Annotated in this window: 33 protein-coding genes; 12 read left to right on the top strand and 21 right to left on the bottom strand. The window is 68.3% G+C overall.

Annotated features, from left to right (window positions below):
- Window positions 1-81: 81 nt before the first annotated feature.
- Window positions 82-438: a DUF1304 domain-containing protein gene (locus AC3WL7_RS19760; RefSeq protein ID WP_079222835.1), complete on the bottom strand. Its 357-nt coding sequence runs from the start codon at window positions 436-438 to the stop codon at window positions 82-84.
- Between the two features lie 36 nt (window positions 439-474).
- On the bottom strand, window positions 475-1,803 hold the full coding sequence (locus AC3WL7_RS19765; RefSeq protein WP_079222836.1) for an NTP/NDP exchange transporter: 1,329 nt from the start codon (window positions 1,801-1,803) through the stop codon (window positions 475-477).
- Between the two features lie 284 nt (window positions 1,804-2,087).
- On the opposite strand from AC3WL7_RS19765, the gene AC3WL7_RS19770 reads away from it, so the two are divergent.
- Window positions 2,088-3,488 carry a serine hydrolase domain-containing protein gene (locus AC3WL7_RS19770; RefSeq protein WP_079222837.1) on the top strand — a complete coding sequence of 467 codons (1,401 nt, stop codon included), beginning with the start codon at window positions 2,088-2,090 and terminating at the stop codon, window positions 3,486-3,488.
- 118 nt (window positions 3,489-3,606) lie between these two features.
- Here the strand turns inward: AC3WL7_RS19770 and AC3WL7_RS19775 are convergent, their stop codons facing one another.
- Window positions 3,607-4,365, bottom strand: coding sequence for an SDR family oxidoreductase (locus tag AC3WL7_RS19775; RefSeq protein WP_492752656.1), 759 nt, complete (start codon window positions 4,363-4,365; stop codon window positions 3,607-3,609).
- A gap of 114 nt (window positions 4,366-4,479) precedes the next feature.
- On the opposite strand from AC3WL7_RS19775, the gene AC3WL7_RS19780 reads away from it, so the two are divergent.
- On the top strand, window positions 4,480-5,388 hold the full coding sequence (locus AC3WL7_RS19780) for a LysR family transcriptional regulator (protein WP_492752657.1): 909 nt from the start codon (window positions 4,480-4,482) through the stop codon (window positions 5,386-5,388).
- A 64-nt stretch (window positions 5,389-5,452) separates the two neighbouring features.
- Here AC3WL7_RS19780 and AC3WL7_RS19785 read toward each other — a convergent pair whose 3' ends face one another.
- From AC3WL7_RS19785 to AC3WL7_RS19815, 7 genes are all read right to left on the bottom strand, one after another.
- Window positions 5,453-6,118 carry a histone gene (locus tag AC3WL7_RS19785; protein WP_492752659.1) on the bottom strand — a complete coding sequence of 222 codons (666 nt, stop codon included), beginning with the start codon at window positions 6,116-6,118 and terminating at the stop codon, window positions 5,453-5,455.
- A 612-nt stretch (window positions 6,119-6,730) separates the two neighbouring features.
- Complete coding sequence (gene gcvH / locus AC3WL7_RS19790) at window positions 6,731-7,126, bottom strand: glycine cleavage system protein GcvH (RefSeq protein ID WP_079222841.1); 396 nt, start codon at window positions 7,124-7,126, stop codon at window positions 6,731-6,733.
- A 94-nt stretch (window positions 7,127-7,220) separates the two neighbouring features.
- Window positions 7,221-8,333, bottom strand: a complete 1,113-nt coding sequence (gene gcvT / locus AC3WL7_RS19795) for a glycine cleavage system aminomethyltransferase GcvT (protein ID WP_079222842.1) — start codon at window positions 8,331-8,333, stop codon at window positions 7,221-7,223.
- A gap of 545 nt (window positions 8,334-8,878) precedes the next feature.
- On the bottom strand, window positions 8,879-9,316 hold the full coding sequence (locus tag AC3WL7_RS19800; RefSeq protein ID WP_492752661.1) for an NfeD family protein: 438 nt from the start codon (window positions 9,314-9,316) through the stop codon (window positions 8,879-8,881).
- Window position 9,317: 1 nt separating this feature from the next.
- Window positions 9,318-10,277, bottom strand: coding sequence for an SPFH domain-containing protein (locus AC3WL7_RS19805; RefSeq protein ID WP_079222844.1), 960 nt, complete (start codon window positions 10,275-10,277; stop codon window positions 9,318-9,320).
- A gap of 85 nt (window positions 10,278-10,362) precedes the next feature.
- Window positions 10,363-11,106, bottom strand: coding sequence for a FadR/GntR family transcriptional regulator (locus AC3WL7_RS19810; protein WP_079222845.1), 744 nt, complete (start codon window positions 11,104-11,106; stop codon window positions 10,363-10,365).
- A gap of 102 nt (window positions 11,107-11,208) precedes the next feature.
- A complete protein-coding gene (locus AC3WL7_RS19815) occupies window positions 11,209-14,100 on the bottom strand; it encodes a TonB-dependent receptor (RefSeq protein WP_492752664.1) in 2,892 nt (963 codons plus the stop codon).
- A gap of 241 nt (window positions 14,101-14,341) precedes the next feature.
- Here AC3WL7_RS19815 and AC3WL7_RS19820 point away from each other — a divergent pair, with 241 nt between their 5' ends.
- From AC3WL7_RS19820 to AC3WL7_RS19845, 6 genes are all read left to right on the top strand, one after another.
- Window positions 14,342-15,781, top strand: coding sequence for a polysaccharide lyase 6 family protein (locus AC3WL7_RS19820; RefSeq protein WP_492752665.1), 1,440 nt, complete (start codon window positions 14,342-14,344; stop codon window positions 15,779-15,781).
- Complete coding sequence (locus AC3WL7_RS19825) at window positions 15,778-18,006, top strand: oligoalginate lyase (RefSeq protein ID WP_492752667.1); 2,229 nt, start codon at window positions 15,778-15,780, stop codon at window positions 18,004-18,006. Before AC3WL7_RS19820 ends, AC3WL7_RS19825 begins: the two co-directional genes overlap by 4 nt.
- Window positions 18,003-19,307, top strand: a complete 1,305-nt coding sequence (locus tag AC3WL7_RS19830; RefSeq protein ID WP_492752668.1) for an MFS transporter — start codon at window positions 18,003-18,005, stop codon at window positions 19,305-19,307. Before AC3WL7_RS19825 ends, AC3WL7_RS19830 begins: the two co-directional genes overlap by 4 nt.
- A 46-nt stretch (window positions 19,308-19,353) precedes the next feature.
- The gene (locus AC3WL7_RS19835; protein ID WP_079222850.1) at window positions 19,354-20,106 is read left to right on the top strand and encodes an SDR family NAD(P)-dependent oxidoreductase; all 753 of its coding nucleotides are present in this window, start codon (window positions 19,354-19,356) and stop codon (window positions 20,104-20,106) included.
- Window positions 20,107-20,125: 19 nt separating this feature from the next.
- Window positions 20,126-21,313, top strand: coding sequence for a GDSL-type esterase/lipase family protein (locus AC3WL7_RS19840; protein WP_492752670.1), 1,188 nt, complete (start codon window positions 20,126-20,128; stop codon window positions 21,311-21,313).
- A 199-nt stretch (window positions 21,314-21,512) separates the two neighbouring features.
- Window positions 21,513-21,815, top strand: coding sequence for an Mpo1-like protein (locus AC3WL7_RS19845; RefSeq protein ID WP_108757977.1), 303 nt, complete (start codon window positions 21,513-21,515; stop codon window positions 21,813-21,815).
- A 125-nt stretch (window positions 21,816-21,940) separates the two neighbouring features.
- Here AC3WL7_RS19845 and AC3WL7_RS19850 read toward each other — a convergent pair whose 3' ends face one another.
- The 4 genes from AC3WL7_RS19850 to nudE are packed head-to-tail and all read right to left on the bottom strand — an operon-like array spanning window position 21,941 to window position 24,474.
- Complete coding sequence (locus AC3WL7_RS19850) at window positions 21,941-22,267, bottom strand: YnfA family protein (RefSeq protein WP_079222853.1); 327 nt, start codon at window positions 22,265-22,267, stop codon at window positions 21,941-21,943.
- Window positions 22,264-23,097: a nucleoside triphosphate pyrophosphohydrolase gene (gene mazG / locus AC3WL7_RS19855; protein WP_492752674.1), complete on the bottom strand. Its 834-nt coding sequence runs from the start codon at window positions 23,095-23,097 to the stop codon at window positions 22,264-22,266. The genes AC3WL7_RS19850 and mazG overlap by 4 nt, the downstream gene beginning before the upstream one ends.
- A 13-nt stretch (window positions 23,098-23,110) precedes the next feature.
- Window positions 23,111-23,914, bottom strand: coding sequence for a 3'(2'),5'-bisphosphate nucleotidase CysQ (gene cysQ, locus AC3WL7_RS19860; RefSeq protein WP_492752676.1), 804 nt, complete (start codon window positions 23,912-23,914; stop codon window positions 23,111-23,113).
- On the bottom strand, window positions 23,911-24,474 hold the full coding sequence (gene nudE, locus AC3WL7_RS19865; RefSeq protein WP_492752679.1) for an ADP compounds hydrolase NudE: 564 nt from the start codon (window positions 24,472-24,474) through the stop codon (window positions 23,911-23,913). The genes cysQ and nudE overlap by 4 nt, the downstream gene beginning before the upstream one ends.
- Window positions 24,475-24,551: 77 nt before the next feature.
- Here nudE and bioA point away from each other — a divergent pair, with 77 nt between their 5' ends.
- Both bioA and AC3WL7_RS19875 read left to right on the top strand, forming a co-directional pair.
- The gene (gene bioA, locus AC3WL7_RS19870) at window positions 24,552-25,943 is read left to right on the top strand and encodes an adenosylmethionine--8-amino-7-oxononanoate transaminase (RefSeq protein WP_492752681.1); all 1,392 of its coding nucleotides are present in this window, start codon (window positions 24,552-24,554) and stop codon (window positions 25,941-25,943) included.
- On the top strand, window positions 25,934-26,671 hold the full coding sequence (locus AC3WL7_RS19875) for a 16S rRNA (uracil(1498)-N(3))-methyltransferase (protein ID WP_079222858.1): 738 nt from the start codon (window positions 25,934-25,936) through the stop codon (window positions 26,669-26,671). Before bioA ends, AC3WL7_RS19875 begins: the two co-directional genes overlap by 10 nt.
- 132 nt (window positions 26,672-26,803) lie before the next feature.
- Here the strand turns inward: AC3WL7_RS19875 and AC3WL7_RS19880 are convergent, their stop codons facing one another.
- From AC3WL7_RS19880 to pilG, 7 genes are all read right to left on the bottom strand, one after another.
- Entirely contained in the window at window positions 26,804-27,268 is a 465-nt protein-coding gene (locus tag AC3WL7_RS19880; protein WP_492752685.1) for a chemotaxis protein CheW, read from the bottom strand.
- On the bottom strand, window positions 27,265-28,602 hold the full coding sequence (locus AC3WL7_RS19885; RefSeq protein WP_492752686.1) for a chemotaxis protein CheB: 1,338 nt from the start codon (window positions 28,600-28,602) through the stop codon (window positions 27,265-27,267). Before AC3WL7_RS19885 ends, AC3WL7_RS19880 begins: the two co-directional genes overlap by 4 nt.
- On the bottom strand, window positions 28,589-35,254 hold the full coding sequence (locus AC3WL7_RS19890; protein WP_492752688.1) for a hybrid sensor histidine kinase/response regulator: 6,666 nt from the start codon (window positions 35,252-35,254) through the stop codon (window positions 28,589-28,591). The genes AC3WL7_RS19885 and AC3WL7_RS19890 overlap by 14 nt, the downstream gene beginning before the upstream one ends.
- Window positions 35,255-35,354: 100 nt before the next feature.
- Complete coding sequence (locus tag AC3WL7_RS19895) at window positions 35,355-37,391, bottom strand: methyl-accepting chemotaxis protein (RefSeq protein ID WP_079222861.1); 2,037 nt, start codon at window positions 37,389-37,391, stop codon at window positions 35,355-35,357.
- 41 nt (window positions 37,392-37,432) lie between these two features.
- Complete coding sequence (locus AC3WL7_RS19900) at window positions 37,433-37,963, bottom strand: chemotaxis protein CheW (RefSeq protein WP_079222862.1); 531 nt, start codon at window positions 37,961-37,963, stop codon at window positions 37,433-37,435.
- On the bottom strand, window positions 37,963-38,325 hold the full coding sequence (locus tag AC3WL7_RS19905) for a response regulator (RefSeq protein ID WP_079222863.1): 363 nt from the start codon (window positions 38,323-38,325) through the stop codon (window positions 37,963-37,965). The genes AC3WL7_RS19900 and AC3WL7_RS19905 overlap by 1 nt, the downstream gene beginning before the upstream one ends.
- Window positions 38,326-38,343: 18 nt before the next feature.
- Window positions 38,344-38,745, bottom strand: a complete 402-nt coding sequence (gene pilG / locus AC3WL7_RS19910) for a twitching motility response regulator PilG (protein ID WP_005418455.1) — start codon at window positions 38,743-38,745, stop codon at window positions 38,344-38,346.
- A 240-nt stretch (window positions 38,746-38,985) separates the two neighbouring features.
- On the opposite strand from pilG, the gene gshB reads away from it, so the two are divergent.
- Both gshB and AC3WL7_RS19920 read left to right on the top strand, forming a co-directional pair.
- Window positions 38,986-39,933: a glutathione synthase gene (gene gshB / locus AC3WL7_RS19915; protein WP_150455355.1), complete on the top strand. Its 948-nt coding sequence runs from the start codon at window positions 38,986-38,988 to the stop codon at window positions 39,931-39,933.
- Window positions 39,933-40,817, top strand: coding sequence for an energy transducer TonB family protein (locus AC3WL7_RS19920; RefSeq protein ID WP_492752692.1), 885 nt, complete (start codon window positions 39,933-39,935; stop codon window positions 40,815-40,817). The genes gshB and AC3WL7_RS19920 overlap by 1 nt, the downstream gene beginning before the upstream one ends.
- Window positions 40,818-40,991: the final 174 nt, after the last annotated feature.

The raw sequence follows: 40,991 nt of genomic DNA on the forward strand, positions 1-40,991 counted from the left end.
GATCCAGCCCTGTTGAAGGTGGGCCAAGCCCGCTTCCTGCAGGCTTGACTGCGAACATAGGATCTCGACTCTACAAAGCGATTACGCCGGCACGAACCACCAGGCCACTGCCGCCAGCAGCGCCGGCACGGCCTGGATGAAGAAGATGCGCTTGTTGACGCTCCACGCGCCGTAGCAGCCGGCCACGATCACGCAGCCCAGCGAGAAATTCACCAGCATCGGCAGGTGGTCGAACAGGCCCCAGAACAGGCCTGCGGCGAGGAAGCCGTTGTACAGGCCCTGGTTGGCCGCCAGCACGCGGGTGATCTCCGCCTTCTCCGGGGTGTTGCGGAACGTCTTCAGGCCCAGCGGGCGGGTCCACAGGAACATCTCCAGCACCAGGAAGTAGACGTGCAGCAGTGCGACCAGCAGGGTCAGGGCGAGTGCGATCCAGTACATGGAGGATTCCTTGGATGGGTTGACAGGATGATGGGCTCAGCGGTCGCGCGGCAGCTTCTTCTCTTCGCGCAGCACGCCGAACGCGGCCAGGGTCATGCACGCCGCCACCAGCATGCCGCCGGCGAACACCACATGCGAGCCGAACAGCGACAGCGCCTTGTGCACCCAGGTGAAGCTCAGGTCGGCACCGCGGTAGACCACGGTGTCGATGGCCGCGCCGGCCTTGTAGCGCCACTGGCGGTCCACGCGGGTGTAGATGGTCTCGCGGGCGGGCTTGAACAGCGAGAACTCGCTGGCCCGGGTCAGCACCTGCACCACCGCCACCATCATCGGCAACGGCGAGGCGGCCAGCACCGAGAAGCCGATCAGGATGGCAAAGGCGGGAATCAGCAGCGCCGGTGCGATGCCATGGCGCGACAGCAGCCAGCGGGTCAGGCTGAGCTGCAGCAGCAGGGTCAGCGCATTGACCGCCAGATCGATGCGCGAGAAGAACGCGGTGCTGGCCGCCGGGTCGCTGAAGGCCGCGCGCACGATGCTGGCCTGCTGGTTGTACAGCAGGGTGCCCACGCCCACGCCGAACACCACCAGGACCGCCAGCCAGCGCAGCAGCGGCTCGCGCACGATCAGCTTGAGGCCATCGAGCACGCTGCCACCCATCGGCTTTTCGCCCGACACCAGCTGCTGCTCGCGCTCGCGCAGCACCGCCCAGTGCCGCAGCCGCCAGATGCAGAACAGGCACACGACCAGGAAGCCGGCCGATACCAGCATCAGGTTGGCGATGCCCACGCGCTGCACCAGCGCGCTGGTGAGGATCGGGCCGAGGAAGGCACCGACGGTGCCGGCCGCGCCGATGTAGCCGTACCAGGCGCGTGCCTGCACGTTGGAGAACACGTCGGCCATGAAGCTCCAGAACACGGCCACCGCGAACAGGTTGAAGACCATGACCCAGAGGAAGAAGGCCATGCCCCGCCCCGGCACGCCGCTGTCGAACAGCACGTAGAACACCAGCAGCGTGGCGATGAAGAAGCCATAGACCGCCGGCAGGAACACCCGCCGCGGGAAGCGGCTGACCAGCCAGCCGTAGACCGGTTGCAGCACCAGCATGATCAGGAACACGCAGGTGAACAGGAACTGCAGGACGAAATCCTTCAGGGCGATGCCATGGCTGGCGAACCAGCCGATCAGCAGCGGCGGGAACACCGTCTCCAGATCGGACGACGCTGCCATCGCCTCGCGCACCGGGCGCAGCACGTAGTAGCCACTGAGCAGGCAGAAGAAATACAGGAACGACCACCACAGCGCTGGCGATTCACGCAGCGCCGCCACAAGCCCGCGCAACGGCCCCTTGCCTGCGGCCGCGCTCACGCGGTTGGCCTGGCCGGGACGCGGCGGTTGGATGGCGGCATGTCGGGCTCCGGGGGCGGTGAAGCGCGTACGTTAGACAATGCACTGCAACATCGCCAGCGCGCCGTGCGCGGACGCGGCCGCAGGGTGGCTGCACCGGTGCGCTGCAGGTGTGTCCGGAGGCCGTCACCGAGCGTCAAAAATCCAACTTTTTCAAACAGATGCGCATTCATCTTCGCTTTGTTTGTGCACAGGCGAAAAGCGGCGCTAGAATCACAAACAGCAGTCGCGCACGGGTCCAACCGATGAAAATGAACAACCTGCGTCGCCCGGTCCGGGTGGCGACCACCGGTTTGCTGGGCATGTTGATGCCCGTGGCCTTGTCCACCACCGCGCAGACACCGCCGGCCCTGCCGCCGATGCCGACCAACATCGAAACCGCCGCGGGCCCGGGCATCGCCCACACCCAGCCGGCCGCGTACCGCACCGGCCTGGTGCCGCAGGTGCAGCTGCCTGCCGCAGGCTTCAACGTCGCCCACATCGAATCGATGGCGCAGCAGCTCACCTATGGCGAGCGCGTGCCGGGCATGGCCGTGGCCATCGTGCAGGGCGGCCGCGTGCTCAGCGCGCGCGGTTACGGCGTCACCGACGTCAACAATCCGCTGCCGGTCGACGCGCATACCGTATTCCGCCTGGCGTCGCTGTCCAAGGCCTTCGCCGGCACCATGGCCGGCCTGCTGGTCAACGACGGCACGCTGCGCTGGGACAGCAAGGTCACCGACTACGTGCCGGGCTTCCGCCTCAACTCGCCCGAAGCCACCGACCGCCTGACCGTGGCCGATGTGCTCAGCCACCGCGTCGGCCTGCCCTACAACGCCTACGACCGCGACATCGAAGGCAACGCCGAGTACTACTCGCTGACCCAGAAGCTGGCCAACACCAGCCTGAAATGCCTGCCGGGCGACTGTTACGCCTACCAGAACGTGGCCTTCAGCCTGATCGGCGACGTGGTCTATGCCGCCTCGGGCAGCTTCTACGAACAATCGGTCGAGCGCCGCATCTTCAAGCCGCTGGGCATGAACGATGCCAGCCTCGGCCTGGCCGGCATCCAGGCCAGCTCGCGCTGGGCGCGCCCGCACGTGCGCAGCCGCAATGGCTGGGTATCGCTGACGCCGAAGCCGACCTACTACCGCGTCGCCCCGGCCGCCGGCGTCAACGCCAGTGCCAGCGACATGGCGCAGTGGCTGCTGGCACACACCGGGCATCGCCCCGACGTGCTGCCGGCACCGCTGCTGGCCACCCTGCATTCGAGCCTGATCAACACCCCGGGCGAGATGCGCTCGGGCTGGCGCCGTGAGCGCCTGCACTCGGCCGGCTACGCGCTGGGCTGGCGCACCTTCGATTACGCCGGCCACGACGTGGTCTTCCATGCCGGTGCGGTGCAGGGCTATCGCGGTCTGGTCGCACTGGTGCCGGAGCGTGACCTCGGCATCGCCATCCTGTGGAACGGCGAGAGCGGCCTGCCCAGCGGCCTGCTGCCGACCGTGCTCGATTCGGCGCTGGGCCTGCCGGCGCAGCGCTGGCTGGACGTGGACACCGATTTCGGCAGCGACAGCCTGATGGCCGAAGGCGCGACCCCGGCGCAGCAGGACAAGCGCAAGGGCAAGGGCGCCTCGGGCAACCGTGCCGTGGCCTCGCCGCGCTGAGCGCGGTTGCCTTGCCGGTGAAGGGTAGAGTCGACTGTCAGTCGACTCCCGCGGTGCCGGATCGAAAAGCAGTCGACTGACAGTCGACTCTACCCACGGCGGTGAAGCAGACGCAGGGTCAGTGCGCGAAGTAGTGCATGCCGCCATCCACCGGGATGACCGCGCCGGTGATGTAGCCGGCCAGCGGCGACGCGAGAAATGCCACCAGTGGCGCCACCTCCTCCGGTTCGCCGAAGCGGCCGATGGGAATGTTGCGGTCGATGAACGCTCGCCGGCTTTCCTCGGTGGGATGCAAGCGGCTGAGGATCTGCGCGCTGTTGATGCGCCCGGGCGCGAGGGTGTTGACCGTGATGCCCTGCGCAGCCACCTGCGATGACAGGCCCTTGCTCCACAGGTGCAGCGCAGCCTTCGCCGCCGTGGCGGCATTCACCGCACGCGGCTCCATCGAGCCACTGAAGTTGATCACCCGCCCCCAGCCCTGCGCCTGCATGCCGGGCAGCAGCGCCTGGGTCAGCCGCCGCGACGCGGAGAAGTTCAGCGCCATCGCCTCCTCCCATACGTCATCGGCGGCGTCGACAGACGTCGGCCGCGAGCCACCGGCGGCATTGACCAGGATGTCCACGCGCTGCAGCGCGGCCTGCGCCCCGGCGGCGATGCGCGCGAGCTGCGCGGCGTCGGTGAGGTCACCCGGCAGGATCAGCGGCGCGGCTGCACCGCCAGCGGCGATCTCCGCCGCCAGCGCCTGCAGCGGCTCCTGCCGCCGCGCGGTGATCGCGATGCGTACGCCGAGCGCCGCCAGCTGCCGCGCAACCGCAGCGCCGATGCCGCTGCCTGCGCCGGTCACCAGCGCGGTCCGTCCTTCAAGCTTCAGATCCATGGTGTTCTCCCATCTGCATTGCCGGCACATCCGGCCCGTGCAGCGCATGCTCTTCGATCACCCCTGATTGATAAACTCCGCGCAGGTTTCAGCATTCAACACCCGGGGTGTCAGATGAACCTGCTGGAAAGCATGCAGGTCTACGTGCTGATCGTGGACAAGGGCAGTCTCAGTGCCGCAGCGGCGGCCATGGACATCTCGGCGACCATGGCCGGCAAGCACCTGCGTGCACTGGAAACGCGGCTGGGCATGCAGCTGCTCAGCCGCACCACGCGCCGCCAGCACATGACGCCCTTCGGCGAGGACTACTACGCGCGCTGCAGGGACATCCTGCGGCTGGTCGAGGAGACCGATGCGCAGGCCGCGCACCAGCAGTTGGCACCGGCCGGTACGCTGCGCATCAGCGCACCGGTGATCTTCGGCACGCACGCGCTGGTCCCGGCCCTGGCCGAGTACATGCAGCGCCATCCGCACGTGCGGGTAGAGGCGACGTTGAGCGACCGCGTGGTCGACCTGGCCGAGGAAGGCGTCGAGGCCGCGCTGCGCATCGGCACCCTGGCCGACAGCAGCACGCTGGTCGCCCGCCCGCTGACACCCTACCGGCTGATGATGTGCGCCTCGCCGGCCTACCTCGCCCGCCACGGTACGCCGCGCACGCTTGCCGACCTGGCAGCGCATCAATGCCTGTCATTCAGTCCCAGCGCGCTGGCGCAGTGGCTGGAGGGCGATGCTGGCGGGCTGGAGCATATCGCCGCTGCGCGCCTGCAGATCAACAACGGCGAGGCGCTGCGTGCGGCGGCGCTGCATGGGCTGGGCATCGTGCTGCAGTCGAACCAGCTGATGTCCGCCGACGTCGCCGCTGGACGCCTGGTGCAGTTGTTCCCGGAACATGGCCGGACCGGCCGGCCGATGCACGTGGTCTATTCCCACGACCGCTACCCATCCACCCGCCTGCGCAGCTTCGTCGACTTCCTGGTGGAGCGCTTTCCTCCGGCGCCGCACACGGCCTGCGGTCGCCCATAAAAAAACCCCCTCCCCGCTGGGCAGCCAGGGAAGGGGGTTTCAGGGTACGGCTATCGGGAAGTACTTAGATCAGCGGCGCCGGGGTTGCCGGCAGAGCGACCGGAGCGGCCTTCTTCTTGCGGGCGGCCGGCTTGCGCTTGGCAACCTTCTTGGCAGCCTTCTTCGGGGCAGCCTTCTTGGTGGCCTTCTTCGCGGTGGCCTTCTTGGCAGTCTTCTTCACTGCCTTCTTGGCGACCTTCTTCGCGGTCTTCTTTGCCGGCTTCTTGGCAACCTTCTTCGCCGCCTTCTTCACTGCCTTCTTCGCAGTGGTCTTCTTGGCGACCTTCTTGGCTACCTTCTTGACGGCCTTCTTCGCGGTCTTCTTTGCCGGCTTCTTGGCGACCTTCTTCGCCGCCTTCTTCACTGCCTTCTTCGCAGTGGTCTTCTTGGCGACCTTCTTCACGGCCTTCTTGGCGGTCGCCTTCTTCGCGACCTTCTTCACTGCCTTCTTGGCAGCGGCCTTCTTAGCGACCTTCTTCACCGCTTTCTTGGCGGCGGGCTTTTTCTTCGCAGCTTTCTTGGTTGCCATGGGATGGCTCCTCGTCAGTGATAGGGAGTTGAAACGCCCAGGTGGATCAAACCCGCGGTTGCTGCGTGCGGGGACCGCCGGCGCGTCAGGCGCGCCGTTACGGATGCGGCAATGCCCGCCTCGATCGGCGGAGCGGGCATCGGAACAGGAGATGCCTTGCATTTCTCCGGGGGAAGCGGGGCCATGTCCACCGTCGGCAGGATCGCGGTGGTCTTGAAGGGGCTGCTTCGCATCGGACGATTGATTCTGCGCACTCGGTTTGGCAGGCAAGGTCTGCTGAGGCGAAACCTAATCACGGTTTTTTTTACTGTCAACAACCCCCGCGAAAAAATTTCACATCCGCGTCCATCCAAGTGCCGCCGACGGCACCGCCGTGCGGCGTCCTGCCAGCCCTGCATCGCGCACCGGCAATGCCGCACAGCGCAACACCTGATCGCGCGTGCTGAATAAAAAGTGCTTGAAATAAGCACTCTGCGTTGATAGGCAGCATTGCATGCCGCGCATCGCGCGTCGTCGTTCGACACGCGCCCGCGCACTCGCCCGCCGCACCACAACGGGTCTGCAACGGGGGGTAAAAGTTTTCACATCCGAACGCGCCAGCGCGGGGCTGAAACGCGGATTTGCGCAAAACTGCGCGCGCCTGATCGCGCCGTTCAATGCCGCCTGATGCCACGCCGCAGGTGTGCTGCGAACCCGATGGCATGAGTCGGTTACGGTGGCCGGAACGAAAACGGCCACCCGAAGGTGGCCGTTCTGGAACCCGGAAACGAGGACTCAGTGGTCTTCGTTTTCCAGGGCTTCGGCGTAGGCGTCCGGATCCAGCAGCTCGTTGAGCTCTTCGGCGTTGGTCAGCTCGACCACGTACATCCAGCCTTCGCCGTAGGCATCTTCGTTGATGGTTTCCGGCTTGTCCGACAGCGCCGAGTTGACCTCGACGATCGTGCCGCTGACCGGGCTGTAGACGTCCGAGGCGGCCTTGACCGACTCGACGACGGCGATCTGCTCGCCGGCCTTGGCGTCGGCACCGACTTCGGGCAGCTCGACGTAGACCAGGTCACCCAGCAGGCCCTGGGCATGGTCGGAAATGCCGACAGTGACGCGGCCGTTGCCTTCAACGCGGGCCCACTCGTGGGACTTGAGGAACTTGAGGTCGCCGGGGATCTCGCTCATGGGAACTGCTCCAGGTTTTGCAGGGGGTGGAAAAATCGGGGCTAGTGTAACCAACCGGCCGCCACTGCTGTCAGTGACGACCGGCACGTCCGGATCAGGCGTCGGCCAGCACGCCGGGCTGGGCCTGGCCTTCGCGGACGAACGGGAACTTGACCACGCGCACCGGCACCTGCCGGCCACGGATGTCGACGGTGACCTGGCCGAGCTCGCCAGCCGGAACGCGGGCGAAGGCGATGCCCTTGGCCAGCGTCGGCGAGAACGTGCCGGACAGGATTTCGCCCTGGCCGCCAGCGGTGGTCACCGCCTGGCCGTGGCGCAGCACGCCCTTCTCGTCCATCACCAGGCCGATCATCTGGCGCGCATTGCCGGCGGCCTTCTGCGCCTCCAGCACGTCGCGGCCGATGAAGTCGCGGCCTTCGTCCAGCGACACGGTCCAGGCGAGCGCCGCTTCGTACGGGCTGATCGCTTCGTCCATGTCCTGGCCATACAGGTTCATGCCGGCTTCCAGGCGCAGGGTGTCGCGCGCGCCGAGGCCGGCCGGCTTCACGCCCGCCGCCAGCAGGCGGTTCCAGAAGGCGACCACGGCGTCCTGCGGCAGCAGGATCTCGAAGCCGTCTTCGCCGGTGTAGCCGGTGCGGGCGACGAACAGTTCGACGCCGTCGTCCGCCGTGACCTGCAGGGCGGCGAAGCGGCCGAGCTTGGCCAGCGCATCGCGGTCGGCGCCGCCGACCAGGCCGACGACGCTGTCGCGCGCCTGCGGGCCCTGCACGGCGAGGATGGCCAGGTCCGGGCGCTGCTCGACGCTGACGCCGAACGGCGCTGCCTGTTCGCGCAGCCATGCCAGGTCCTTCTCGCGGGTGGAGGCGTTGACGACCATGCGGAAGAAGTCATCGGCCAGGTAGTAGACGATCAGGTCGTCGATGACGCCGCCGGCCGGATTCAGCATGCACGAGTACAGCGCCTTGCCCGGCACCTTCAGCTTGTCGATGGAGTTGGCGAGCAGGCGGCGCAGGAACGGCTTGACCTGCTCGCCGCGCAGGTCGACCACGGTCATGTGGCTGACGTCGAAGACACCGGCTTCGCGGCGCACCAGGTGGTGTTCGTCCAGCTGCGAGCCGTAGTGGATGGGCATGTCCCAACCCCCGAAATCGACCATCTTGGCGCCGAGGGCGCGGTGGGTATCGTTGAGCAGCGTCTTCTGGGTCATGACCGGTCCGGCAGCAGGGTAAACAAGAACGGCCATTATCCCAGATCGGTCGGCGGCAGGCGTGCCGCAGCGCAGCGGGGATTGTGTTTGGCCGGCCTGCGGCCGGCAGCACTTTTCTACAAGCGCAGAGCCTGGGTTCGTCGGCTCTGGGTTGTCTGGGTTTGGGCGGGGCGGTGTGGGGCTGCGGGACACGCCGTGAACCCATCCATGGGGGCTCGTAGGCGCCATCCATGGCGCCTGCGGTCCCGCACCCCCACACCGCCCCACCCCTGCCAGGTTCCGTGGTGACGGTTGGCAAGTGCCAGAGCAGAGCAAGAGCAGATGTGGATGTCGATACATATATAGAGAGGGGTCGGAGCCCTTTCCTGCGGAAAGGGATCCGACCTCGCGAGCGCAGCGACCGGCTTTTGCTTCTGCTCTTTTTTTCTTTTCCGTGGGCTGGACGCGCACGGAAACTGTCGGGGATCGGGCGGGTTGGGGTCGCGGGACCGGCCACCCAACCCCCCCCGACCCAGCACACAAGGCCAGTCGACTAACAGTCGACTCTACCCCGCCGCAGACTCGACCAGCAGCACGCTGCCCTGCACCGCCACCACCCTCACCCGCGTACCCGCCGGCAGGTCCGGCCCGCTCACCTGCCACGACGCATCATCGATGCTGACCCGGCCCTGCCCGTCGATGATGGCCTGCGACAACGCCACCACCCGGCCGACCAGCTGCTCGGCGCGGCGGTTCAGCAGCGGCTTGTCGCTGGCCCGCGCGTGCGGCTTGCCCCAGCGCCGGTAGCACTGGATCGACAGCACGCTCAGCACCACGAACGCGACCACCTGCCACAACAGCGGAATGTCGGCGAACACCGCCACCAGCACGAACACCGCCGCCGCACCGATGCCGATCCACAGCATGAACGCGCCCGGGGCCAGCGCCTCGGCGGCGAACAGCAGCAGGGCCAGCGCACCCCACGCAACCACGTCCCAGCGCATGTCAGCCTCCGAACGGCGGCGGGCCCTTGCGGGCCGGCTTGTTTTCCTGGTTCGCCAGGGCCTGCTTGGCCAGTTCGGCGACGCCGGCAATGGAGCCGATCACGCCACTGGCTTCCATCGGCATCAGCACCAGCTTCTGGTTCGGCGAGCTCGCCAGTTCCTTGAAGGCCTCGACGTACTTCTGCGCGACGAAATAGTTGATCGCCTGCACGTCACCCTCGGCAATCGCCGCCGAAACCACCTGGGTGGCCTTCGCCTCGGCCTCGGCCAGGCGTTCGCGCGCCTCGGCATCGCGGAACGCGGCTTCGCGGCGGCCTTCGGCTTCCAGCACGGTGGCCTGCTTCTCGCCCTCGGCACGCAGGATCTCCGACTGCCGCGAACCTTCCGCTTCCAGGATCTGCGCACGCTTCTCGCGCTCGGCCTTCATCTGCCGCGCCATCGCATCGAGCAGGTCGCGCGGCGGCTGGATGTCGCGGATCTCGATGCGGTTGACCTTCACCCCCCACGGATTGGTGGCATGGTCGACCACGCTCAGCAGCTTGGCGTTGATCACCTCGCGCTGGCTGAGCGATTCATCCAGGTCCATCGAGCCGATGACGGTACGGATGTTGGTCTGCACCAGGGCGATCATCGCCACTTCCAGCACCGCCACCTCGTAGGCGGCCTTGGCCGCGTCCAGCACCTGGAAGAACACCACGCCATCGACGCGCACGGCGGCGTTGTCCTTGGTGATCACTTCCTGGCCCGGCACGTCCAGCACCTGCTCCATCATGTTCACCTTGCGCCCCACCCCGTACACGATGGGAATGAGGAAGTGCAGGCCGGGCGACATCGTGTGGGTGTAGCGGCCGAACCGCTCAACGGTCCATTCGTAGCCCTGCGGCACCATGCGCACGGCCTTGAACAGGATGATGACGGCCACCACGGCCAGCACCATGGTGAAAAACACAGTCGGGAACATCACGCTTTCCTTATCTCAGACGTCCAGCCGCCAGCATAGCGCGCGCACGCTGTTGCAGTGCGGCAGCGCAGCGCGTGGCGGTGGGTCAGATACGCGTGGTGGCCAGGAAGCGCTCGCGGTCCTGCTGGGTACGCCGCCGGATCTCTTCCAGGGCCTGGCTCTCGGTCGCTTCCAGCATCGCCTCGAACAGGCGCTGGAAGTGGTAGCGCATCGCGTTGCGCGCGGCCACCGGGTCACGGCTGCGCAGTGCCTCGAAGATCGCCATGTGCTCGTCGGCACGGCTGGCGCCATCGTCGTGGCAGACCCGCGCGTAGACCTCGGCCACCCGCGGCAGGTCGCTGCGCATGCGCCAGATCTGCTGGATGAAGTACTCCACCACCGGATTGCCGGACAGGCGGGCGATGGTCAGGTGGAAGCGGCGGTCGAAGTCGCCGGCTTCTTCGTCGGTCAGGTCGCGCCGGCACAGCGCCTGCGCCAGCACCTGCAGTTCGGCGATGCCGGCGTCGTCGATGTTGCTGGCCGCCAGCGCCGCGGCCTCGGCTTCGAACACCGCGCGGGCGGCGGTCAGGTCGAAGGCGCTGACATCGGGCAGGCCACCGGAGGCCTGCGCCGGGCGTGGCTTCACGTACACGCCCGAACCAATGCGGATGGCGATCCAGCCCTGGGCTTCCAGGGCGATCTCGGCTTCGCGCACGGTCACCCGGCTGACGCCGAAACGTTCGGCCAGCTCACGCTCGCCCGGCAGGCGCGAGCCCGGCGGAAATTCGCCGTCCTCGATCAGCTTGCGGAGCTTGGCGGCGATGGTCTGGTAGAGGCGGTTGGCGGACATGCGGCTGACCCTTGGCGGTTCCCTCCGGGCCCGTCCCGGGCCACCGTGCGCGGTGCGGGTCCGGATGGAGCGACGGCGCGACCACTGGCCGCGCCGCCCTGTTCAGAACTTGTATCGTACACCGAAATACGCACGCCGCCCGTAGGTCACCACTTCACGGAAATTGCCGTAAAGCGGCTGGTACGCCACGCGCGGTTCGTTGGTCAGGTTCATCAGCTCCAGCGACAGCGACAGCTGCTTGTTGACCTTGTAGCGCATGCGCAGGTCGACGCTGGTGTTGTCGTCGTAGTAGCGGTTCTGCTGCGCGGTGTTGCCGGTGAAGTCCTGGTAGTAGTGCGAGCGGAACTTGCCGATGGCCTGGATGTTGAAGCGGCCCACGTCCCAGTAGATCGAGCCGGACAGCACGTGCCGCGAGAAACCGCTCAGGCCGGCCGGCGGGACGATGGCCGGGATGACGGTGCCATCGGCGGCCAGCTGTTCGCCCAACCGCGAATCCTGGGTGGTGTAGTCGGCGTCGGCGTAGTTGTAGCTGATCTTGAAGCCCAGCCCGTCGAAGGGCTTGGGCAGGTACGACAGGCGGTGGGTCGCGCTCAGCTCCAGGCCGGTCAGGGTGCTGTCCTCGTCGGTGGTCACCTGCTGGCGCACCGGCACGGTCACCGTCTGCCCGTTGATGGTGTAGGTTTCCGGCACCAGCGCCGTGGCGGTACCGCCGTTGAACTGCTTCCAGTACACCGCGCCGGCCAGCAGGGTGTCCGGGTTCGGGTACCACTCCAGCGACAGGTCGCCGTTCCAGGACATCAGCGGCTGCGCGGCCGGGTTGCCGCTGGCGCTGATGTCGTCCAGTGCATCGGCCAGGTCGCCGTAGGTGGCATCGCTGCTGACATTGATGGTGCGGCCGGCACCGAGCGCGGAGATGTCCGGGCGCGACATGGCACGGTAGGCACCCACGCGCAGCAGCACGTCCGGGCGCAGCTCGAAGGCCGCGTTCAGGCTGGGCAGCAGCTTGTCATTGCCGGCCTTGAACACCTGGGTGGTGTAGTTGCCGGTCGGCTGCAGGCGGATCGTTCCATCGCCGTTGTCCTCGATCTGCAGGTCGGTGCGCACGCCTTCCGAACGCACATCGGTCTTGACCCAGCGCAGGCCGACGTTGCCGGTGACCGGCAGGCCGAACAGGGTGCTGCTGAATTCACCCAGCAGGTACAGCGCGCGCGTCTTCTCGGTGATGTCGACGTTGTTGGGATCCTGGAAGTCCGGGTCGAGGCCGCTGTCGAGGCTGCCACGGAAGGACTGGTACAGGCAGTTGGGATCGAAGTAGGCCCACGAGGAGATCGTGTTGCCGCTGGCCGCATCCATGAAATCGTCCTGCGGGAATGGAGCGCGGCAGGCCTGGTTGGCGGCGATGATCTTCGCCTTGTCGGCGGCGACGCGCTGGTCGTAGTCGGTCACCAGGGTGTTGTCGCGCAGGCGGTAGTCGGCCTGGCTGGCGCGCACGCCGCCCTTGATGCGGGTGAAGAAGCCCGACTCGGGCATGAAGCTGGCGTCGAAGCGGCCGGCCTTGATCTTGTGGTCGTTCTCGGTGGCGCTGGAGGTGACGCGGGCCGCACCGGAATACGCATCCCAGTTCTGCACGTCGAAGTTGGGCGCCAGGGCCACGCTGGGCACCTCGCCATGCCAGTCCCAGTCGTAGTCGACATAACCGGTGGTACCGCTGCTGATGCCCGGCACGATGGCATTGTTGATGTCGCGCTGGTTGGCACGCAGGCGGGTCATCCGCTCGCTGTCCAGGCGGTTGGTGTGCGAGTAGGACAGATCGGTGGACAGTTCCCAGGCCGGGCTCGGGCGCACGATCAGGTTCAGGCCGCCGCCGGTGTATTCCTCGCCACGCCAGTAGCGGTTGGAGGTGGAATCAATCGAGGTGCTGCCATGCAGGTGGCGGACGATGCCGTCCTCGTCCACCTCGCGCTGGGTGATGCCACGGCGCGCGTTGGACAGGCTGAGGTCGCTGCGGTTTTCGTACCAGTTGCGCTGGGTGTGCTCGAAGTCGACGTTCACTTCGACCACGTCGTTGGGCCGCCACTGCACCGCGGCAAACTCGCTCTGGCGGTCGTTGCGTTCCTGTTTCAGGCGGTAGATGCGGCTGCTGGGCACCAGGTAGTACGGTGCGCCATTGGCGATGGCCTGCGCACCCACTTCGGAACAATTGGCATTGGCCACGTTCTGGTTGCCGTCGCAGGCGTACCAGGTGGAACCGCTGGTGATGCTCTCTTCCGGGTCGGTGCCGTCCAGGCGCTGGAAGCCCAGCGAGATGCCCAGCTTCTGGCCGTCGCCGAACTCGAACTGGTCGATGTAGCTGGCGGTGCCGCGGTAGCCGATGCCATCGCCATCGCGGTACTTCTTGTCGTACTCGGCCCAGCTGCCGCGCAGGTCGAACTGCATCGAGCGCTTGCCGTATTCCAGCGGCTTGACCGTCTCCAGGCCGATGGTGCCGGCCACGCCGCCTTCGATGATGTCGGCGCGCTGGGTCTTGTAGATGGCCACCGTGTTGATCAGTTCGGCCGGGAACATGTTGAAGTTGACCGAGCGGTCGCCGCTGCCGTTGGTGATCTCGCGGCCGTTGAAATTGGTGCTGCTGAGGAAGGCGCCGAGGCCGCGGATGGAAATTTCCGAGGCGCCGGTCTTGTCGCGGGTCGACGCGGCGCCGGTCAGCGTTTCGATCGCATCGGCCAGCGACGGCGCCGGCAGGTCGCCGATGTCGTCAGCCGAGAGCACGTCGGCGATGACCGTGTCGTCGCGCTTCTTGTTGATCGAACTCTGCATCGACTCGCGGATGCCGGTGACCTGCACCTGGTCCAGCGTGGTGGCGTCCTGCCCGGTGGTGCCGCTGGCCGACTGCGCCTGTGCCAGCGGGGCGGCGGCCAGCGCGGCAAGCAGGGCCACGATCAGGGGCGTGGGGGACAGCGTGATGGTGCGTACAGCTCCGGCAGATTGCCGCATGGTTTCCTCCTCCCAAAGGATCGCCTGGACGGCAGGCGTGGGACGCAGCTTCGACACGCCGACATGCAAATGTCAACCAACTGGACTGGATTTTTCTTAATACCTTTGTTTCATACCACTTGGTCGTCATTAAATGTGCTGATGCAGCATGACTTTGCGCGAAAGCTGGCTTACAACAGACCCCTCAAGTGGTATGCACACTCACCCGTAACGACGGCCCGGCCGTCCCTGGAAGGACTTCATGCGCACCGAATCGACTTCGTACCGCCCGTCCAACCGGCTATCCGGATCTTTCCTTGCAACTGGTCTGGCACTTTGCCTGACCACTTCCTCGGCACAGGCCGCCAGCTGGCTGGTCCACGATGCGACCGAGTTCAGCACCGCCGCGGCCGCACTGCAGCCCGGCGACGAAATCGTGCTGGCCGACGGCACCTGGACTGACACCCGCCTGCTGTTGAAAGGCCAGGGCACGGCCGCCGCGCCGATCACCCTGCGTGCGCAGACGCCGGGCAAGGTGATCCTCAGCGGGCGCTCGGACCTGCGCCTGGCAGGCAGCTACCTGCAGGTTTCCAACCTGGTGTTCCGCGATGGCTACACGCCCGGCGATGCCGTGGTCGCGTTCCGCGAATCGAGCAAGGCCGTGGCCAGCCACAGCAGGGTGACCGGCCTGGTCATCGACGACTACACCAACCCCGATGGCAGCGACCAGGACTACTGGGTGTCGCTGTATGGCAGCCACAACCGGCTGGACCACAGCCAGCTGCGCGGCAAGACCAACGCCGGCCCCACCGTGGTGGTGGTGCGCGATGCCACCCAGGGCCTGGACAACCAGCACCGCATCGACCACAACTGGTTCGGTCCGCGCCCGCTGCTGGGCGTCAATGGCGGCGAGACGATCCGCGTCGGCACCAGCGATACCTCGCTGAGCGATTCCAACAGCACCGTGGAAAACAACTGGTTCGAGGGCTGCGACGGCGAGACCGAGATCGTCTCCAACAAGTCCGGCGGCAACACCTACCGCGGCAATGTCTTCTACCGTTCGGCCGGCGCACTGACCCTGCGCCACGGCAACGGCAACCGGGTGCTCGACAACGTCTTCCTCGGCGATGACAAGGCCGGCACCGGCGGCGTGCGCATCATCAATGCCGACCAGACCGTCAGCAACAACTACTTCGAGCGCCTGGCCGGTTCCAGCAACCGCTCGGCGCTGGCGGTGATGGATGCACAGGCCAGCCCGCCGCTGTCCGGCTATGCGCCGGTCGTCAACGCGACCATCAGCCGCAACACCTTCGTGGACGTGGCGAAGATCAGCTTCGGCGTCGGCCATGACACTGCCAAGGGCATCGACGTGGCCGCCAGCAACAGCCGCTTCAGCGCCAACCTGATCGTCAACCGCACGAGCAAGAACCCGCCCAACGCCGCCAGTTCGCTGGCCGGCATCGCCTTCAGCGGCAACGTGCAGTCGCCGCAGGCCAGCACGGTATTTCCCAGCGGCGTCGAAAGCCGCAGCGTGACCCTGCAGCAGGCCGCCAGCGGCCTGTGGACGCCCACCCCTGCCCTGCCCGCCACCGGTGCCGACCCGGCGCTGGCGATGACCGCACGCGAGGCCACGGGGGTGGACTGGTATCCCAAGGTGGGCGAGGTTGCCCTGTCCCGCACCAGCACCGGAGTTGATCGATGAGGTTGCAGCCGCTGTTCGTTTCCCTGGCCCTGGCCGTCCCCTTTGCCCTGCTGCCGGCCGCGCCGTTGCTGGCGGCCCCGGCCGCTGCCGCGCGCCAGGCCGACACCGCGCCCGTGCTGGTGACTGCCGCGCAGTGGCAGCAGATGGCCAGCGAAGGCAGCCGCTACCCGTGGTTCGCCAAGGAGCAGGCACGCACCGAAGCATCGCTGAAGAAGATGATGAAGACCGGCATCGACGTGCCGGTGCCCAAGGACAAGGGCGGCGGCCGTACCCATGAACAGCACAAGCGCAACTACCAGGCACTGCTGGCCGCCGGCACGCTGTACCGGCTGACCGGTGACAAGGCCTACGTCGCCTACTCGCGCGACATGCTGCTGCAGTACGCCAAGCTCTACCCGACGCTGGGCCCGCACCCGGAAGGCCGCGGGCAGATTCCCGGCCGCGTGTTCTGGCAGGTGCTCAACGATTCGGTGTGGCTGGTCAATGCCATCCAGGGCTATGACGCGGTGCGCGACGCGCTGTCCGCGCAGGACCGGCAGACGATCGAATCGAAACTGTTCCGGCCGATGGCCGAGTTCCTGGTCAGCGAGCCGAAGAACTACGACCAGATCCACAACCACGCCACCTGGGCGGTGGCCGCCACCGGCATGACCGGCTACGTGCTGCGTGACCAGGAGCTGGTGGAGAAATCGCTGCGCGGCAGCCAAAAGGACGACCAGTTCGGCTTCCTGCGGCAGATCGACCTGCTGTTCTCGCCCGATGGTTACTACGAGGAAGGCCCGTATTACCAGCGCTACGCACTGGCGCCGTTCCTGCTGTTCGCCAACGCCATCGAACGCAATGAGCCGCAGCGGAAGATCTTCGCGCGCCGCGACGGCGTGCTGCTGAAGGCTGTGGATGTGCTGGTGCAGACCAGCTACGACGGCCTGTTCTTCCCCATCAACGATGCGATCCTGGACAAGGGCATCGACACCGAAGAACTGGTGGCCGGCATCGGCATCGCCTATGCGCGTACCGGCGATGACCGCCTGCTGTCGGTGGCCCAGCAGCAGAAACGCCTGCTGCTCTCGCCCGAAGGCCTGCAGGTGGCGCAGGCGCTGGCGGCCAACAAGGCCAAACCCTTCGACTACCGGCCGATGCTGCTGCGCGATGGCCCCGACGGCGACCGCGGTGGCCTGGCGATCCTGCGCATGAACGGCGAGGGCGGCCAGGCGCTGGTGCAGAAGGACACCATGCAGGGCATGGGCCACGGCCACTTCGACAAGCTCAACTGGCTGTTCTACGACAACGGCAAGGCGGTCGTGACCGACTACGGCGCCGCGCGCTTCCTCAACGTGGAAGCCAAGCGCGGCGGCATCTACCTGGCCGAGAACCGCAGCTGGGCCAAGCAGACCGTGGCCCACAACACGCTGGTGGTGGACGAGCAGAGCCACTTCAAGGGCGACTGGAAGCGCGGCGAGGAGCATGCACCGCAGGTGCGGTTCTTCCAGGCCGATGCCGATACCCAGATCGCCTCGGCGACCATGCGCGATGCCTACCCCGGCGTGGTGTTCACCCGCACCCAGGCGCTGCTGCGCCATCCCGAACTGGGCCTGCCAGTAGTCCTGGACCTGCTGCAGGTGCACGGCGACAAGGCCGCGCGCTACGACCTGCCGCTGCATTTCAACGGCCACATCGTCACCACCGGTTTCGAGGCCGAACACTTCACCAGCCAGCGCCCGGTGCTGGGCAAGGACAACGGCTACCAGCACCTGTGGCTGGACGCACGCAGCAAGCCCGGCAGCGAGCCGCGCACGCTGGCCTGGCTGCTGGACGGCCGCTTCTACACCTACCGCTTCGGCAGCAGCGCACCCGCGCAGGCGCTGCTGGTGGAAAGCGGTGCCAACGATCCCGAATTCAACCTGCGCCGCGAACCGGCCCTGCTGCAGCGCGTGGAGGGCCAGAAGGACGTGACCTTCTTCAGCGTGCTCGAGCCGCATGGCGAGTACAACGGCACCGCCGAGTACGTGCACGGCGCCGACAGCCGCATCAAGGACATCGTGCGCACCCGCGGCAGCGATGCCGAGGTGATCGAGCTGCGCCTGTCCAGTGGCGCCCGCATCGCCCTGGGCGTGGCCGATGACAGCAACGCCAAGGGCGAGCACAGCGTGACCGTCGATGGCCATGCCTACCGCTGGAGCGGCAGCCACGCGCGCATGGACCGCAGCAAGGGTGACGTGCGATGAACGGCCCTTCGGCGGTGTCCAGCCTGCGCAAGGTGCCGGTGCGTTCGGCGGTGCGCTGGCTGATCGTCGGCCTGATCGCCGTGGCCACGGTCATCAACTACATCGACCGCAATGCACTGGCGGTGATGTGGCCGGAAATCGCCAAGGAAGTGGGCGCGACCAAGGATGACTACGCGCTGCTGGTGACGGTGTTCATGCTGTTCTACGCGGCCGGCCAGTTCCTGTTCGGCCGCCTGTTCGACATGATCGGCACGCGCCTGGGTTTTGCCCTGTCGATCAGCGTGTGGTCGATCTCCATCGCCCTGCATTCGATCACCCATTCGATGCTGTCCTTCAGCCTGGTGCGGGCAATGCTCGGCATCAGCGAAGCCGGGGCGTGGCCGGGCGCGGTGAAGGCGAACGCCGAGTGGTTCCCGGCGCGCGAACGCGCACTGGCGCAGGGCGTGTTCAACGCTGGTGCGTCGATCGGCGCGATCGTCTCCGCACCGGCCATCGCCGGCCTGTACCTGTGGCTGGGCTGGCGCGGCACCTTCGTGCTGGTCGGTGCCATCGGCTTCCTGTGGCTGCTGCCATGGCTGTTCGTCTACCGTGCCGGGCCGGACAAGCACCCCTGGGTGAGCGATGCCGAGCGCCGCTTGATCATGGAAGACCAGGCCGGGCAGCGCGACGCCACCGCACCGAAGGTGAGCGTGCGTTCGCTGCTGGCCCACCGGCAGAGCTGGGGCATGCTCGCCTGCCGCTTCCTGCTGGACCCGATCTGGTGGCTGTTCGTGTCCTGGCTGCCGATCTACCTGGCCGAGACCTTCGGCTTCGACATCAAGCAGATCGGCCTGTTCGCCTGGGTGCCGTTCGTGGGCGCGATGCTGGGCAGCCTCAGCGGCGGCTGGCTGTCCGGGCGCCTGATCCGTGCCGGGCAGAGCGTGGACCGCGCGCGCAAGCTGTCCATCACCCTGGGCTGCGTGATCATGGCCCCTGCCCTGCTGGGCGCGGTGCTGGCCAACCAGCCGTTGATTGCCGTGCTGGCGATCGCCGCGGTGCTGTTCGGCTTCCAGGTGGCCATCGGCAACATCCAGACGCTGCCGGGTGATCTGTTCGACGGCCGCTCGGTCGGCACGCTGGCCGGCCTGGGCGGCCTGGCCGCCGTGGCCGGCACCCTCATCACCACCTGGCTGGTGCCGGTGCTGACCCGCCATTCCTACGCCCCGATCTTCATCCTCGTCGCCGCCCTGGTGCCGCTGTCGCTGGCCGCGCTGTGGTGGTGGACCGGCCCCATCCACAAGCTCGACCGCCGTGGCGGATGAGCCTGTTTTTCCCTTTCATTCCCCCGCAAACCAAGGAGTTTCCCGCATGTCGTTCCAGGACAAGGTGGCCATCGTCACCGGTGGTGGCCGTGATATCGGCCGTGCCGTCTCGATCAAGCTGGCCGCGGCCGGCGCACGCGTCTGCATCAACTACGCCAACGATGAAGCCAGCGCCAACGAGACACTGGCGCAGATCCAGGCCGCCGGTGGCCAGGCCATCGTGCACCGCGCCGACGTGACCGATGCTGCCGCCGTGGCTGGCCTCGTCGCTGCCACCCAGGCCGCCTTCGGCGAGCGCATCGACCTGCTGGTGAACGTGGCCGGCGGCATGGTGCAGCGCCGTCCGCTGGCCGAGATCGACCCCGCGTTCTTCCACACGGTGATGGACCTCAACCTGACGTCCACCTACCTGACCACCCACGCGGTGGTGCCGCACATGGGCGAAGGCGCAGCCATCGTCAATTTCGCCTCGCAGGCCGGCCGCGATGGCGGTGGCCCGGGCGCGTCGATCTACGCCACCGCCAAGGCCGCCGTGATGACCTTCACCCGCGCCATGGCCAAGGAACTGGGGCCGAAGGGCATCCGCGTGAACGCGCTGTGCTGCGGCATGATCGCCACCCGCTTCCATGACGAATTCACCAAGCCGGAAGTGCGCACCGCGGTGGCCGGCAACACCCCGCTGCGCCGCCAGGGCGTGCCGGACGAAGCGGCCGATGCCGCGGTGTTCCTGGCCTCCGACGCAGCGGCGTTCATCACCGGTGCGAACCTGGACGTCAACGGCGGCACCTACTTCTCCTGACCTGAGCGGACACCTGCCCATGCAGCGCTGGATCACCCTGCTTTCGCTGGCCATCGGCACTGCCGTGGCCGTCCCCGTCGCCCAGGCCGCACCGGTCTGGGTGACCGCCTGGACCGCCTCACCGGCACCCGACCGCAAGGACGGAACGCCGGCGGCACCGGTGCAGTTCGCTGCGCAGACGGTGCGCCAGGACATCCGCGTCGGCAGCCGTGGCGAGGCATTGCGCCTGCGCATCAGCAACGAGCTGGGTGATGCACCGCTGCGCGTGGAGGACATCCACGTGCGGCTGAAGGATGGCAGGGCGGCGGCGCTGCCGGTCACCGTCGATGGCCGCCGCGCCATCGACGTGCCGGTGGGTGCAGCGCTGCTGAGCGATCCGCTGGCGTTGCCGGTGGCGGCGCTGCAGGAGATCAGCGTGACCGCGTATTTCCCGCAACCGACCCGGCCCGCGGTGCGGCGCACCGTGGTGCGCGTGGTCGATGGCAGGCAGGACGCGGTGGCCGACACGGTGCGCGTCAGCTACCAGCAGAATGTGTTTTCGGCGGTACTGGTGCAGCGTGAGCAGCGGCCGTCGGTGATTGTCGCCCTGGGCGATTCGATCACCGAGGGCGCAACGGCCACGCGCGGCTCCTTCAACCAGTGGCCCGAGCGCCTGGCGCAGCGCCTGCAGCAGGCCTGCCCGGACCGCTTCGTGGTGCTCAACCAGGGCATCAGCGGCAACAAGCTGCTGGACCATGGCCGCAGCCACAGCGCGCTGTCACGCCTGGACCGCGACGTGATCGCAGTGGCCGACGCCGACCAGGTCATCCTGTTCGAAGGCATCAATGACATCCGCCACGGCGGCGGGGCGCAGCCGCTGCCCGGGCGCAACGCCCCGGACATGCTGCTGGGCTACCAGCAGGTGGCTGCGCGCCTGCATGCGCATGGCATCCGCGCCTACCTGGGCACGCTGACGCCGTTCGGTGGCTCGGAGCGCTATGAACCGGTTTCCGCCACGACCCGCGCCTCGATCAACCAGTGGGCGCGCGGCAAGGACAGCGGCTTCGATGGCGTGGTCGATTTCGATGCCGCCCTGCGCGACCCGGCGCAGCCGGAATCGCTGCCGGCCAACATCACCCGCGACCACCTGCACCCGAACGATGAAGGCTACCGCCGCATGGCCGAAGCGATCGACCTGGAGATGCTGGGGTGCAAGGCCCCGCGCTGACGTGGTTTCGTAGAGTCGAGCTTGCTCGACTGCCTCTGCCAAAGGCAGCCGAGCATGGCTCGGCTCTACAGAAGATCGAAAGCAGTCGAGCAAGCTCGACTCTACGGAAAATCAAAAGCAGCCGAGCATGGCTCGGCTCTACAACGGGCGAACTCAACAAGGCGCATGATGTAGCCGGTCATCGCCCCGGAGCACGTGCATGTCCCGCTTCGCCAGCTTCCGCGAGTTCTACCCGTTCTACCTGGACGAACACCGCCATCCGGTCTCGCGACGCCTGCACTTCATCGGCAGTTGTGGCGTACTGCTGCTGGTGGCCGCAGCGCTGCTGCGCGGCCAGCCGATGCTGCTGCTCGCGGCACTGGCATGCGGCTATGGGTTCGCCTGGGTCGGCCATTTCTTCTTCGAGAAGAACCGCCCGGCTACCTTCCGCCACCCGCTGTACTCGTTCGTCGGCGACTGGGTGATGTTCGCCGACATCCTGCGCGGCCGGATCAGGTGGTGACCCGTTTTTGTAGAGTCGAGCGATGCTCGACTGCTTTTGGCAGGGGCAGCCGAGCATGGCTCGGCTCTACAGAAGATCGAAAGCAGTCGAGCAAGCTCGACTCTACGGAGAAGCAGGCGCCGCCATCACACCGGCTGGCGCGGCCCGAACATGATCACCGCCATGCCCGCCAGGCACAGTGCGGCGCCCAGCAGGTCCCAGCGGCTGGGGCGGATGCCATCGACCAGCCACAGCCAGAACAGCGCGGTGCCGATGTAGACGCCGCCGTAGGCGGCATACACGCGGCCGCTGGCGGTGGGGTGCAGGGTCAGCAGCCAGGCAAACAGGGCCAGGCTGGCCGCAGCCGGCAGCAGCAGCCACACGCTGCCGCCCTTGCGCAGCCACAGCCACGGCAGGTAGCAGCCGACGATCTCCGCCAGCGCGGTCAGCAGGAACAGGGCGAGGGTCTTCACGCCTTCTCCGCCGCCTTGGCGTGCTGCCACAGGGCTTCCTGTGCATCCAGGTCCATCCCCGCCAATGCACCACCCTGCACTTCTGCCTGCGCTTCCATTGCCCGGAAGCGCCGCTCGAACTTGTGGTTGGCACCGCGCAGGGCCGCGCCCAGGTCGAGGTCGGCATGGCGGGCCAGGTTGGCGCAGACGAACAGCAGGTCGCCCAGTTCTTCCTGCAGCCGCGCCTTGTTGCCGGCGACGTCGCCGCGCTCGAATTCCTCGCGCAGTTCCTGCAGTTCCTCGGCAGCCTTGTCCAGCACCGGCAGCGGACCGGGCCAGTCGAAGCCGACCTTGGCCGCGCGCGACTGCAGCTTCACCGCACGCTGCCACTCGGGCAGCCCGCGCGAGATGCCGGCCAGCGCCGAGGTGTCCTGGTCGCCCTTGGCGGCACGCTCGGCGCGCTTGATCGCGTCCCAGTTGCGCATCACGCCATCGGCATCGTCCACGCTGGCATCGGCGAACACGTGCGGATGGCGGCGCTGCATCTTGTCGCTGATCGCGCGCGCCACGTCGGCGAAGGCGAACGCGCCCTGCTCCTCGGCCATGCGCGCATGGAACACCACCTGCAGCAGCAGGTCGCCCAGTTCGTCGCAGAGGTCGTCCAGGTCGCCACGATCGATCGCATCGGCGACCTCGTAGGCTTCCTCGATGGTGTACGGGGCGATGGTGGCGAAGTCCTGCTCCAGGTCCCAGGGGCAACCGCCCTGCGGATCGCGCAGGCGCGCCATGATCGCCAGCAGGCGCTCCAGTTCGTTGCTGGCGGCACTGCCGGCGGTGGGGGTGTCGCTCATGCGGGCTCCAGGGTCAGTCGGACAGCCAGTCCCGCCACGGCAGGCTGGTGTCGCCAAGGGCGATGAAATCGCCGTTCAACAGGGTGCTGCGGCGGTTGTAGCGGAACGGCTTGCCGCTGCTGGCCGAGAGCACCGCCCCCCCGGCAGCGTGCAGCACGCACTGGCCGGCGGCGGTGTCCCATTCGGAGGTCGGGCCCAGCCGGGGGTAGACATCCAGGCCGCCCTCGGCGATGCGGCAGAACTTCAGCGACGAGCCCTGCGACACGGTTTCGATGTCGCCCATGCGCTCGAGCAGGGCGATGGTTTCCGGCGAGCGGTGCGAGCGGCTGGCGGCCACCCGCAGCGGCGCGGTGGCCGGCGTGCGGGTGCGCAGCACGCTGTCGTGCAGGCCCTGGCGGCGGTAAGCCAGCTCGCCGCGCATGGCGTGCCAGACGATGCCGGTGACCGGCGCCTGGACCACGCCGAAGGCCGGCGCGCCCTGGTAGATCAGCGCGATGTTGACGCTGAATTCGCCGTTGCGCTTGACGAATTCGCGGGTGCCATCCAGCGGGTCGACCAGCCAGTAGGCGCCCCAGTGCTGGCGCTGTTCCCACGGCACCATTGCCGATTCCTCGGACAGGATCGGCAGGTCCGGGGTCAGCTGGCGCAGGCCCTGCTGGATGACCCGATCGGCGGCGAGATCGGCGGCGGTGACCGGGCTGTCGTCGGCTTTCAGGGTGACATCGAAGCCGTCGCTGTAGACCTGCATGATCGCCTGCCCCGCTTCCTGGGCAATGGCGATCGTGGTTTCGCGCAACTCGGTGGTCAGCTTGATCATCGGCGCCCCTGCAGCCACTGGCGCGCGATGAACAGCGCGGCCAGCGAGCGCCCTTCCGAGAAGTCCTCGCGCAGCATCAGCTGGTCCAGGTCGGCCAGCTTCCACGGCACCACCTCCAGCTCTTCCGGCTCGTCGCCGGCCAGCTTTTCCGGGTAGAGGTCGCGCGCCACCACCAGCCACGACTGGTGGCTCATGTAGGTCGGTGCCAGGGTCATCGCGCGCAGCACGTCGACGCGGCGGGCGCCATAGCCGGCCTCTTCCTTCAGTTCGCGGTCGGCGGCCTGCTCGGTCGTTTCGCCGGCATCGATGCGGCCCTTGACCAGGCCCAGCTCGTAGCGGTGCACGCCGGCAGCGTATTCACGCACCAGCAGGACGGTTTCCTCATCCAACATCGGCACCACCACCACCGCGCCATGGCCACGGCTGACCAGGCGCTCGAAACGGCGATGTTCACCGTTGGAGAACTCCAGGTCCAGGTGCTGGCGCTGGAAGGGGCCGTTCTCCTCGTCGGTGATCCGGTGGATGATCGGCAGGCGACGGCCGCTGCGGTCGTCGTTCATGCGGAATCTCCGCGGCGGCCGGCGCGTGCGCCGGGGCCGATAGAATGTGCAGGCAGCAACATGTTCATGAGCCCGAAATGCTAGCAGACCCAACCCCCTCCCCGCTGGCCCGGCAGTGGCAGCAACGCGACCTGCAGGTGCTGTGGCACCCGTGCACGCAGATGCGCGAGCATCCGGACACGCTGCCGCTGGTGCCGATCGCGCGTGGCCAGGGCGCCTGGCTGATCGACCACGACGGCAACCGCTACCTGGATGCGGTCAGCAGCTGGTGGACGAATCTGTTCGGTCATGCCGAACCCCGCATCGGCGCGGCCATCGCCGCCCAGGCCGGGCAGCTGGAACAGGTGATGCTGGCCGGGTTCAGCCATGAACCGGCGATCACCCTGGCCGAACGCCTGTTGGCGCTGGCGCCGCGCCAGCCCGGCCGCGCGCCGCTGGCCAAGGTCTTTTACGCCGACAACGGCTCAGCCGGGGTGGAAGTGGCGCTGAAGATGGCGTTCCAGTACTTCCAGAACCGCGGCGAGAGCCGGCGCACGCGCTTCATCGCGCTGGAAAACGGCTACCACGGCGAGACCCTGGGGGCGCTGGCGCTGGGCGACATCCCGCTGTACCGCCGCGTGTACGCGCCGCTGCTGGCCGAGGGCCTGTTCGCGCCCTCCCCCGATGCCTACCTGGCCGAACCGGGCCAGAGCGCGGCCGACCGTGCGCGACAGGCCGCCGACGGCCTGGCCACCCTGTTCGACCAGCACCCCGGCGAGGTCTGCGCGGTGATCCTGGAGCCGCGCCTGCAATGCGCCGGCGGCATGCGCATGCACGACCCGGTCTACCTGCAGCGCGTGCGCGAGCTGTGCGATGCGCACGGCGCATTCATGATCGCCGACGAGATCGCCACCGGCTTCGGCCGCACCGGCACGCTGTTCGCCTGTGAACAGGCCGGGGTGATGCCCGACCTGATGTGCCTGTCCAAGGGCCTGACCGGCGGCTTCCTGCCCCTGGCCGCGGTGCTGGCCACGCAGGCGCTGTATGACGCTTTCCTGGATGAGTCGCGCGAACGCGCCTTCCTGCATTCGCACAGCTACACCGGCAACCCGCTGGCCTGTGCGGCGGCACTGGCCACGCTGGATATCTTCCGCGACGAGGACGTGATCGCCCGCAACCGTGGCACTGCCGCGGTGATGGGCACGCTGGCCGCGCCCTTCGCCGACCACCCGCACGTGGCCGATGTGCGCCAGGCCGGCATGGTGGTGGCCTTCGAGCTGTCGCGCGACGGCAACCGGCGCACGCCGTTCAACCCGGCGCTGCGGCTTGGCCTGCACGCCTACAAGGCCGCGCTGAAGCGCGGCGTGGTACTGCGCCCGCTGGGCGACGTGCTGTACTGGATGCCACCTTACTGCGTGGATGACGAACAACTGGAGCTGCTGGCACATACCACGCTGGCAGCCATCGACGAGGCGATTGCATGCGCGTGACCCGCTGCCCCATCGACCTGGCGCTGCACAGCGGCCAGACCGTGACCCTGCCGGAAGAGACGGCCAACCACCTGGTGCGGGTGATGCGCCTGCGCGAAGGCGATGCCTGCGTGCTGTTCAATGGTGATGGCCACGACTACAGCGCGACGCTGACCGTGGCCGGCAAGCGCGAGGTGCAGGTGCGCATCGACGCGGTGCAGGCCGTGGACAACGAATCGCCGCTGGTGATCACCCTGCTGCAGGGCATCGCCCGTGGCGAGAAGATGGACCTGATCCTGCAGAAGGCCACCGAGCTGGGCGTGGGCGCCATCGTGCCGGTGAATGCCGAGCGCACCGAGGTGAAGCTGGATGCGGCGCGTGCGGAAAAGCGCGTGGCGCACTGGAACAACGTGGTGACCTCGGCGTGCGGCCAGTCCGGGCGTGCGCGCATTCCGCAGGTGGGTCCGCCGCTGTCGCTGGCCCAGGCAGCGGCGGCGCTGCCGGCCGATACACTGCGGCTGACGCTGGACCCGCAGGGCGCGCACCGGCTGTCGACGCTGCAGGCCGCGCCGTCCGGTGGCATCGTCATTGCGATCGGTCCGGAAGGTGGCTGGTCGCCGCGTGATCGCGACCAGTTGGCGGCGGCCGGTTTCCAGGGGCTGCAGCTGGGCCCGCGCATCCTGCGCACCGAAACCGCCGGCCTGGCTGCGATTGCAGCGCTGCAGGCACGGCTGGGGGATCTGGGGTAAGGCCAACGCCTGCGGCGTGCCGACCAAGGTCGGCATCTACCGAAGCGCGGGCAGCGCGGTAGTGCCGGCCGCTGGCCGGCATCCACGCAATGATGAGGTTGCCGGCCAGCGGCCGGCACTACCGTCTGGTGGTCAGGCGGCCAGCGAATCCAGCGCGGATTCCAGCGCGTCCAGGTTCGGCAGCAGCGCGCTGCGTTCACCCAGCAGCACGCGCATGTGCACGATGTCCGGCAGGGTTTCTTCCGAAGCGTCGGCCAGCAGGCCGTCACGCGGCACGGCAATCAGCTGCGGGAAGTTCTGCGTCAGCAGCGCGTAGTACGGGCGCTGTGCGTTGCCGCTGAGGGCCTTCAGCACCACCACCTTGTTGTGGCCGCCCACCACTTCATCGCCCAGGCCGGACAGGCGGGCGAAGGACAGCAGCGGCACCTGCCAGCCGTGCCAGGCGATCTGCCCGACCAGCCAGCGCGGTGCGTCGGCCACCGGTTCGACCGGCACGCGCGATATCATTTCGGCCACCGTGGCATTGGGCAGCAGCACGCGTTCGCCACCGGACTGGATCAGGACGCCACGGATTTCATCGTTGCTTGCGTAGCTCATGGCGTCTCTCCGTTGTCCTCGTCCACGCCCCAGCGCGCGGCGATGGCCTGCGCCAGTTCCTGCGGTTCGCCGGCGACCATGCCGGCAGCCACCACGGCGGTCGCCGCGGCGGGGTCATAGCAGCCTTCACCCACCTGCCCGGCCACCCAGGCACCGGCGGCGGCCAGGTCCAGCGCCGGGCCGACATGGGCCAGGTCGGCACCACTGAGCAGGATCAGGGCGCTGTGTTCGGCCGGCAGGCCGGCAATCGATACACCCAGCGGATCGGTCTGGAAATGCAGGCCATCGGCGGCGGCACGCACGCCAATGTCGTCGGACAGGATGTGGACTTCGCCCGGCGTTGCGCGCTGGCCGGCTTCGGCCAGCTGCACCGGCAGCGGCGAAACCCGCGCCATCTGCTTGACCAGGTTGCCGTAGCGGCCACCGTCAAGGCGCATGTGCACCAGCACCGGCACGGCCAGCCCGGTCGGCAGCGCGCCCAGCAGGCGGCGCAGCGCATCGGGACCGCCAATGCCGGCCAGCACCAGCAGCGAGCCGGCGCGCGCGCCGGCCGGCAGGCCGGCATCCAGGTCGACCAGGCTCAGGTGGCCGGTCTCGAAGGACGGCACTGCGGGCGGCTCGTTGCGCGCGGGCGCGGCGGCGGGCGCATCGGCGGCCTCGTCAACCAGCGACCAGGCGGTGTGATCGAAGGACACCGGCGGCGGCACGGGGGCGTCGGCAACGGGTGCCTCGGGTGCATCAGCGGCCGGCTCCGGCGGCAGCGCCTGCAGGGCCGCCAGGTGCTGCTCCAGCGACACCGGCTCGGCGAACGTGGGCGACGGCGTCGGCGGTGCGTACAGGCTGTCGGCGGGCACATCGCCGGCCCAGTCCTGGGCCTGTTCCATGTGCGCGTGCAGTACCTCGTCCTTCGGCGGCACCGGCGGCGGCGAAGGACGGCCCGGTTCCAGCTGCAGACTGGGTTCGTCTTCGGCGCCCGGCGGCAGCACCTGCTGGTGGCCGTGCAGCTTGGCCGACAGGTGGCGGCCCCAGCGCTGCGCTTCCCAGCCATCGCGGCGCGCGGCCAGTTCGGCCTCGTCGAACACCAGGGTCAGGCCCGGTGCCGACAAGGCCGGCTCCAGGCGCTCCAGCGCGTCTTCGATGGCCGCTTCCAGGGCGATCACCACGAACTGCGGATGGGCATCGGCCAGCGCCTGCGGCTCCAGCGTGACCGGATCATCTTCCAGCACGATCTGCACATCGGCATGGGCCAGCGCTTCGCGCAGGCGCTCGCGTGCTGCGCCCGGGCGGGCCAGCAGGGCAACGGCCGGAACCGGATTGACGTCACTCACGGACACGGGCGATCCCCAGCAGGTCATACACGTTACGCATCAGGTCCAGCTCCTGGTACGGCTTGCCCAGGTAGCGCTGCACGCCGATCTCGAAGGCGCGCTGGCGATGCTTGTCGCCGCTGCGCGAGGTGATCATCACGATCGGCACGTCCTTGTAGCGCGGGTCGGCGCGCATCGCGGTGGCCAGCTCGTACCCGTCCATGCGCGGCATTTCGATGTCCAGCAGCATCAGGTCGGGCACGCGTTCTTCCAGCTGCTCCAGTGCTTCGACACCGTCGCGGGCGACGCTGACCTCGAAGTTGTGGCGCTCCAGGATGCGGCCGGTGACCTTGCGCATGGTCAGCGAATCGTCGACCACCATCACCAGCGGTACCTGGCGGTCCTGGCGCGGTGCGTTTTCCTGCACCGGCGCGATCGGGTTGGCCAGGTAACGGCGCACCAGCGGTGCCACGTCGAGGATGACCACCACGCGGCCATCGCCGGTGATGGTGGCACCGTAGATGCCGGGCACCGACGCGATCTGCAGGCCGACCGGCTTCACCACGATTTCGCGGTTGCCGAGCACCTGATCGATCGCCACGGCGGCACGCAGGTCGCCGGCGCGGACCAGCAGCAGCGGCACCTGGTCCTGGCCGTCGGCGCGCGCCGGGGCCTGCCCGACCAGGCTGCCCAGGTCGTACAGCGGATAGTCTTCGCCGCTGTAGCGGTAGCTGCTGTCGGCGGCTTCGAACCGCTCGCGCGACAGGCGGCCGATACCACTGACCGACGCCACCGGCACGGCAAAGGTGGTTTCGCCGATCTGCACGAACACGGCCTGGGTGACGGCCAGCGTCTGCGGCAGGCGCAGGGTGAAGCGCACGCCCTGGCCACGCACCGACTGGATGTCGACCGAGCCGCCGAGCTGGCGCACTTCGTTGCGCACCACGTCCATGCCCACGCCACGGCCAGCCAGCTGGCTGACCTGGTCGGCGGTGGTGAAACCGGAGGCAAAGATCAGGTTGTCCAGTTCCTGTTCGTTCGGCGCCGCATCGGCGGCCAGCAGGCCACGATCGATGGCACGACGGCGGATCGCCTCGCGGTCCAGGCCGGCACCGTCATCGGCCACTTCCAGCACGATTTCCGAGCCTTCGCGGTGCAGGCGGATGGCGATCTCGCCTTCTTCCGGCTTGCCGGCGGCGCGACGCTGTTCCGGTGCTTCCAGGCCATGGGCCACCGAGTTGCGCAGCATGTGTTCCAGCGGCGCGACCATGCGGTCCAGGACGTTGCGGTCCAGTTCGCCGTGGGTACCTTCCAGGGTCAGGTGGACCTGCTTGCTGGTGTCCATGCCCGCCTGGCGGACGACGCGGCGCAGGCGCGGCACCAGGCCGTCGAACGGCACCATGCGCGCACGCATCAGGCCGTCCTGCAGTTCCGAGCTGACGCGCGACTGCTGCTGCAGCAGGGAGTCGTACTGGCGCGACAGATCGTCCAGCACGCCCTGCAGGCCACCCAGGTCGGCTGCGGACTCGTTCAGCGCGCGGCTGAGCTGCTGCAGGGTGGAGAAGCGGTCCAGTTCCAGCGGATCGAACTTCTGGTCGGCCTGGTCCTGCTCGCGCTGGTAGCGGGCGACGATCTGCGCTTCGGTTTCCAGATCGAGGCGGCGCAGCTGGTCGCGCAGTCGCGCATTGGTGCGCTCCAGTTCGCCCATGGCGCCACGGAAGGCACCCAGCTGCTGCTCCAGGCGCGAGCGGTAGATCGCCACTTCACCGGCATGGTTGACCAGGCGGTCGAGCAGGTCGGCGCGCACGCGCACCTGTTCCTGCTGCGGGCGGGCCAGCGGATCTTCGTCCGGCGTGCCTTCCACCGGCAGCGGTGCCGACAGCGGTGCGTCGGCCAGGGCCAGCGGCGCGGCGGCAACCGGTGCCTCGACGGCCTCCTCGGCGATGCCTGCGCTGGTGCTGGCGGCAACAGCGGCGTCGCTGCGGGTGCGGGCCTCGAAGGCCTCCACCAGATCCTGCGCCGGCTCGACCACGCGGTGGTCGCCGGTGCGGGTGAGCAGCTGGTGCAGGCGGTCGAAGCCCCGCTCCAGCAGCTGCACGTCGCGGCGCTCGATCTCGGTGCGGCCGGCGGCCACGGCTTCCAGCAGCGATTCGATGCTGTGGCCGAGGTCGCCGATGGCATTGATGCCGGCCATGCGTGCACCGCCCTTGAGCGTGTGCAGGTCGCGCTGCAGGCCGGCCACCACTTCGCGGTCCTGCGGTGCATCGCGCAGCTCGCTGATCAGCCCATCGCAGTGGTCGAGCAGGTCCTTGCCTTCCTCGACGAAGATGTCGACCAGCTCGCGGTCATAGATGCTGAAGTCGAGCTGTTCGGCGTCGGCTTCGACGGCTTCCACTGCTTCGACGGCCTCAGCTTCGACGGCCTCAGCTTCAACGGCGACCACTTCAGGCGCGTGCACGACGGCATCCTGGCTGTGACCCGGCGCCTCTTCCATCTCGAACAGGCGCACCGGCGCGGCGGCATCGGCCACGGCATCGGTCGACACGTCGTCATTCACCGTCGCCGGGGACGGCAGGTCGGCGCTCTCTCCTTCACCGACCGCCGCCTCCCCGCCGACGTCCGCATCCTCGGCAAAGGCTTCCGCCTCGCCCGGCGCGAGTTCGCTGGCCTGCAGGCCGAGCACCGGCCCCTGGCCGTCCTCGTCCTGCGCCTGTTCTTCCTCGATCACGTGCAGGCCGGCGTCGAGCGCGGCTTCCAGCGAGACCGGTTCTGCGAAGCCCGGCACAGCCATTTCATCCTGAAGGCTGGATGCGTCGCTGTCGAGCGCCAGGGCCTCGATGTCTTCATCGGCATATTCGATGACCGGCGCCTGCATCGGCGCTTCCGAGGCAATTGCGTCATTCTCCGCCGCGACCTCGGCGTCTTCCGGATCCCGGTCGTCCACAGGCAGCGCGCTGGCGTCCAGGTAGGGCGACAGGTCGTCGACGGCAGTGAGACCGGCGGCATCGACGTCGATCGCCACCGGCGCGACATCCACCGCGTCCTGCGCGGTTTCGATGGTTTCGGGGGTCTCTACGGTGCCTGCCTCGCCGGTCGCCGTCGGCAGCGTTGCGGCCGCCTCCGGCATCGACGGCCAGCCGGCGTCGAAGTAGCGCGACAGGTCTTCGCCACCGGTCAGTTCGGCGGCAGCCAGACCGATGTCCGGTGCGGTGTCGGTGTCGACCACAGCCTCGGCCATGGCCGCTGCGTCCGGTTCCTCCGCCAGCGCCAGACCGGTGGTTTCAGCGGGCGCCTCGATCGGTGCTTCGACCGCTTCGACCGCTTCGACCTCGGGCTCGACCGGCGTTTCGACAGCGGCGACGTCGGCTTCGATCCCGTCCAGCTCGTCGTCGTCCAGGTCCAGGCCGACCATCGGCCAGCGTGCTTCTGGCAGCTCAGCGGCCAGCGCCTGCAGGCGCTGCGCCAGCTCGGCCTGCGGTGCGATGCGCGGCTGCTCAGCCTGCAGCGCTTCCATGGTCGCGCTGATCGCCTGCGCGGTCGCCTGCAACGCACCCAGCGCCTCGGCGCCCGGCACGACCTCGGCGGCCAGCGCACGCTTGATGTAGGACTCGGCAGCGCCGGTGACGGCGGTGATCTCCGGCACTTCGGTCATCGCGAAGGCGCCGTTCATGGTGTGCACGGCGCGCAGCAGCGCATCGTTCACCGGCTGCTCGGCCTGCTGTGCCGACTGCAGCCACTGCTGCAGCGTCGCCAGGTGGACGTCCACCTCGGCTTCCAGGATCTCGCGCAGCACGCTGTCGATGTTGGCCGGGGTACCGACCGGCTCGGCCACGGGCTCGGCGGCAAATGCCTCGACCTCGGCCGGCACGGCCGGCTGCGGTGCAGCGGCAACCGGCAGCGGCACGTAGAAGGTTTCCTCACCTGCGGCAACGCGATCGGCAATGGCCTGCATTGCCTGCAGATCGACGGTGACGCGCTGGCCATCGCGCAGCGCGGCGTTCAGCTGCGGCAGCGCGGCGGTGGCGTGGTCGACCATCGCCAGCACGGCCGGGGTGGCTGCACGCTTGCCCTCGAGCACGCGGTTGAGCATGCCCTCGATCTTCCAGGCGAATTCGCCCAAGGTACGGGCGCCGACCAGGCGGCCACTGCCCTTGAGGGTGTGGAAGACGCGGCGGATCGGGCGCAGCCGGTCCATGTTGTCCGGCTGCATGCGCCAGGCCGGCAGCAGCGCACCGAGATTGCCCATCTCGTCGTCGAACTCTTCCAGGAACACCTCGCGGATGTCCTGGTCGATGTTCTCGGCGTCATCGTCGAAACCGGCCTCGAAGCCGGCCGCTTCGACGGCCTCGGCGGCGACGTCGGCAACCGGTGCGGCCGGTGCGGCCTGCGGGTCGAATTCGGCGGCCGCGGCGCTCAGTTCAGCGAAGAACTGCGCGTCGGCCTCGCTGAAATCGATCGGCGCAATGGTATCGACGTCGACCAGGGACACGGTCGCGGCAGGTGCCGCAACGGTCGCCAGGCCCTCGTCCGCGCCGGTCTCGGCGGCGGCCAGGGCTTCGATCATTTCGACCGGCGCAGCCTCGGCAGCGACGTCGGCCATGTCGATGTGCTCGACCGGCTCGATGGTCGCGGCAGGCGCCGGTGCTTCGACCGGCGCAGCCTCGACGGCGTCGGCGAACTCGACCACCGGCTGCGGCGCGTCCAGTTCCTCGTCCAGCGACAGCGTTTCCATCGCCTGCAGCGACAGCACGTCATCGGCGTTGTCCAGGGCGCTGTTGTCGAAGTGGAACACCACATCGTCCAGCATCGCCGGGGCGTCATGCTCGGCGGCCACCGGGTCGAACGCCGGGGCAGCGGAAAGCTCCAGCGAAGCGCCCGTGGCGGCTTCGTCCAGCGCGGCAACGCCGAAGTCCTCGACGCTGTCTTCCAGCACCAGCGCGTCGCCCTCATCGGCCTGTGCATCGGCCACCTCGGACAGCGACCACTGCGGGGCCGCCTGCACGTGCTCGGCGCCCACCGGATCGAAGCTGACCGAGTCGAAGCTGACCGGATCGAAGCTGTTGAAGGTCGGCGCGCGCTCATCGGCGGCCGGTGCAGGCTCGTGGCTGCCCAGTTCCCACTGCGGCACGCTCGGTACCGGCGCAGTGGAAGCGGCGAACAGCAACGACGCCGGTTCGGCCTGTTCCGGGGTGGCGGCAGTGTCCTGCCCGCCCAGCGCACCGAACATCAGGCTGTTGTCGGCCACCGGCGCAGCAGGCAGCGGATCGAAGGTGAAGTCCGGCAGCGACGGCGGGACCTCGCCCGGCGCCGGTGCGGCAGGCTGCACGTCGATCTCCACCGGATCCAGCTGCAGCGGCGCGGCGGCCACTGCCACCCCTTCGCGCACGATGGGCTGCACCGTGTCGGCCTCGGCCTCGGCGCCGGCGCTGGCGCGCTCGGGCAGCGGCCAGTAGCGCAGGGTTTCCAGGCTGCTGCGGGTGATGTCGAGAATGTCTTCGCGACCCGGGCGGCGGTCACGCAGCGCTTCCAGGTAGTACTCCAGGCTGGCCATGGCATCGGCCAGCGTGTCCAGCTGGCGGCCACTGGGCACGCGCTGGCGGCCGATCAGTTCGGCCTCGATGTACTGCTGCACGCCACGCAGGTAATCGGCGGCGGTGCCCAGGTCGAGCATGCGAAGCGCACCGGACACGTCGCCCAGCAGGCGCGGCACGTCCTGCAGTTCGGCATGGTTCCAGCTGGTTTCGATGAACGCGACGAAATGCTCGCGGGCGGCGGCGAAATTGGCGATCGCCTCGTGCGCCAGCACTTCCACCGTGCGCCGGTTCTCCACCGCGCTCGGGTCATCCTCGCCACTGCCACCGGCGCCCAGATGGGCGACCTGGTCGTCCAGCGACGCGTCGACATAGAGCAGTGCGCCGGCGATATCCAGCAGCATGTCCTCGTCGATCTGCTGGCGGCCTTCGACCACGGCCAGCAACGCATCGCGCTGCTGCGCGACCACGCTGCGGGCAGCGCCCAGGCCCATCATGCCCAGCGTATCGCCGACGGCGCCCAGCTTGGTCACCTGTTCCTGCAGCTGCTGCGGCGCACCGCCGGTGCGCAGGTGCAGGTCCAGGGCATCCTTGACCTGCAGCAGTTCTTCCTTGACCGCGCTGCCGACGGTGTCGAGCAGCTCGCGGTTGCGCCCGCTCAGGCTGCCACGGGCGTGGTCCAGCTCGGCTTCGGTGGCGCTGACGCTGTCCGGTGCAAAGGCGAACAGCACGCTGTCATTGACGCCTTCCTCGCCACGCGCGGCGCGGATCTCGTTCAGCAGCGGCATCAGCACGATGGGAATATCGCGGTGGCCGTTCTGCAGGCGTTCCAGGTAATCGGGCAGCAGCACGCTGCCGCGCATCAGCGTGGCGCAGGCCTCGTCGCGGTCGGCCACGCGGCCTTCGCCGACGGCCACGGCCAGCTGTTCCAGTTCCTCGGCCACCATCGCCGGGGCATACAGCTCGACCATGCGCAGGGTGCCCTGCACCTGGTGCAGGTAGCCGGCGCAGATGCGCATGCGGCTGCCGTCAGCCGGGTCCTCGGCGAAGTACTCGACCTCGTGGCGCACCTGGCGCAGGGTCTCGTCCAGCTCCGGCTTGACCCAGCCCAGCGCTGCATGGCTCATCGCATCGCGCAGGCTGCTCATGGACGCGCTCCGGTCGCCGCCGCGCGGAGGCCGCGCGCATTCTGGCGTGGGAAATGGAAATGCTTCATCGAATGATTCCTTGCTCGCCGCCCTGCCCGCGTCACGCCGGCAGCTTGAAGTCGGCGACCGAACGACGCAGGTCGGCCGCCAACTGCGCCAGGTGGCCGATCGACTCGGCGGTCTGACCGGCACCCTGCGAGGTCTGGCCGGTGATCTGGCGGATCACGCCCATCGTGCGGGTGATGTCCGAGGCCGCCGCGGACTGCTGCTGGGCGGCGATGGAGATGTTCTTGATGAGGGTATTGAGGGCGTTGGACACGCGCTCGATCTCGGTCAGTGCGGTGCCGGCGTCCTCGGCCAGGCGCGCACCGGACACCACTTCGGCGGTGGTCTGTTCCATCGAGGTGACCGCTTCGTTGGTATCGGCCTGAATGGCCTGGACCAGGTTCTCGATGCGTCGGGTCGCACCCGAGGTACGTTCTGCCAGGCGCTGCACTTCGTCGGCCACGACCGCGAAACCGCGACCGGCTTCACCGGCCGATGCGGCCTGCACGGCGGCGTTCAACGCCAGGATGTTGGTCTGCTCGGAAATGTCGTTGATCAGTTCCACGATCGAGCCGATCTCCTGCGAGGACTCGCCCAGGCGCTTGATGCGCTTGGAGGTTTCCTGGATCTGGTCGCGGATCTGGTCCATGCCCTGGATGGTTTCGCGCACCACGCCGGCACCCTCGGCGGCGATGACCACCGAACGCTGTGCCACGTCGGCCGACTCGGCCGAGTTGCGCGACACCTGTTCGATGCTCGCTGCGATTTCGCCGATGCGGTCCGAGGCCGAGGTGATCTGGTTGGCCTGGTGGCCGGCGGCCTCCGCCAGCTGCATCGCGGTGGCCTGGGTTTCCTGGGTGGACACGGCGACCTTGGCCGAGGTGTCGTTGATGGTGGTCACCAGGTGGCGCAGTTCGTCCACGGCGTAGTTGATCGCGTCTGCGATCGCGCCGGTCATGTCCTCGGTCACCGAGGCCTTCACCGTCAGGTCGCCCTCACCCAGCGAGGAGATTTCGTCCAGCAGCCGCATGATCGCCTGCTGGTTGCGGCTGTTGAATTCCACCTGGGTCTGGTAACGCAGTTCCTGCTCGCGCGAACGGCTGCGCACGCTGGTGGAGACGAAGCCGATGATCGCGATCAGCGACAGCGCACCGGACACCACGCCGATCCAGAAGTTCGGGAACAGGCGGGTATCGGACACCGAGCCGAACGAGGAGAACGCTTCGAACAGCTTGCGGCTGTCGTCCAGCATGCGCGCGGAGCCCTGGCCCAGCGCGTTGGCTGCCGACTGCGCGGCAAACAGCTGGCGCGAGCTGGCCAGGATCGCGTCGGCGTCCTGCTTCATCGCTTCCCACTTCTGCTGCGACTGCTCCAGCGCGGCCACGGCGCCGGCACCGCGCACGGCGGTGATGCCGAGGTCTTCATTGCCGTTGCGCAGGCCATCGAGCACCTGCGAGAACACGGTGATGTCGCGGGCCAGCGCGTCGCCCGAAGCGGCCGCGGCGGTGCCGCCGGCGCGCATTTCGGTCACGCGGCGGGCCATCGAACCGGCCACCACGACCTGCTGCAGGGCGCTGTACACCTGCGATGCCGGGGCACCGGAGGCGGACATCGCGCGCACCAGCTCGTTCAGCTGGGCCTGCAGGCCCGGCACGGCGCCGGTGAAGTTGTTGGCGTTGCCGGCCAGCGCCAGCACCGCCGGCTCGCTGGCCACCAGCTGGCCGGCCTGCTTGCCCAGCGGCGTCCAGGTGTCGGACAGGCGGGTGATCGCCTTGGACACGCCCGGCTCGTTGCCGTAGCGGCCCTGCAGCGTGGACACGTTCTGCTCGATGGCGTTGCGGGTGGCCTTGAAGGCGGTGAACGACTGCGCGTTGCCGCCCACGGCGTCACGGCCTTGGTTGGCCAGCTGCTGCGAGAGCACCTGCAGGTCGGCCGCCTTGGAACCGGCGTCGGCCAGGCGGCTGCCCTGCCAGGTGGATACGCCGGTGTTCACACCGAACAGGATCATCGACAGGGCCAGCAGGGCCAGCCAGAGGTTGCTGCCGCCCAGCCGCAGCTTGCCGGTCTTGGGGGCGTCCGAAGCAGTACTCATCGTTCAACCTCGATCTTCAATGCAGGGGGCGTCGCCCGGCCTCAGGCCGCGGCTTGCCGGAATTCAGGGGTGCGCGACAGCAACGAGAGCGAGAACACGCCCCAGTCGTAGCCATCGGCATGGAAGGCGCGATCGACGAAGTGACCGTAGCGGCCTTCGGCCAGGGTGCCGGCCTGGACCTGCTGGCCCAGTTCGAAACTGCGCTGGCCAAAAAGCTCGTCGATGGTCAGGGCGACGTCGCCGCCGGCCTGGCGCATGATCAGCACGCGCTGGCCTTCCTGCTGCACGGTGCGCGTGCCTTCCAGGAAATACTTCAGGTCGACCACCGGGAACAGGTTGCCGCGCAGGTTGCCCACGCCCAGCAGCCAGGGCTGCGCGCAGGGCACCGGGGTCACCGGCGGCATCGGCACGATTTCCACCACTTCGCGGAAATCGGATACCAGCCGGCGCTGTCCCACGCGGAAACCGACGCCACGCCAGAGGTCCTCGGCGAACTGCCGCCCGGGCAGCTGCACCGCATGGGACAGGCTGCGCCGTTCATAGGCTTCAAGAATGTCGAAGGGCGAACGCATCAGGCCACCAGTTCGTTGATGCGCGCGATCAGGTCTTCCTCGCGCGGCGGCTTGACGATGTAATCGGCCGCGCCCTGGCGCAGGCCCCATGCCTTGTCGGTCTCCATCGCCTTGGTGCTGACGATGATGACCGGGATGTGCTTGATCGCCGCGTCGCGGGCCATCGCACGGGTGGCCTGGAACCCGCTCATGCCGGGCAGGACCACGTCCATCAGCACCAGCTGCGGAACCTGGTCACGCACCAGCTGCAGGCCATCCTCGGCGTTGTCCGCTTCCAGCACCTCGTGGCCGGCACGGCGCAGCCACTGGGTGAACACCGCGCGGTCGGTCGGTGAATCCTCGATCAGGACGATACGAGCCATTGTGCCTTTCCCCCCTGGTCAGGCGTTGACGTATGTGCGGATGGCACCCAGCAGTTCTTCACGCGTGAAAGGCTTGGTCAGGTACTGTTCCGAGCCGACGATGCGCCCGCGGGCCTTGTCGAACAGGCCGTCCTTGGAGGACAGCATGATCACCGGCGTCGCCTTGAACAGCTGGTTGCCCTTGATCAGCGCGCAGGTCTGATACCCGTCGAGACGGGGCATCATGATGTCCACGAAGATGATCTGTGGCTGCTGGTCGGCGATCTTGGCCAGGGCCTCGAAGCCATCGGTCGCGGTCACTACTTCGCAGCCTTCGCGCTTCAGCAGTGTTTCCGCAGTCCTGCGGATGGTCTTCGAGTCATCGATGACCATCACCCGGAGTCCTGCGAGCTCCCCGCCCGCAGTCGTGTTTTCAGTCATTGCCTTTCCCCAAGCGCGCGACCCTTCTGTGCTGGGGGCCGCTACGAAGGCGTATCTATATCGCACTTCCGGCGCCCGCTTCAAGCCACGCCCACGGCGCTTGGGTCGGCGGCTGGCTGAACGTGACGCGTTTGGCAATGACTGCGCAGCCGGCAGGACGGACGCAGCGTTGCACTGCCCCGGGCAGGCACGCGGGGGGCGTTGCCGCTACCATCAACGCCTCGCCTGAAAGGTGCACCCATGCCGTTGAACGTCATCGTGGTGATGGACCCCATCGCCCACATCAAGATTGCCAAGGACACCACGTTCGCCATGCTGCTGGAAGCCCAGCGCCGCGGCCACGCCCTGCACTACGTGCGGCCGGGCGGCCTGGCGCTGGAAGGCGGCGTGGCCGTGGCCCAGACCGCCCCGCTGCAGGTGCGCGACGACCCCGCCGGCTGGTATGAACTTGGCGCATTCAGCCGCACCGCGTTCGGCCCCGGCCAGATCGTGCTGATGCGCAAGGACCCGCCGGTTGATGCCGAATACGTCTATGACACCCAGGTGCTGGACGTGGCCGCCGCTGCCGGTGCCTGCGTGGTCAACAACCCGCAGGGCCTTCGCGACTACAACGAGAAGCTGGCCGCCCTGCTGTTCCCGCAGTGCTGCCCGCCGACCCTGGTCAGCCGCGACGCCAAGGCGCTGAAGGCCTTTGCCCTGGAACACGGCCAGGCCGTGCTGAAGCCGCTGGACGGCATGGGCGGTCGCTCCATCTTCCGCAGCGGCCAGGGCGATCCGAACCTGAATGTGATCCTGGAAACCCTGACCGACGGCGGCCGCAAGCTGGCGCTGGCCCAGAAGTTCATCCCCGACATCACCGCCGGCGACAAGCGCATCCTGCTGGTCGACGGCGAGCCGGTGGACTACTGCCTGGCGCGCATCCCGCAGGGTGACGAGTTCCGCGGCAACCTGGCCGCCGGTGGCCGCGGCGAAGGCCGCCCGCTGAGCGAGCGTGACCGCTGGATCGCCGCCCAGGTCGGGCCGGAGATGAAGCGCCGCGGCATGCGCTTCGTCGGCCTGGACGTGATCGGCGATTACCTGACCGAAGTGAACGTGACCAGCCCGACCTGCGTGCGCGAACTGGACGCGCAGTACGGCCTGAACATCGCCGGCACCCTGTTCGACGCGATCGAGGCCGGCCTGCGCTGATGGATGCCGCACCCGCTGTGCTGGCCCCGCCGCCGCGCGAAGCGCAGCGGCTGGGGGCCACCCTTGCCCTGTCGGTCATCGTCCACGCCCTGCTGATCCTGGGCGTGGGCTTTGCCGTCAAGGGCGATGCGCCGCTGGTGCCGACGCTGGAAGTGATCTTCAGCCAGACACGCACGGCGCTGACGCCGAAGCAGGCCGATTTCCTGGCGGCGGCCAGCCAGGAAGGCGGCGGCGAGCATGACCGTGCGCAGCGCCCGCGTGACAACCAGACCGGCATCGTGCCGCAGGCCCAGGCCGGGCTGAGCCCGGTGCCGCAGCAGCAGCAGTCGGCCGCGCCGGTGCCGCCACCGCAGGCGCGGGTGGTCAGCAGCCGCAATGGCGAGGACACCGTGGCGCAGGCGCAGGCCCACCCCACCCCGCTGGAGCCGACCCCGGACGCGGCGCAGACCGCGCGCGAGCAGCGTGATGCGGAAATGGCCCGGCTCGCCGCCGAGGTGCACCTGCGCTCGGCGCAGTACGCCAAGCGCCCGAACCGCAAGTTCGTCTCGGCCAGCACGCGCGAATACGCCTATGCCAACTACCTGCGCGCGTGGGTGGACCGCGCCGAGCAGGTGGGCAACCTGAACTACCCGGACGAAGCGCGCCAGCGCAGGCTGGGCGGCCAGGTGGTGATCAGCGTGGGGGTGCGCCGCGATGGCAGCGTGGAAAGCAGCCGCATCCTGAAATCCAGCGGCACGCCGTTGCTGGATGAGGCGGCCTTGCGGGTGATCAGGCTGGCGCAGCCGTTCCCGGCGCTGCCGAAGACGGATGATGGCGTGGATATCCTGCAGGTGACCCGGACGTGGGTGTTCCTGCCGGGTGGCGAACTGCGCGACGACCGGTAGGTTTTTTTTGTTGCCCGGGCCTGCGGCCCGGGACCCGCAGAGGCAACGGCCAAAGCAACTGCAGGAGCGAGAGCGGCGGTTGGGCTGTTGGCTTGGTGGGGCGGTGTGGGCTTGCAGGACACGCCGTAAACCCGTCCATGGGGGCTCGTAGGCGCCATCCATGGCGCCTGCGGT

The organism is Stenotrophomonas sp. FW305-3-2-15-E-LB1, from assembly GCF_058787375.1.

Bases quoted from the DNA above. Each gene is read 5' to 3' on its own strand.
- AC3WL7_RS19760 (WP_079222835.1), bottom strand. From the start codon at position 438: ATGTACTGGATCGCACTCGCCCTGACCCTGCTGGTCGCACTGCTGCAC.
- AC3WL7_RS19770 (WP_079222837.1), top strand. From the start codon at position 2,088: ATGAAAATGAACAACCTGCGTCGCCCGGTCCGGGTGGCGACCACCGGT.
- AC3WL7_RS19775 (WP_492752656.1), bottom strand. From the start codon at position 4,365: ATGGATCTGAAGCTTGAAGGACGGACCGCGCTGGTGACCGGCGCAGGC.
- AC3WL7_RS19780 (WP_492752657.1), top strand. From the start codon at position 4,480: ATGAACCTGCTGGAAAGCATGCAGGTCTACGTGCTGATCGTGGACAAG.
- AC3WL7_RS19785 (WP_492752659.1), bottom strand. From the start codon at position 6,118: ATGCAAGGCATCTCCTGTTCCGATGCCCGCTCCGCCGATCGAGGCGGG.
- gcvH (WP_079222841.1), bottom strand. From the start codon at position 7,126: ATGAGCGAGATCCCCGGCGACCTCAAGTTCCTCAAGTCCCACGAGTGG.
- gcvT (WP_079222842.1), bottom strand. From the start codon at position 8,333: ATGACCCAGAAGACGCTGCTCAACGATACCCACCGCGCCCTCGGCGCC.
- AC3WL7_RS19800 (WP_492752661.1), bottom strand. From the start codon at position 9,316: ATGCGCTGGGACGTGGTTGCGTGGGGTGCGCTGGCCCTGCTGCTGTTC.
- AC3WL7_RS19805 (WP_079222844.1), bottom strand. From the start codon at position 10,277: ATGTTCCCGACTGTGTTTTTCACCATGGTGCTGGCCGTGGTGGCCGTC.
- AC3WL7_RS19810 (WP_079222845.1), bottom strand. From the start codon at position 11,106: ATGTCCGCCAACCGCCTCTACCAGACCATCGCCGCCAAGCTCCGCAAG.
- AC3WL7_RS19815 (WP_492752664.1), bottom strand. From the start codon at position 14,100: ATGCGGCAATCTGCCGGAGCTGTACGCACCATCACGCTGTCCCCCACG.
- AC3WL7_RS19820 (WP_492752665.1), top strand. From the start codon at position 14,342: ATGCGCACCGAATCGACTTCGTACCGCCCGTCCAACCGGCTATCCGGA.
- AC3WL7_RS19825 (WP_492752667.1), top strand. From the start codon at position 15,778: ATGAGGTTGCAGCCGCTGTTCGTTTCCCTGGCCCTGGCCGTCCCCTTT.
- AC3WL7_RS19830 (WP_492752668.1), top strand. From the start codon at position 18,003: ATGAACGGCCCTTCGGCGGTGTCCAGCCTGCGCAAGGTGCCGGTGCGT.
- AC3WL7_RS19835 (WP_079222850.1), top strand. From the start codon at position 19,354: ATGTCGTTCCAGGACAAGGTGGCCATCGTCACCGGTGGTGGCCGTGAT.
- AC3WL7_RS19840 (WP_492752670.1), top strand. From the start codon at position 20,126: ATGCAGCGCTGGATCACCCTGCTTTCGCTGGCCATCGGCACTGCCGTG.
- AC3WL7_RS19845 (WP_108757977.1), top strand. From the start codon at position 21,513: ATGTCCCGCTTCGCCAGCTTCCGCGAGTTCTACCCGTTCTACCTGGAC.
- mazG (WP_492752674.1), bottom strand. From the start codon at position 23,097: ATGAGCGACACCCCCACCGCCGGCAGTGCCGCCAGCAACGAACTGGAG.
- cysQ (WP_492752676.1), bottom strand. From the start codon at position 23,914: ATGATCAAGCTGACCACCGAGTTGCGCGAAACCACGATCGCCATTGCC.
- nudE (WP_492752679.1), bottom strand. From the start codon at position 24,474: ATGAACGACGACCGCAGCGGCCGTCGCCTGCCGATCATCCACCGGATC.
- bioA (WP_492752681.1), top strand. From the start codon at position 24,552: ATGCTAGCAGACCCAACCCCCTCCCCGCTGGCCCGGCAGTGGCAGCAA.
- AC3WL7_RS19875 (WP_079222858.1), top strand. From the start codon at position 25,934: ATGCGCGTGACCCGCTGCCCCATCGACCTGGCGCTGCACAGCGGCCAG.
- AC3WL7_RS19880 (WP_492752685.1), bottom strand. From the start codon at position 27,268: ATGAGCTACGCAAGCAACGATGAAATCCGTGGCGTCCTGATCCAGTCC.
- AC3WL7_RS19890 (WP_492752688.1), bottom strand. From the start codon at position 35,254: ATGAGCAGCCTGCGCGATGCGATGAGCCATGCAGCGCTGGGCTGGGTC.
- AC3WL7_RS19895 (WP_079222861.1), bottom strand. From the start codon at position 37,391: ATGAGTACTGCTTCGGACGCCCCCAAGACCGGCAAGCTGCGGCTGGGC.
- AC3WL7_RS19900 (WP_079222862.1), bottom strand. From the start codon at position 37,963: ATGCGTTCGCCCTTCGACATTCTTGAAGCCTATGAACGGCGCAGCCTG.
- AC3WL7_RS19905 (WP_079222863.1), bottom strand. From the start codon at position 38,325: ATGGCTCGTATCGTCCTGATCGAGGATTCACCGACCGACCGCGCGGTG.
- pilG (WP_005418455.1), bottom strand. From the start codon at position 38,745: ATGACTGAAAACACGACTGCGGGCGGGGAGCTCGCAGGACTCCGGGTG.
- gshB (WP_150455355.1), top strand. From the start codon at position 38,986: ATGCCGTTGAACGTCATCGTGGTGATGGACCCCATCGCCCACATCAAG.
- AC3WL7_RS19920 (WP_492752692.1), top strand. From the start codon at position 39,933: ATGGATGCCGCACCCGCTGTGCTGGCCCCGCCGCCGCGCGAAGCGCAG.